At 62.9% G+C, this 45,173-nt stretch carries 44 protein-coding genes, 4 tRNA genes and 1 pseudogene; 15 read left to right on the top strand and 34 right to left on the bottom strand.

Annotation, left to right across the window (positions count from 1 at the left end):
• Positions 1–271 (top strand): HNH endonuclease signature motif containing protein (locus tag HMPREF3171_RS00465; RefSeq protein WP_141743298.1); only part of this gene is annotated, 271 nt, incomplete at its 5' end.
• On the opposite strand, the gene HMPREF3171_RS00460 is transcribed toward HMPREF3171_RS00465, so the two are convergent.
• The 15 genes from HMPREF3171_RS00460 to HMPREF3171_RS00390 form a co-directional block, all read right to left on the bottom strand.
• The gene (locus tag HMPREF3171_RS00460) at positions 268–2,571 is read right to left on the bottom strand and encodes a choice-of-anchor M domain-containing protein (protein WP_070482142.1); all 2,304 of its coding nucleotides are present in this window, start codon (positions 2,569–2,571) and stop codon (positions 268–270) included. The genes HMPREF3171_RS00465 and HMPREF3171_RS00460 overlap by 4 nt on opposite strands.
• The gene (locus HMPREF3171_RS00455) at positions 2,568–3,428 is read right to left on the bottom strand and encodes an anchored repeat-type ABC transporter permease subunit (RefSeq protein WP_070452416.1); all 861 of its coding nucleotides are present in this window, start codon (positions 3,426–3,428) and stop codon (positions 2,568–2,570) included. The genes HMPREF3171_RS00460 and HMPREF3171_RS00455 overlap by 4 nt, the downstream gene beginning before the upstream one ends.
• Positions 3,421–4,170 (bottom strand): anchored repeat-type ABC transporter ATP-binding subunit, encoded by a 750-nt coding sequence (locus HMPREF3171_RS00450; RefSeq protein WP_070482140.1) that lies wholly within the window; start codon positions 4,168–4,170, stop codon positions 3,421–3,423. Before HMPREF3171_RS00450 ends, HMPREF3171_RS00455 begins: the two co-directional genes overlap by 8 nt.
• Complete coding sequence (locus HMPREF3171_RS00445) at positions 4,167–5,006, bottom strand: choice-of-anchor M domain-containing protein (RefSeq protein WP_070421769.1); 840 nt, start codon at positions 5,004–5,006, stop codon at positions 4,167–4,169. The genes HMPREF3171_RS00450 and HMPREF3171_RS00445 overlap by 4 nt, the downstream gene beginning before the upstream one ends.
• Positions 5,003–6,526, bottom strand: coding sequence for an anchored repeat ABC transporter, substrate-binding protein (locus tag HMPREF3171_RS00440; protein ID WP_070482136.1), 1,524 nt, complete (start codon positions 6,524–6,526; stop codon positions 5,003–5,005). The genes HMPREF3171_RS00445 and HMPREF3171_RS00440 overlap by 4 nt, the downstream gene beginning before the upstream one ends.
• The gene (locus tag HMPREF3171_RS00435; RefSeq protein ID WP_070482135.1) at positions 6,523–8,115 is read right to left on the bottom strand and encodes a TIGR03773 family transporter-associated surface protein; all 1,593 of its coding nucleotides are present in this window, start codon (positions 8,113–8,115) and stop codon (positions 6,523–6,525) included. Before HMPREF3171_RS00435 ends, HMPREF3171_RS00440 begins: the two co-directional genes overlap by 4 nt.
• Positions 8,116–8,217: 102 nt before the next feature.
• Positions 8,218–8,928, bottom strand: coding sequence for a 50S ribosomal protein L1 (rplA, locus tag HMPREF3171_RS00430; RefSeq protein WP_070452428.1), 711 nt, complete (start codon positions 8,926–8,928; stop codon positions 8,218–8,220).
• A gap of 74 nt (positions 8,929–9,002) precedes the next feature.
• Positions 9,003–9,431, bottom strand: coding sequence for a 50S ribosomal protein L11 (gene rplK, locus HMPREF3171_RS00425; RefSeq protein ID WP_070421765.1), 429 nt, complete (start codon positions 9,429–9,431; stop codon positions 9,003–9,005).
• 170 nt (positions 9,432–9,601) lie between these two features.
• A complete protein-coding gene (nusG, locus tag HMPREF3171_RS00420; protein WP_070482133.1) occupies positions 9,602–10,513 on the bottom strand; it encodes a transcription termination/antitermination protein NusG in 912 nt (303 codons plus the stop codon).
• A 111-nt stretch (positions 10,514–10,624) separates the two neighbouring features.
• Positions 10,625–10,942, bottom strand: coding sequence for a preprotein translocase subunit SecE (gene secE / locus HMPREF3171_RS00415; RefSeq protein WP_070421763.1), 318 nt, complete (start codon positions 10,940–10,942; stop codon positions 10,625–10,627).
• Between the two features lie 21 nt (positions 10,943–10,963).
• Positions 10,964–11,039: transfer RNA gene (locus tag HMPREF3171_RS00410), tRNA-Trp, on the bottom strand.
• A gap of 63 nt (positions 11,040–11,102) precedes the next feature.
• Positions 11,103–11,174: transfer RNA gene (locus HMPREF3171_RS00405), tRNA-Met, on the bottom strand.
• Positions 11,175–11,224: 50 nt separating this feature from the next.
• Positions 11,225–11,297, bottom strand: a tRNA-Thr gene (locus HMPREF3171_RS00400).
• A 246-nt stretch (positions 11,298–11,543) separates the two neighbouring features.
• A tRNA-Tyr gene (locus tag HMPREF3171_RS00395) sits at positions 11,544–11,626 on the bottom strand.
• 64 nt (positions 11,627–11,690) lie between these two features.
• Positions 11,691–12,707, bottom strand: a complete 1,017-nt coding sequence (locus tag HMPREF3171_RS00390; protein ID WP_070482131.1) for a polyprenyl synthetase family protein — start codon at positions 12,705–12,707, stop codon at positions 11,691–11,693.
• Positions 12,708–12,811: 104 nt separating this feature from the next.
• On the opposite strand from HMPREF3171_RS00390, the gene HMPREF3171_RS00385 reads away from it, so the two are divergent.
• Positions 12,812–14,014 carry a geranylgeranyl reductase family protein gene (locus HMPREF3171_RS00385; protein ID WP_070482129.1) on the top strand — a complete coding sequence of 401 codons (1,203 nt, stop codon included), beginning with the start codon at positions 12,812–12,814 and terminating at the stop codon, positions 14,012–14,014.
• 6 nt (positions 14,015–14,020) lie between these two features.
• On the opposite strand, the gene HMPREF3171_RS00380 is transcribed toward HMPREF3171_RS00385, so the two are convergent.
• Positions 14,021–14,713: a demethylmenaquinone methyltransferase gene (locus tag HMPREF3171_RS00380; protein WP_070452438.1), complete on the bottom strand. Its 693-nt coding sequence runs from the start codon at positions 14,711–14,713 to the stop codon at positions 14,021–14,023.
• A 159-nt stretch (positions 14,714–14,872) separates the two neighbouring features.
• Between HMPREF3171_RS00380 and HMPREF3171_RS00375 the strand changes: the two genes are divergently transcribed.
• Genes HMPREF3171_RS00375 through HMPREF3171_RS00365 form a run of 3 tightly spaced genes read left to right on the top strand, consistent with a single transcriptional unit; the run spans position 14,873 to position 17,435 of the window.
• Positions 14,873–15,793: a metal ABC transporter substrate-binding protein gene (locus HMPREF3171_RS00375; RefSeq protein ID WP_371327131.1), complete on the top strand. Its 921-nt coding sequence runs from the start codon at positions 14,873–14,875 to the stop codon at positions 15,791–15,793.
• A complete protein-coding gene (locus tag HMPREF3171_RS00370; RefSeq protein ID WP_034997179.1) occupies positions 15,790–16,515 on the top strand; it encodes a metal ABC transporter ATP-binding protein in 726 nt (241 codons plus the stop codon). The genes HMPREF3171_RS00375 and HMPREF3171_RS00370 overlap by 4 nt, the downstream gene beginning before the upstream one ends.
• Complete coding sequence (locus HMPREF3171_RS00365; RefSeq protein ID WP_070452444.1) at positions 16,512–17,435, top strand: metal ABC transporter permease; 924 nt, start codon at positions 16,512–16,514, stop codon at positions 17,433–17,435. Before HMPREF3171_RS00370 ends, HMPREF3171_RS00365 begins: the two co-directional genes overlap by 4 nt.
• Here HMPREF3171_RS00365 and HMPREF3171_RS00360 read toward each other — a convergent pair.
• From HMPREF3171_RS00360 to HMPREF3171_RS00325, 8 genes are all read right to left on the bottom strand, one after another.
• Entirely contained in the window at positions 17,336–18,013 is a 678-nt protein-coding gene (locus HMPREF3171_RS00360) for a metal-dependent transcriptional regulator (protein WP_070482126.1), read from the bottom strand. The two genes, HMPREF3171_RS00365 and HMPREF3171_RS00360, sit on opposite strands and share 100 nt — an antisense overlap.
• Positions 18,014–18,018: 5 nt before the next feature.
• Positions 18,019–19,212 carry a glycosyltransferase family 4 protein gene (locus HMPREF3171_RS00355; protein WP_070452450.1) on the bottom strand — a complete coding sequence of 398 codons (1,194 nt, stop codon included), beginning with the start codon at positions 19,210–19,212 and terminating at the stop codon, positions 18,019–18,021.
• A 5-nt stretch (positions 19,213–19,217) separates the two neighbouring features.
• Positions 19,218–19,667: a DUF3592 domain-containing protein gene (locus HMPREF3171_RS00350; RefSeq protein WP_070452453.1), complete on the bottom strand. Its 450-nt coding sequence runs from the start codon at positions 19,665–19,667 to the stop codon at positions 19,218–19,220.
• Positions 19,667–21,307, bottom strand: coding sequence for a 2-succinyl-5-enolpyruvyl-6-hydroxy-3-cyclohexene-1-carboxylic-acid synthase (gene menD / locus HMPREF3171_RS00345; RefSeq protein WP_070482124.1), 1,641 nt, complete (start codon positions 21,305–21,307; stop codon positions 19,667–19,669). Before menD ends, HMPREF3171_RS00350 begins: the two co-directional genes overlap by 1 nt.
• Positions 21,308–21,311: 4 nt before the next feature.
• Positions 21,312–21,839: a hypothetical protein gene (locus HMPREF3171_RS00340; RefSeq protein WP_070421753.1), complete on the bottom strand. Its 528-nt coding sequence runs from the start codon at positions 21,837–21,839 to the stop codon at positions 21,312–21,314.
• Between the two features lie 64 nt (positions 21,840–21,903).
• Positions 21,904–23,484: an SLC13 family permease gene (locus tag HMPREF3171_RS00335; protein ID WP_070482122.1), complete on the bottom strand. Its 1,581-nt coding sequence runs from the start codon at positions 23,482–23,484 to the stop codon at positions 21,904–21,906.
• 62 nt (positions 23,485–23,546) lie between these two features.
• On the bottom strand, positions 23,547–24,509 hold the full coding sequence (locus HMPREF3171_RS00330; protein WP_070482119.1) for an o-succinylbenzoate synthase: 963 nt from the start codon (positions 24,507–24,509) through the stop codon (positions 23,547–23,549).
• A 53-nt stretch (positions 24,510–24,562) separates the two neighbouring features.
• A complete protein-coding gene (locus tag HMPREF3171_RS00325; RefSeq protein ID WP_070421750.1) occupies positions 24,563–25,738 on the bottom strand; it encodes an AAA family ATPase in 1,176 nt (391 codons plus the stop codon).
• A 76-nt stretch (positions 25,739–25,814) separates the two neighbouring features.
• Between HMPREF3171_RS00325 and HMPREF3171_RS00320 the strand changes: the two genes are divergently transcribed.
• Positions 25,815–26,747 (top strand): 1,4-dihydroxy-2-naphthoyl-CoA synthase, encoded by a 933-nt coding sequence (locus HMPREF3171_RS00320; RefSeq protein WP_070482117.1) that lies wholly within the window; start codon positions 25,815–25,817, stop codon positions 26,745–26,747.
• Between the two features lie 311 nt (positions 26,748–27,058).
• Here the strand turns inward: HMPREF3171_RS00320 and HMPREF3171_RS00315 are convergent, their stop codons facing one another.
• On the bottom strand, positions 27,059–28,513 hold the full coding sequence (locus HMPREF3171_RS00315; protein ID WP_070421748.1) for a PepSY-associated TM helix domain-containing protein: 1,455 nt from the start codon (positions 28,511–28,513) through the stop codon (positions 27,059–27,061).
• A gap of 234 nt (positions 28,514–28,747) precedes the next feature.
• On the opposite strand from HMPREF3171_RS00315, the gene HMPREF3171_RS00310 reads away from it, so the two are divergent.
• Positions 28,748–29,734: a hypothetical protein gene (locus HMPREF3171_RS00310; protein ID WP_070482115.1), complete on the top strand. Its 987-nt coding sequence runs from the start codon at positions 28,748–28,750 to the stop codon at positions 29,732–29,734.
• Here HMPREF3171_RS00310 and HMPREF3171_RS00305 read toward each other — a convergent pair.
• The 5 genes from HMPREF3171_RS00305 to HMPREF3171_RS00285 form a co-directional block, all read right to left on the bottom strand.
• Complete coding sequence (locus HMPREF3171_RS00305; protein WP_070482113.1) at positions 29,731–31,146, bottom strand: ABC-2 family transporter permease; 1,416 nt, start codon at positions 31,144–31,146, stop codon at positions 29,731–29,733. The two genes, HMPREF3171_RS00310 and HMPREF3171_RS00305, sit on opposite strands and share 4 nt — an antisense overlap.
• Positions 31,143–31,844 (bottom strand): ATP-binding cassette domain-containing protein, encoded by a 702-nt coding sequence (locus HMPREF3171_RS00300; RefSeq protein WP_070482111.1) that lies wholly within the window; start codon positions 31,842–31,844, stop codon positions 31,143–31,145. Before HMPREF3171_RS00300 ends, HMPREF3171_RS00305 begins: the two co-directional genes overlap by 4 nt.
• Positions 31,845–31,909: 65 nt before the next feature.
• Positions 31,910–32,548 (bottom strand): response regulator, encoded by a 639-nt coding sequence (locus tag HMPREF3171_RS00295; RefSeq protein ID WP_070482109.1) that lies wholly within the window; start codon positions 32,546–32,548, stop codon positions 31,910–31,912.
• Entirely contained in the window at positions 32,545–33,657 is a 1,113-nt protein-coding gene (locus HMPREF3171_RS00290) for a sensor histidine kinase (protein ID WP_070482107.1), read from the bottom strand. The genes HMPREF3171_RS00295 and HMPREF3171_RS00290 overlap by 4 nt, the downstream gene beginning before the upstream one ends.
• A 54-nt stretch (positions 33,658–33,711) precedes the next feature.
• Positions 33,712–34,695, bottom strand: coding sequence for a hypothetical protein (locus tag HMPREF3171_RS00285; protein WP_070482106.1), 984 nt, complete (start codon positions 34,693–34,695; stop codon positions 33,712–33,714).
• An 87-nt stretch (positions 34,696–34,782) separates the two neighbouring features.
• Between HMPREF3171_RS00285 and menE the strand changes: the two genes are divergently transcribed.
• Entirely contained in the window at positions 34,783–35,934 is a 1,152-nt protein-coding gene (menE, locus tag HMPREF3171_RS00280; protein WP_083291880.1) for an o-succinylbenzoate--CoA ligase, read from the top strand.
• On the opposite strand, the gene HMPREF3171_RS00275 is transcribed toward menE, so the two are convergent.
• Positions 35,931–36,143, bottom strand: coding sequence for a hypothetical protein (locus tag HMPREF3171_RS00275; RefSeq protein WP_070452492.1), 213 nt, complete (start codon positions 36,141–36,143; stop codon positions 35,931–35,933). The genes menE and HMPREF3171_RS00275 overlap by 4 nt on opposite strands.
• Before the next feature lie 31 nt (positions 36,144–36,174).
• Positions 36,175–36,549 carry a hypothetical protein gene (locus tag HMPREF3171_RS00270; protein ID WP_070452501.1) on the bottom strand — a complete coding sequence of 125 codons (375 nt, stop codon included), beginning with the start codon at positions 36,547–36,549 and terminating at the stop codon, positions 36,175–36,177.
• Positions 36,550–36,952: 403 nt separating this feature from the next.
• Between HMPREF3171_RS00270 and HMPREF3171_RS00265 the strand changes: the two genes are divergently transcribed.
• The 5 genes from HMPREF3171_RS00265 (at position 36,953) to HMPREF3171_RS00250 (ending at position 43,846) form a co-directional block, all read left to right on the top strand.
• Complete coding sequence (locus tag HMPREF3171_RS00265) at positions 36,953–37,972, top strand: 3'-5' exonuclease (protein ID WP_070482103.1); 1,020 nt, start codon at positions 36,953–36,955, stop codon at positions 37,970–37,972.
• Between the two features lie 63 nt (positions 37,973–38,035).
• Positions 38,036–38,302, top strand: a complete 267-nt coding sequence (locus tag HMPREF3171_RS00260) for an antitoxin (protein WP_070421738.1) — start codon at positions 38,036–38,038, stop codon at positions 38,300–38,302.
• Positions 38,299–38,700, top strand: a complete 402-nt coding sequence (locus HMPREF3171_RS00255; protein ID WP_210384511.1) for a type II toxin-antitoxin system VapC family toxin — start codon at positions 38,299–38,301, stop codon at positions 38,698–38,700. Before HMPREF3171_RS00260 ends, HMPREF3171_RS00255 begins: the two co-directional genes overlap by 4 nt.
• Before the next feature lie 210 nt (positions 38,701–38,910).
• Complete coding sequence (locus tag HMPREF3171_RS12440) at positions 38,911–39,693, top strand: restriction endonuclease (RefSeq protein ID WP_371327129.1); 783 nt, start codon at positions 38,911–38,913, stop codon at positions 39,691–39,693.
• Positions 39,611–43,846, top strand: a complete 4,236-nt coding sequence (locus HMPREF3171_RS00250; RefSeq protein WP_371327130.1) for a type ISP restriction/modification enzyme — start codon at positions 39,611–39,613, stop codon at positions 43,844–43,846. Before HMPREF3171_RS12440 ends, HMPREF3171_RS00250 begins: the two co-directional genes overlap by 83 nt.
• 11 nt (positions 43,847–43,857) lie before the next feature.
• On the opposite strand, the gene HMPREF3171_RS12380 is transcribed toward HMPREF3171_RS00250, so the two are convergent.
• A complete protein-coding gene (locus HMPREF3171_RS12380) occupies positions 43,858–43,989 on the bottom strand; it encodes a hypothetical protein (RefSeq protein WP_256366010.1) in 132 nt (43 codons plus the stop codon).
• Positions 43,990–44,152: 163 nt separating this feature from the next.
• On the opposite strand from HMPREF3171_RS12380, the gene HMPREF3171_RS00245 reads away from it, so the two are divergent.
• Together HMPREF3171_RS00245 and HMPREF3171_RS00240 are read left to right on the top strand one after the other, a co-directional pair.
• A complete protein-coding gene (locus HMPREF3171_RS00245) occupies positions 44,153–44,461 on the top strand; it encodes a type II toxin-antitoxin system RelE/ParE family toxin (protein ID WP_070482101.1) in 309 nt (102 codons plus the stop codon).
• The gene (locus tag HMPREF3171_RS00240; RefSeq protein ID WP_070362126.1) at positions 44,458–44,751 is read left to right on the top strand and encodes an addiction module antidote protein; all 294 of its coding nucleotides are present in this window, start codon (positions 44,458–44,460) and stop codon (positions 44,749–44,751) included. The genes HMPREF3171_RS00245 and HMPREF3171_RS00240 overlap by 4 nt, the downstream gene beginning before the upstream one ends.
• 104 nt (positions 44,752–44,855) lie before the next feature.
• Here the strand turns inward: HMPREF3171_RS00240 and HMPREF3171_RS12435 are convergent.
• Positions 44,856–45,089, bottom strand: a pseudogene (locus tag HMPREF3171_RS12435) (IS3 family transposase); the annotation flags it as partial.
• Positions 45,090–45,173 lie beyond the last annotated feature (84 nt).

The following is a 45,173-nucleotide window of genomic DNA, read 5'->3' as shown; positions in this document are numbered from 1 at the left end:
GGTCTCCCCGGTGTGTGCGTTTCCTGGCTGCCGTCACGGAGCTGACGTGTGCGAGTTACACCACGTGGAGGCCTGGCGGCATGGCGGGGAGACCAACATTGGCAACCTGGCGCCGTTGTGTCGCTATCACAATCGGGTCAATGATGATGACCCGTGGCGTAAGAAACGCGGCCGGATCGTCATGGTGCGGGGTGCCCCAGTATGGATCTCACCCCGCGGGTATCCGGTGAAAAACACCAACCGCGGGGCAATGGACCAACTCTTCGGCTAGTGCTCGTCGTGCCGCTCAGCGCGACGGAGCAATTTCAGCGCGGCAACAAACAGTACTGCGCCGCCGATGAGCGCCATGATGCCAACACCAATCGCGAGGCCAGCCCAGAAGCCGCCCGCCGTCGCGGAGTTGCTCGTGCCTTCGACGGGCTGCGCGGCATGAATCCCGCTGCCCGAAGCATCGGACGCAGACTCAGGTGAGGGCTCCGGCGAAGGGGCGGAGGTTGTGGCGGGGGCGCTAGTGCTCGTCGATAGTTGCGATGACGCTGCACGGCTTGCCTGCGCACGCCTCGTCGGAGACTGCTTCGCCGTGGATTGAGCCGCCGCCTGACTGCGAGGTGCAGCCTGTGCAGCACGCGCAGTACTCACCGATCGAGCCGACTGGGCCGACTGGGCCGACTGGGCCGACTGGGCAGTGGTTGCCGGGGCCGCAGGTGCAGCGGTGCGCGAGGGGCGAGAAGTTGCCTGGTTGCTCGGCCGTGTCGTCGGCCGTGTCGCCCGCTGTGTGGTTGCCTGCGCAGACGGCTTCGTGGACGGTTTTGCGGCTGGCGCGATGGCGTCGCCAAACTTCTTGATCTCCTTCTCCACCTGCCGCAGACCCGCCGCCAACGCCTGTGGGACGTTCAGGCTTTTGCCCGCGTTGCCCGTGCTGCCTGCGTTATCGGTGTCGTCGGGATTGGTTGGGGCGTTGGTGATGGCGTCGTCGCCAACTGCAAACGTTGCGACGAGTTCCTTCTCAAACGCCTCACCGTCACGCGTGGTGCCGGAATACACGAACGTCGCCGTGTAGATGCCCGGCTCGGTGAACCCAAAGCCCTGGTGGTCGTGGGCGTTAACCGGGTATTGGAGCGTTTTGGACGGGTCGCCCGAGTCTAGTTCGATGCGCAGGCCTCGCAGGTCCTCGTGCCATGTCATCAGGCGGCCCGGTCCGGTGACGTCGCGCATGCTTACCGTGATCCGGCTGCCTTCCTCAATCGCGCTCGCGGGCACTCCCGTGGTGGAAAAGCCCAGCCATGGCAGGTTCTTGTCCTGTGCTTGCGGCAGTATCCACATCTGCGCTGGGCTGCCAGGGAAGCTGTCGCGCACGCTATCGGGCAGGTCGGTGCGCGCACTGTCGGGCACGGCGAAGATGAAGCTGCCGGAGGGTCGGTGCGCCGGGTGGAGGGGGTCGGAATCATCGATGAGCACTGTGCTTAACGACGACCCCTCCCCCACCAAGGCCATATCCATATGACCCGCCTTGATTAGCGCGCGCTCCTTCGCTGCGGCGTTGGGCGTGGAGGTGCCTGGTGCCGGCTTGGGCTGCGTGCTGGTTGGCTGCGCCGACGTGCTAGACGACGTGGAGGCCTTTGGCGAGGTCGGTGTCGGCGCAAGAGTTGGCGCGGTGGTTGGCTGCGCCGACGTGGAGGCCTTTGGTGAGGTCGGTGCCGTGGTGGTCGCCGTGGTGGTCGCCGACGTGGTCGGTTGCGCGTCAGTGGGTGTGGATGCCGACTTTGGGGTGCGCAGCCCCGTGGTGGTGCCTTCGGGCAGGCCGACGGTGGCGTCGTCGCCGACAAGCCAGTATTGGGTGATGGGTTCGGAGCGTTCGGTGGTGCCGTCGGTACGCTCGGCTCGGCCTTGCCACGTCAGCGCGTAGATGCCTGGTTTGGAAAACGTCCAGGTGAAGTGGCCGTGGCCGCCGACTTCGTAGGTGATGGTGCGCATGTCTGGGTTGGAGGAGTCGAACAGTCGCTCCGGTTCGTAGACGCGGCTGGTGAACATGACGTTGATGTCGCCGGGCGCATCCATGTCGACGAGGTCGAAGTGCATGACGTCGTCTTTGAAGTTGGTGGGGATCGACGTGGGGTCGAGTTCGTGGGCGGGGTCGAACGCGCCGAGGCCCGACCAGATGGGGCGCCAGTTGTCGGTCCAGTCCACGCTTTGCGGCGCTGCCCAGACTTCGCTGCCGCGGGGGCCGAGGAAGTCGAGGGTGCCGTCGTCGGGGATGGTGAGTTTGGACAGGTCGTTGCCGTCGGCGTCCGCGTCTGGGGCGAGGCGGAAGCACACGGAGTCCTGGGAGGTGACCTGTTGGCCGTCGACCGCCATCACCGCTAGCTTGCCGCCGGAGCGCGTGCCGTAGAGGGCGTCGTTGTGGGAGTGGTAGAGCAGTTTGCGGCCGGCGCACGGGTGGTCGACGTCCGCGTCGAGGGTCACGCTGTGGCCGGGGTCGCCGGGTTTGTGCTCGCTGCTCGCCTGCGCCAGTGGTGCCACAGCAAACGCAAGCGTAGCGACGACCAGCGTCACAAGTCGGTTCAACTTCATGCCCGCACCACCTTCGCGAACACTCCGCGACGCGGCGCGAACAGCCAGCTCAGTGCGAACAGGGCGGTGACGGAAAGGACGATCGTCGCCCCGGTTGGGGAATCGTAGGCCCACGCCAGCCACACGCCCAGGACGCTGCCAACCACGCCGAATGCGGCGGCGATGAGCATCATCGTGTCCAGCCGGTCGGTGAACAGGCGCGCGGCGGCAGCCGGGGTGATCAGCAGTGCGACGACCAGGATGTTGCCCACGGTCTGTACGGCGAGCACAACGGCGAACGTCACGCTGAGATACAGCGCGAGGTCCAACGCGGCGACGGGCAGGTTCATGGCGCGGGCGGTTTCGCGGTCCAAGGCGACGGCGGTGAGCCACGGGCGCAGCACGACCACAATGGCGACGATGATGGCGCCAGCGACCGCGTTGACCACCAGTTCGCGCACGCCAACGCCGGTGAGCGAGCCGAACAGGAACGAGCTCACGGAGGCGGTGTAGCCCTCGACCCGCGAGATGATCACCAGGCCGATGGCAAACGCGGCGGTAAACACGATGCCGATCACGGAGTCTTCTTTAATGGTGCGGCGTTGCGACATCACCGCGATCAGCACCGCCACCAACGCCCCCGCCACCGCGCCGCCGAGCAGCACCGAGGTCTGCAAGGCGAAGGCGACGGCGATGCCGGGAAACACCGCGTGCGCAACGGCGTCGCCGATGAACGCCATGCCGCGCAGCACCACGAAGCACCCGACCACCGCGCAGAGCACCGCGGCGATCACGGCGGCGCCCAGCGCACGTGGCAGAAAGGCCAGTTGTGGGTTCGCCATGTCGGCGAGGAATTGCAGGAAGGAAATCTCAGGCATGGGCGGCCTCCAGGTGTGCGCGCACGCCTCGTAGCCACGGTGAGTCGGGGCCGACGGAGAAGGTGTGCATCCAGGGGGTGTCGTCGTTAAGCAGGCGCGTCGGGCTATCCGCCACGATGCCGCCTTTGAACAGGATGAGACGGTCGCAGGATTCGACGGCCTCGACGATGTTGTGGGTGGACATCACAACGCCCAGGCCCTTATCGACGAGCTCTCGAAACAGCCCGAGCAAATGTTCCGTGGTGGGGATGTCGAGGCCGGTGAAGGGTTCGTCGAGAAGCAGCATGCGCGGACGGCGCACCAAAGCACGCGCGATGAGCACGCGTTGGCGCTGGCCGCCGGACAGGTCGCTGATGGGGCGGTCGGCGAGGTCTGCAAGGTTCACCATCTCAAGCGCACGCTGCGCCCACATGCGGTCGCGTTCGCCAGCGCGGCGGTACCAGGGGCGCTTCCCAAGCGTGGCGTTGAGGGTGGCGGTGTAGACGTCGATTGGGAAATCCCACGCGACGTTGTGGCGTTGAGGCACGTAGCCGACGACGTCGCGGATCGGGCGCGAGTCGGTCGTCTCGACGGTGCCTGCGTCGGCGGGTACGAGCCCGAGCATCGCACGCATCAGCGTCGTTTTGCCTGCGCCGTTCGGCCCGAGCAGGCCGGTGAATTCGCCGCCGTTGAGCGTGACGTCCACGCCCTGAAACACTTCGCGTCCCGGGTAGGACACGGCAAGGTCGCGGATTGTGATCACTTACGACGCCCCCACACCACCGCGAACGCCACCAACGCCAGGACGAGCACACCCAAGCCTGCGAACAGGAGCACATTGCTTGACGACGACGCCCCCTCCCCGGCGCCCGCAAACTCCGCGTCGAACGCCTCCTGCGGGTCAACGCCGACCGCAAGGCGCAGCACCTGCTCGTCGGTGTGCACCTGGCCGTCAGTGTCCTCCACCTTCGCGCGCACCTTGATCAGGTGCACGCCCGGCTCGGTGAACACCCAGTTGGCGTGGGTGTGGGTGTTGGGTTCGACCCACATGGACTGGTCGCCTTCGGTGCGGGAGTTCCACAGTTGCTGCGGTTCGTGGAAGCCGCCGGGTTGGACGAAGAGGGAGAAGTCGCCAGGGCCGTCGTGGCCGGCGAATTCGAGGCTCATGCCGGACGTGGAGCGCTCGAGCAGCGAGGGGGCTTGGGAGTTCCAGCCCAGCCATGGCACGCCTGCGACTTCGGTTTGGGGCACGACCCATACGTCGGAGCCTGGTTTGGCGCCGGTGAAGTCGAAGTCGTTGGTGTCGGGCAGGGTTTGCTTGGCGGCGTCGCCGACGGCGAAGACGACGTCGTTGAGGTGGCGCCACATGGCGGGTTCGTGGGTGTCGTCGCGGGCGAGGAATTGCAGGTTGCCGTCCACGAACATGGGGCCGAGGTCAACGTGGCCTGCGTCGATGACGGTGCGTTCGCCTTCCGGCGCGATCGTTTCGTTGGCGTCAACGACTTGTTGCAGGGCGGGGTTGTTGTCCTGTACCTGGGCGGTTGCTGCGGGTGCGGCCGCGATCATGGCGGCGGTGATGAGGGCTGGAATCTTTTTCATTGTTGTCCTTTCAAGCAGTTACTAATCGACGACCCATTGGCCAGCACAAAGTCCACATACGTTTGCGCCGGCCCCTGACCGGGCGGGTCGAGAGAGTCGCCCCAGATCGGGCACACGTTCACCCCGTGCTGGGCGGCCGTTTGGGTGAGCACAGGCGTTTCTTGTTCGCTGCCGTACTCGACGAACACGGCCGGCACGTCGAGGTTGTCCAAGGTGCGCGAGAGTGCCAGCAGGTCGCGGGGGCTCGGCTCCACGCTCGGGTTCGGGGTGACAAAGCCTGCGATGCGCAGCCCGTAGGCGCGGCCGAGGTAGGCGTAGCCGTGGTGGGTGGTGACCAGGTTGCGGTTGGTTTCGGGGATGGAGTCGTACATGGCGCGGACGGTGCGGTCGGTGTCGTCGAGAAGCGACTGGTATCGCTTGGCGTTGTCCGCGAACTGGCTGGCGCGTGACGGGTCGATGGCGGACAGTTCGTCGCGCACCACGTCAACCACCGCTTTCATCGCGGCCGGGTCGTGCCAGATGTGCGGGTCTAGCTCGCCGTGCACGTGACGGCCGAGTACCGCCTGCGGCAGCAGGTAGGTCTCGTCGTCCGGGTTGCCGAGGAAGCGGAACTCGCGCTGTGGCGGGATCGGCTGCAGGGTGGTTGTGGGTACGACAACGACGGCATCGGCGGGGTTGATGTCGGTGTGGCCGGGGTGGCTGTGGTCGTCGGTGCGAAGCGTCAGGTGGGTGGTGGTGTCGTCGACAAGCGTGGCGATGTCCACGTGACCATGCTCGATCGCCACCTTCCCAGGCGCGACCTGCGCCGGGTCCTGGCCGACAACCACCGTCACGGTTTGCTCGGCGGAGCTACGCTCCGGCGCATCGACCGCGTCGCGCACCGACGCGCGCAGCCGCAACTCGTACACGCCCGGCGACGAAAAGGCCCAACTCACGTGCGTGTGCGCACCCGCCGGCAGCATGGTCGAGCCGCCGTCGGAGTCGAAGAGCAACTCAGGTGTGCCAAACGTGCCGAGGATGAAGGCGAAAGCTTTGCCGGGGCCGGTGGCGTCGACAAGCGAAAGCTCGGTGACGGCGGTGGCGGGGAGGTCACCCTCGAAGCGCAGGCCCAACCACACGGTGTCCAAGCTCGCGTCCTCGACCAGCGGGATCGGGGCGTAGCCGTAGCGCTGCGTCTGCTCGGCGAGCGCCACCACACGCGCGTCGGGTCGCGCCGTCGACTCGATCGTGCGGCTCAATGCTTGCGGCTCCAGCAACAGCCCGTTGGTGAACACGGCGTCCGCATAGGCAATGTCGCGCGTGGCGTGCAGGGTCGGCTCATACGAGTGCGGGTCGGCGCCGCGACGCATCAACGGGGTGACGTCAGCGGCATCGCCGGCGACATTCTGCACGACATCCGCGAGAATGCTTGTCGACGCCACCACACGCAACCGGCCATCATCCACCGCACCGTCCGCCTGCGCGCAGCCCACCAGACCCGCAACCAACCCGAGGGCCGCTATAGCTTTGGCGCGCTTCACTTCGAGGCTCCTGCGAGGGCAATCAGGCGGCGTCGCAAGGCAGTGTCCAGCGTGCACATCGCCGCGCCGAACACCGCGACGCCGAGGCCCAGGATGGCGAACGGCACGGTCATCACTGTGGTGCCGGTCTCTGCGAGGTCACCTGAGCGTGCGGCGTCGCTGCCTTGTGCCGTTGCCGCTCCGGCGCTGCAGCTGCCTTCTGGGTCAAACATGGAGCCAAAATCGAAGTGGCCGCTATCGGCGTTGCCGGCTTCTCCAACGTTGAACGTCAGCGTGGCCTCGCCGGAGACCTTCTCCCCGCCTTTTGTGGTGGCGGTCTGACGGATGGTCACCTTGTACGTGCCGGGTGCACCGAACACCCAATTGGGGTGCACGTGCGAGTTCGCCGGGATCGTGTGGCTGCCGGAGCCGCGACCGTTCTCCGCGGTGAACCACTCCTCGCCCACCACTTGCCCCAGGCCGCCCTGGGTGAACACGGTCATTGGGCCGGGGCCGTTGAAGTTTGTTACTTCCCAGGTGACCTCGCCGGTGGTGTGTTCAATGAGCGACTCGTGCTGCGTGTTCGCACCCAGCCACGGCACATTGTCCTGCTGTGTCGCACCAATCATCCACGCCTTGCCGGCAGGCACTGGGCCGACCGCCTGGGGCAGGTCCGCCTCCGCCGCGTTGCCAAGCCCGAACACAAGGTCTTCCGGACGCTTCCAGGTGGCGGGCACGTTGCGGTCGTCCTTGATCATCGGGCGCAACGCGGGTGTGCACTTCTTCGCCGCTGCTGAGGTGGTGGCGGGCGCCGGCTTGGCCGCAGGTGCTGCTGGGGCTGCGGGCGCAGATTTCTGGGCTGCCGGCTTGGAAGCAACAGACTTCGAAACCGAGTCTGCGCTGTTGGTTGCGTCGTTGTGGGACGTGCCGGTGCTCGTGTCGGCCTTGGTTTCGGCGCTGGCGCGGTCTGTACCGGTCTCGGCGCTCGCGTCGCCGACGTGCCACGTGTACACCGCCTCGTTGGACTCGGCGCCGTCCGCGGTTGCCACAACCTTCATGGTGTACACGCCTGGCTGGGTGAACAGCCAGTTCGCGTGGACGTGGGACGGGTCGTCCTGAACAATGCGGGATCCTGAGGAGAGCTGCGGCTGGTCGCTATCAAGCACGGGTTGGAAGGAGCCGAAGCTTCCCGTCTGGAACAGGTAGACGGATCCTGGCCCGGAGACCTCGCGGAACTCGATGTCGACGCGACCGAAGCCACCTTCGCGCACGCCCTGGGTGTCCCACCCGGGCCACAGCAGGTCGGCACGTTGGGTCTGTGGCAGCAGGTAGCCGGGCTCGCCGATCTCTGGGACGTTGGCGGTTTCGTCGGTGTAGGCCGCCTCGCCGACAACCAAATCGACATCCTCGGGTGCGCGGCGCACGTGGGAGCCGGTGACGTCCTCCTGCAGGTCCAAAGTCAGGCTGCCACCGTCGGCGGTGACGTTGAAGACATCGATGTGGCCCCGATCAAAACGGGCGGGATCCGCCAGTGCCACGCCACACGTCAACAGGGTGAGCAAGGCGGCGAGGCAGACAACCACAAGACTATTGGTAACCGTTTTCAACACTTAACGAATACTACTTCCATTAAGCGTTGCGACAAAGCACTACCCCCAGACACGAAAAAGCGCCCCGGTGAACCACCGAGGCGCGAAATCGTTGCGGGAAGACTATGCCTTCTTGGCGTAGTCCTTCTCCACAGAGGTATCAACCGGAACGCCCGGGCCCTGGGTTGCGGACACGGTGATCTTCTTCAGGTAGACACCCTTGGCGGAAGACGGCTTGAGGCGAACGACCTCGTCGAGAAGCGCGCCGTAGTTCTCAGCGAGCTGCTCCGGGGTGAAGGAAGCCTTACCGATGATTGCGTGCAGGTTCGATGCCTTGTCCACGCGGAAGGCAATCTTGCCGCCCTTGGAGTCCTGGATCGCCTTAGCGACGTCCGGGGTGACCGTACCGGTCTTCGGGTTCGGCATCAGACCACGCGGGCCGAGCACGCGGGCGACGCGGCCGACCTTAGCCATCTGGTCCGGCGTAGCGATAGCTACGTCGAAGTCGAGCTGGCCAGCGTTGATCTGCTCGATGAGCTCGTCAGTGCCGACGATGTCAGCGCCTGCTTCCTTCGCCTTGGTGGCGTTCTCGCCCTCAGCGAAGACTGCGACGCGGACGGTCTTACCGGTGCCGTGCGGCAGGTTGACGGTGCCGCGGACCAGCTGGTCGGCCTTGCGCGGGTCGACGGACAGACGCATCGCAACGTCGATGGTTGCGTCGTACTTGTCGGAAGCGGTCTCCTTTGCCAGGGTCACCGCATCCAGCGGGTGGTAGAACGCGTCGCGGTCCACCTTGGCAAGCTGTTCAATGTAACGCTTGGACTTCTTAGCCATGTTTGATTCCTTTCAGGAGTTGTGGTTGGCGGGCCTGGCTGAAGGCCCTTCCACGTAAAGCGACGAGGTGCGCTTTACTTCTCGACGTCAATACCCATCGAACGTGCGGTACCAGCGATAATCGCGGCGCCAGCCTCGATGTCGCGGGCGTTGAGGTCGTTCTTCTTGGTCTCGGCGATTTCCTTGCACTGCTCCCAGGTGACCTTGCCAACCTTGTCAGTGTGCGGAACGCCGGAGCCCTTCTGCAGGCCTGCAGCCTTCAGCAGCAGGGATGCAGCCGGCGGGGACTTCAGGATGAAGTCGAAGGAGCGGTCTTCGTAGACCGTGATCTCCACCGGGACAATGTTGCCGCGCATGGATTCGGTCGCAGCGTTGTATGCCTTGGTGAACTCAACGATGTTGACACCGTGTGCACCAAGTGCCGGACCGACCGGCGGGGCCGGGTTTGCCATACCAGCTTCGATCTGAAGCTTGATCAGGCCAGTGACCTTCTTCTTAGCCATCGCAATTACCTCCTAGTTACAGCCTCGCCACCGCGATGAACAGCGGTAAGGCTTCCGGATGCCGGGTTTTTCCCAGCCACCGGGGATGAGAAAACGAAAACGTCGCGTGTGCGCAAAACACACGCGACGAGATAGGTTACGCCAGGGCGTCGTCGATAAGCAAAATGCGCTTACATGATGCGTTCGATCTGATCGGCGGTGAGCTCGACTGGGGTCTCGCGGCCGAAGATGGACACGAGCGCCTCGATCTTGCCGGTCTCCGGGTCGATGGCGTTGATGGTGGCGGACACGGACGCCAGTGCACCGGAGAGGATGGTGACGGCCTCGCCGACCTTGTAGTCGTGGGTGACCTTGTTCGGCGCCTCCTCCGCCGACGGCACAACGGTGTCGCCTTCGGCGTCGACCTGCGGCTTCGCGCCGGCCGCGGCGGACTTCGGCAGCAGGAACTTGGCGACGTCGCGGTGCTTCACCGGGGTGGCGTTGCCCTCATTACCGACAAACGAGGTCACGCCCGGGGTTTCACGCACCACGGACCATGCGGCATCGTTCATGTCCATGCGCACGAGGACGTAGCCCGGCAGGAGCTTACGCTTGACCAGCTTGTTCTTGCCGTCCTTGTTCTTCTCCAGCGCTTGCTCGACAGGCACGACGACCTCGTAGATGGAGTCTTCGACCTCGAGGGTCTGGCTACGCATCTCCAGGTTGGCCTTCACCTTGTTTTCGTAGCCGGAGTAGGACTGGATGATGTACCACTCGCCCGGCTGCTTCTTCAGTTCGCGGGTGTACTCGCGCAGGCGCTTGCGGTATTCAGCGTCGAAGTCGGACGTAGCCTCCACGTCCGGGGCCTCAGTGTCCTCCGCGGCCTCAACGCCCTCTGCCTCCGGTGCTTCCGCGCCCTCTGCCTCCGGCGCTTCCGCGCCCTCGGTCGCCTCAGCGTTGTCGTCCTGCTCGTTGGTGCCGGCCGGGTCGGAGTCGCCGTGGATGACCGGGTCGGTGGGGGGGTCGACGGGCGCGCCTTCGTCGATCATTTCCTGCTCGTTGTTTTCGATCGCGCCGTTGACGTCCTCGTTTACCTCAGTCATGGTTGTTCTCCTCGTATGTTCGCGGGTGTGCCCCAAGGTTACCGGGGCAAAAAGTATCCCGCCTTCCCTCGGTGTTCGAGGTGGCGGGAAACGTTACGCGTGAAATTGTACTTATCGGATGAGGATCCAACGAATCCCCATGGAAGCCAGGGTGTCGGTACCCCAGACAAGGATGGTGAGCACAATGAGGAACGCGAATGTGATCAGCGTGTAGTTCAGCATCTGCTTGCCGGTCGGCCAGATGACCTTGCTCATCTCGGAGACGACTTCGCCCGGGAAGGTTGCGATGCTGGTGGTCTTTTCCTCGGCCTCGTCGGCATTGACGGGGGTGCGCTTTGCTTCGTACCCGTCGGAGGACACGGGCGAGACCCCTCGCAGTTGGCGCTTGCCGGTTGGCTGTGCGGCATTCTGACCGTTGGGGTTAGTCACGAAAACTCCTCCAGGTTGTTTTGGCAGGGGCGACAGGACTCGAACCTGCAACCTACGGTTTTGGAGACCGTTGCGCTACCAATTGCGCCACGCCCCTAGGGCACCTTATTCGGTGCGCCTAACCCTACCACGGGCGCTTGTGGCGTCCGTTTGAGGTGAGTAGCGATGGAGAGAATTGAACTCTCGACACAGCGATTATGAGTCGCTTGCTCTACCACTGAGCTACACCGCCATGTGTTCACTGACGCTCGCACGAAGTGCAAGGACCCCAGCAAACAACAGAGCCCCCTGACAGAATCGAACTGTCGACCTTTTCCTTACCATGGAAACGCTCTGCCGACTGAGCTAAGGGGGCACAGCCTCTTTGTTGTGGATCTTGCGACCCGCTCCGTTGAAGCCTTGAGAAGATTAACCCGATATCGTTTATAAACACAAATCGCCAGTACATCCCATGTTTTTGCACATGCTTATCGACGACATAAACCGCTCCATAACCTACGCCATAGGCCATCACTCCCTACCGCCCTGCAGCCGCAGAACCACAGCACCGCACAGCGAAAAACCCCGCCGATCCGTGATGGGGATCGGCGGGGTGTGCCTGTGCCAGGTAGAAGATTCGAACTTCTGAAGGCGAATGCCGGCGGATTTACAGTCCGCTCCCTTTGGCCGCTCGGGCAACCTGGCGTGCACGTTTGAAGTGCGGGGATTACCTTACATCACGCCACCGCAATGTAGGCAAATCGCCTGGTTATCCTACGCGTTCGACGGTGAGACGTGTCATGGTGCGCAGCGCTTCGCGGGCGGGAATGTCGGGCAACTCGTCGAGTTCGCGCTCGACGGTGTCCAGGTATCTGCGAGCGGTCTCGAGGGCGCGTTCACGGCCGCGTGTCTGGCCCAGGAGGTCGAGGGCGCGGGTGACGTCGGCGTCGTCGGTAAGCGGGCCCGTGAGGAGCCCTCGAAGGGCTTCGCCGGCCTCGGAGTCCTCTTCGAGCGCGTAGAGCACTGGCAGGGTGAATACGCCTTCGCGCAGGTCGGTGCCTGGGGTCTTTCCGGATTGTTCGGGGTCGGAGAAAATGTCAATGATGTCGTCGACGATCTGGAACACCATGCCCACGGCGTCGCCGATGCGCGCGCAACGCTGGACCACCTCGTCGGACGCGCCGGAGTGCCGCGCGCCCAGGTAGGCGGCGGACGCGATGAGCACGCCGGTTTTCTCGTCGATGACCTTCAGGTAGTGCTCAACCGGGTTGGTGCCTTGTGCGCCGACGGTTTCGCGCATCTGGCCGGTGACCAGTTCCTCGAAGGTGTCGGCGAAGTGCTCGACGGTGGCCAGGTCCATTCGGCCCATCAGGCGTGAGGCGTGGGCAAACAGGATGTCGCCTGCAAGGATGGCGACGGTGTTGCTCCAGCGCGCGTTGGCGGACTCAACGCCGCGGCGGCGTTCAGCTTCGTCCATGACGTCGTCGTGATACAGCGTGGCCAGGTGCACCATTTCGGTGACGGTGGCGCCGTTGATTACGTTTTGGGCGCGCGGGTTGGGGCCAAACTCGGCGCACAGCAGCGCCATCATGGGGCGGAAGCGTTTGCCGCCGGCTGCGGCGAGGTGGGTGACTTTGTCGGTGAGGAACTTTTCGCCGCGTGAAAGTTCGGCCATGAGGAGGTCCTCCACCGCTTCTAGCCCGGTGTTGAGCCGGGTGTTGAGTGCGTCGTCGCCAAGGTCAATCTTGAATCCGTGGCGGGGTGACGGGGTGGTGCCGTACGTCATCGATAACGTCCTTGCAGGTTGGAGGGGCACATGGATAACGCACCTACCGTAGCCCACTTGCCCTTGGTTCTGTAGCAGTGGGTGGCGCTGGCACAATCAGTTGCGTGACTGAGTATTTCGACCTTGTGGTTGTGGGTGCTGGACCGGCTGGTTCGGCGGCGGCGATTGCGGCGCAGCGTTCGGGTTTGCAGACTTTGCTTCTCGACGTCCAGGGTCCCGGCCGCGACAAAACTTGCGGCGATGGGTTGACCCCGCGTGCGGTGGAGACGCTCGAGGCACTCAATCTGGAGGTACCCGCGTATCGCAACAAGGGGTTGAAGTTGCACGGCTACGGCGGCGACGTCGAGGCGCCTTGGCCGCGCGGTGAAGGCTCTGCGGCTCCTCGGACGGTGTTTGACGCAATGCTTGTCGACGAAGCCCGCACCGCCGGCGCCACCATCCGCCAGAACTGCGCCGCGACGGGTGTGGAGTTTTCCGGCGGCGCGATCAGTGCTGTGAAGACGGATCAGGGCTCGGTACGCGCGAAGTGGGTCGTGGTTGCCGACGGCGTGCGCTCCCCCTTTGGCAAGAAACTGGGACGCGAGTGGCACAAAGGGGAGGTATTCGGGATTGCGGCACGCTCGTATTGCGAATCGCCGTTTTCGGACGAGCCGTGGATGCATTCGCACGTGGAGCTGCGCGACGCGGATGGCGTGATTCAGCCTGGTTACGGCTGGATCTTCCCGCTTGGCGACGGCACCGTGAACCTCGGCTGCGGAGCCTTATCCACCGATGCGCGCCCGGCGAAGGTGAACACGAAGAAGTTGCTCGCCGACTATGCCGCACAGCAGCGCGAGGCGTGGAACCTCGGCCCGGAGCAGGCGGTGACCTCTGCGCTGCTGCCGATGGGCGGAGCGGTGTCCAACGTTGCGGGCCCGAACTGGGTGCTTATCGGCGACGCCGCCGCGTGCGTGAACCCGCTCAACGGCGAGGGCATCGACTACGGGCTGGAAACCGCAGTGCTGGCGGTCGAGTTGATCAACGCGGGTGGCGACCTCACGCTTGCGTGGCCGGCGTTGCTGCGCAGCCACTACGGCGACGCGTTCACGCTGGCGCGCACCCTCGCCCGTCTCCTGACCTACCCGCAGTTCCTACCGCTGGCTGGCCCGGTGGCGCTGCGCGGTTTGGGCGGGCGCTACCTCATGCCTGCAGCGGCGCGCCTGATGGGCAACCTAGTGCAGGAAGACGACCGCGACCTGGTCGCACGACTGTGGCGCGCGGCAGGTCGCGTGGTGCCGAAGAACGCCCCGCTCTGGGACGTCGCTTAGCGCGGCTTAGTCGAGCGGCTTGACGGCGCTGTGGAGCGCCACGATGCCGGCGGTGAGATCTTGCCAGCCGGCGTCTTCCCAACCGTTGGCGTTGATCGCCGCGGCAAGCTCCTCCTGGTTGGGCCATGCGCGGATGGATTCCGCAAGGTACTCGTAGGCCTCCGCGTTGGAGGAAAATACCTTGGCCAGCGCCGGCACAGCACGTGGCAGGTATTCCTTGTACACGGTGCGGAATCCTGGGATGACGGGGGTGGAGAACTCGTTGACCACAAGGCGCCCGCCGGGCTTGGTCACACGCGCCATTTCGCGCAAGCCGGCCTCGAAATCATGGACGTTGCGCAGCCCGTAGGAGATGGTCACCGCGTCGAAGGTGTTGTCGGCAAACGGAAGGTACATCGCGTCGCCGACCACCTTGGGCACCTTACGGTCCTTGCCGGCGGCCAGCATGCCCTGGGAGAAGTCGCACGCCACGACCCACGCGCCGGATTTACCGAGCTCGACGGTGGACACGGCGGTGCCTGCGGCGAGGTCGAGCACCTTCTCCCCTGGTTTGAGTTCGAGGCGTTCGCGGGTGCGTCGTCGCCAGTATTTGTCCAGCCCGAACGACAACACGGTGTTCGTCTTGTCGTAGTTCTTGCCCACGTCGTCGAACATTCCGGCAACGTCGAAGGGCTTTTTCTCCAGATCCGCCTTGGCCATGGTTGGTCAGTCTACTTCGGTCTACTTCGCCACCCACAAAAGTAGGCTGTACGCCCTTACGCCACTTGCCAGTTCGGCATACCGAACTTTATTATTCGCCAGCGTGGGCACACAGATTGCCTGCTCCCCTCCACGCTCCCAACGCAAAGGAACGACATGATGAAAACCAAAGTGCTTGCGCTCGTCGCTACGGCTGCTCTCTCCCTCGGCCTGGCGAGCTGCTCTGAAGAAAGCACTGATGCAGCAGGCGGCAAAGACACCCCTGTCGTGCTCACAACGTTCACCGTGATCCAGGACATCGCCGCGAACGTTGCGGGCGATCACCTCAAGGTGGAATCCATCACCAAGCCTGGTGCGGAGATCCACGGCTACGAGCCCACCCCCGGCGACATTTCTCGTGCCTCCGACGCGGACCTGATTTTGGATAACGGCATGAACCTGGAGAATTGGTTCGCCCAGTTTGTCGCCGATCTGGATGTGCCGCACGCCGTGGTCAGCGAGGGTGTCGAGCCGATCGACATCGCCGAGGACGCCTACGCCGGCAAGCCCAATCCGCACGCGTGGATGAGCCCGGTGAACGTGCAGAAGTACGTGGACAACATCGTTGACGCGTTCAGCGAACTCGACCCGGAACACGCCGCAGACTTCAAGGCCAACGGCGAGAAATACAAAAACGAACTGCAGGCTGTGCAAGACGAGCTGGAGACCAAGCTCGCCGCCGTCCCCGACAAGCAGCGTGCCTTGGTGACCTGTGAGGGCGCGTTCTCCTACCTGGCCCGCGACGCGAAGCTAACTGAGCGCTACATCTGGCCAGTCAATGCTGAGCAGGAAGCCACCCCGCAGCAGATCGCCGGCGCGATCGAGTTTGTGAAGGAAAACAACGTCCCAGCGGTGTTCTGCGAATCCACAGTCTCTAACGCCCCGATGATGCAGGTCGTGAAGGCCACCGGCGCGGAGTACGGCGGCACCCTCTACGTCGATTCGCTTTCTGAGGAAAACGGTCCGGTGCCGACCTACCTGGATCTGATTCGCCACGACACGAAGGTGATCATCGACGGTTTGAACGGGGGCAAGCAGTGATCCCCGCAATCGCGGTTGACGATGTTGCGGTGCGCTACGGCGACGTCGTCGCGCTCGACGGCGCAACTTTGAGCGTCCAACCAGGCCGTATCTGTGGGCTGATCGGGATGAACGGCGCGGGCAAATCCACGCTACTCAAGGCGATCATGGGGTTGGTCAAGCCGGATCGCGGCACGGTTCGTATCAACGGCATCGACCCCATGCGCGCCCGCAAGACGCAGGTGCTGGGCTACGTCCCGCAGAGCGAGGACGTGGACTGGCAGTTCCCGGTCACAGTGCGTGATGTGGTCATGATGGGCCGCTACGGCCACATGGGCTTTACCCGCCACGCGCGTGCGGAGGACATTGCGGCTGTGGATCGCGCGCTTGAGCGCACCCACCTTGAGTCGTTCGCAGACCGCCAGATCGGTCAGCTTTCGGGTGGCCAGAAGAAGCGTGCCTTCATCGCCCGCGGTATCGCTCAGGGTGCGAGCATCATGCTTCTCGACGAACCCTTCGCCGGCGTGGACAAACATTCCGAGGCCACCATCACTGAGCTGTTGCGCGACCTCGCCGCTGAAGGCACCACCATTTTTGTGGTGACGCACGACCTGGTTGCCTTGCCCCAGCTCGCGCCGGAGACAGTGCTGTTGAACCGCCGGGTGTTGATGCACGCCCCGACTGAAGTGGTGTTAGAGCCGGACAATTTGGTACAGGGCTTCGGTATGGGGGTGTCAGCATGATTGCGCTGCTTACGGAGCCGTTTGGTTACGAGTTCATGATGCGTGCGCTTGCGACCTCGCTGGTGGCGTCGATTGTCTGCGCGCTGTTGTCGTGCTGGCTGGTGTTGGTTGGCTGGTCGCTGATGGGCGATGCGGTAAGCCACGCTGTCCTGCCCGGCGTGGTGCTGGCCTACATTCTGGGCGTGCCGTTTGCCGTCGGCGCGGTGGTGTTCGGGTTCCTTGCGGTGGCACTGATCGGGCTGGTGCGCGATACGTCCCGGGTGAAGGAGGATGCGGCCATTGGCATTGTGTTCACCACCATGTTCGCGCTGGGGCTCGTGCTCATTTCGGTAACCCCTTCGCACACGGATCTGAACCACATCATCTTCGGCAATCTGCTTGGTGTGTCCCGTGGGGACCTGCTGCAGGTGGCCATCCTGGGAGCGATCGTGTTGAGCGTGCTGGTGCTCAAGCGGCGCGACTTCACCCTCTACGCGTTCGATCCCACCCATGCACACGCGATTGGGTTGAATCCGCGTCTGCTCGGTGCGGCACTGCTGGCGCTCCTGGCACTGACGTCCGTTGTGGCGCTACAGGCTGTGGGTGTGATCCTGGTGGTGGCGATGCTGATCATCCCGGGCGCGACCGCCTACCTGCTCACCAACAAGTTCGGCACAATGCTCATCATCGCCCCGACCATGTCGGCGGCGTGTGCAATCGTGGGGTTGTACTGCTCCTACTACCTAGACACAGCCTCTGGCGGCATGATTGTGCTCGCCCAGGGTGTGGTGTTTGCCGTGGTATATCTGTTCGGCCCGCATGGGGTGCTGCGCGGTCGTCGTTACGCATCTACGCGCACGAAGACGGAATCTGTGGCTTCCTCGCCGAGCGGCACCGCCTCCGCCGCGCCGGCAAGCCGCACCGCCACCGCGCCGGAGTAAGGGGCACCCTCTCCCACCTCGAGGGTTGCGCCGACGACAAGCCCGTGACTGTCCAGGAATTGCAGCAGTTTCGGGTCGTCGTCGGCAATGCGTTCAATCGTGGCTTTCTGGCCCGGCTGCACGCCGGTCAGTGGGACGGCCTCGGGGGCATCAACACGCCCGCTGGCTGAGGGGATGGGGTCACCGTGGGGGTCGCGGGTGGGGTAGTTAAGAAACGCGTCGATGCGCTCGACCATGAAGTCGCTCACGGAGTGCTCGAGATTTTCCGCCTCGTCGTGCACTTGGTCCCAGGTGTAGCCGAGGGCTTCCACCAGAAACGTTTCAATGAGACGGTGGCGGCGGATCATCGCCACCGCATACGTGTGGCCGAGTTCGGTCAGTTCGATCGTGCCGTAAGGCTTGTGTGTGACAAGTCCCTGCTCGCCAAGTTTGCGCACCCCGTCCGACACCGTGGATTTCCGCAGCCCAAGGTGCTTTGCCACTGACGACGACGTCACCGGCGCATCCGACCACTCCGAAAGGGCCCAAATGCCTTTGAGGTAGTTCTGAGTGCTGGTAGACAGGTCGCCGACAGACATGCCCGTCAGTCTACTTTGCGCTTCACCGGCACCCAGCGAGGCAGTGCGACATCGCGGCCGAACAGGTGGATCACCTTGCGCTCGTAGGAGTCGAGCACCTCGGTGTAGTAGCCAAGGAGTTGCTGCCCAAGCGCCTCCCAAGTCTTGTCGGCCACGGACGCCCTGGCGGTGGTGGTGAGTTCGGGGTGGCGGGTGTCGTCGAGAAGCCAACGCGCTGCGTCGGGGAGCTCCTCGGTGAAGGTGGCCACGTCGAGCAGCAAACCGTTGACGCCGTGCTCGATGAGGTCAACGGGGCCGCCAGCGCGGGGGCCGATCGTGGGCACGCCCGAGGCTTGGGCTTCCTGGATGGCCTGGCAGAAGGTTTCAAACTCGCCGGTATGCACGAACAGGTCGAGCGAGGCATACGCGCGGGCGAGCTCCTCGCCAGAAAGCGGGCCGGTGAACACGGCGTTGGGCAAAACCTCTTCAAGCGCCTCGCGCTCCGGGCCGCCGCCGACGATGACCAACTGGATGGACGGGTCCGTAACCAGCGGGGCGAGGCGGTCAACGGACTTCTCCGCGGCGAGGCGGCCGACGAACCCGACGATCTTCTTCGTACCGGTCGGATCCCACGAACGGCGCAGGATGTCGGAGCGCTTCGACGGGTGGAACAGTTCCGCATCCACGCCACGGCCCCAATGGCGGATATTTTTGATGTTGTGCTCCTCCAGCGCCTTGATCGTTTCCGACGACGGCGCGAGCGTCATTTCGCACATGTTGTGCACGGTGCGGGTCCAGTCCCACGCCATGGTGGCCAGGGTGGACAGTTGGTACTTCGTGGCAAAGCCAGCCACGTCCGTCTGGTAGAGCGCGACCGCGGGCACACCGAGTTGGCGGGCCGCGAACGCCCCCGCTCCGCCAAGCACGAACGGGCTGGCCAGGTGGATGATGTCCGGCTTGAACTGCGACAGTGCTGCTGTGACGGTGGTGGTGGGAACGCCGATGGGCAGCGAATCGATCAACGGCACCATAACGGTGGGCACCCGAACGATCTCAAAGCCAAGGTAGTCAGGAACTTCGTCCTGGAACTCGCGGGCGCCAGGCGCGATCACGATCGCGTCGTGGCCCTCCCGTTTGAGGTGCTCAAGGACGCGAAGGACGGAGTTGGTCACTCCGTTGACGTTGGGCAGAAAGGACTCGGCGACGATTCCCACTCGCATGCTGTTTACTCTCCCAGTTGACGTGAAACTTCGGTCGAATTCCGGCTGAACCGGACGTGAATTTTTCCTACGGCGAGCCAGGCCAGGGCGGCGATAATCGTCGCCACGGCCAGCACCGACAGGGCGGGGATGAGCGAGAGCGCCCACCCGCGGCCTTCCACCTTGACCAGCTCGGTGTTGTTCTTGGCGTAGGTCACCCACACCTGCTGGCCGGGGCCGAGCCCGGTGGGATAGAGCACCCCGTCCCTCGGCGAGACGAGCCGGCCGTCTTCGGTTTCGTACTCCACGTAGGTGCGGAGTCGGGTTTGGTCGGTGACGGTGGCTACGCCGCGGCCGGGGTTGGCGTGGATCTGGGCGTCGTGAAGCGCGGGCCCTGCGACCATGGCAACACAGCCGAGCACGGCGCATCCGTAGAGCGCCATGACGGCTTGGTGTGCGCGTCTGCGCCAGCGCATTACTTGGCCAGTCGCTGCGCGAGCGCGCGGCGGGTTTCGCGGGTGGTCACGGCCTCCACAATTGTGATGCCGTCGGGCTGGGCCTCGAGTTCAAGCAGCACTTGGTGCAGTTCCGCAAGCGATTCGGCGCGGCGGTAGTTCGCCCCGTACGCGAGCGCTTGCTTCTCGACGACCACCCCATGCGGCGTCCCAAACGCCCGCTCAAACACGTCGCGCACCGGCTCAGCGGCGGGCTCGAGGGTCTCAAAAATGCCGCCGCCGTCGTCGTTGGCCACGACGATGGTCAGGTTGCCGGGGCGCGGCTCGTCGGGACCGATGAGCAGGCCGTTGATGTCGTGCAGGAACGTCAAGTCCCCCACGAGCGCGACGGTACGGGGTGCGCGGATCTCGTCCGCACGAAGCGCCTGGGTGGCAAGGGCGACGCCGACGGCTTGGGAGACGGTGCCATCGATACCCGCGGCACCGCGAGCGGCGTAGGTGTCCACGCCGTCGAACGGCATGCCAACAAAGGATGCGTCGCGCACCGGGTTCGACGCGCCGAGCACCATCGTGTCGCCCACCGCCAGGGTGTCGCACACGGCGGCGGCGACGTGCAGGCCGGTGAAGCCGAACTGCTCTTCCGCAAGGGCTTGGCGCACGGTGTCGGCGCCGACCTCGCCGGCGGCCTCACAGATCTTGATCCAGGTATCCGTCGGCTGGCCCGTGGCGTTGACGCGCGAGCCGCGCAGGTCCGGCTGGCCGGTAAACGTCTCGGTGCGCGACAGGCCGATGACCGTGATGTCCGGATCCGCCAACAGTGCCATGACGTCGCGGTGCAGCGTCGGGTGCCCCACCACAACGACCTGTTCCGGCTTGGTGGACGCGGCGAAGTCACCCCCGTCGTGGGAGATGGCCACCTCCGACTGCGCGAAGAACCGCGCAGCCAACGGGTGGACCTGGTGGAACGGGGTCGGCGCCGTCGGCTCAGCGATGGTGGGCACGTGTTCCAGGCCGGGTACTTCCCAGGCCTCGTCACCGGCGATGACCAGCGTGTCGCGGGTCAGGTCGATGTCTACCGCACCGTTGTCCACCGCCCCGGCACGCTCGCCTCCTCCGGCGTCCGAGCGTGCGAGGACGCCCGGGCCGACCCGGCGCGGCTCGCCCACCGGCTCCGGCAGCGCGTCCGGCACGAGCGGGGTGTCCAGCGCAACGTTGATGTGTACTTGGCCGGCGTCGAACGAGATCGCTTCCGCCGCCGCCTCGTCCGCCACCTGTTGGGTCTCGGCGTAGCGGCCGAAGATGCCCTGCTGCCAAATGGTCTGGCTGGCACCGGTGCCCACGAGGCGCTCCGGGCGGTCGGCGCTGATCACGGCAAGCGGCGTGTGCGACATATGCGCCTCGATCATCGCCGGGTACGCGTTCGCCACCGCCGTGCCCGAGGTCATCACCACGCCAACGTGTCGGCGCTGCACGCGTGCGAGGCCGAGTGCGGTGAAGGCGGCGGAGCGTTCGTCGATACGCATATGCACCGTGATGTCGCGACGCGCGAGCAGCGCGTACGCCAGCGGCGAGTTGCGCGAACCCGGGCTCATCACCACATCAGTGCAATGCTTTGCGACGACCCCCGCCACCGCCGTAGCCAATTCCATAGCCGTTGCCATCTACCTATTGCTCCTGGAGAAACTGGTCCGCGCCGTCGCGGATCTGGTCGAGAATATCGCGGGCACTGTCCCGAACATCGCGCGGGATCTCAACATCATCCGGCAGCGGCTCCGGCGGCAACATCGAGGTTGCTTCCTCGCGGTCGCGGAAGATCGACGGGAACTTCGTCGTCGTCGTAGTCGTGGTCTCCGTCGCGGTGGTCGTCTGGGTGACCGTCTCCGTCAACGGCTGCTTTTTGGCATCCGCTGCCGCCCCTTGCCACAGGAAAAACAGCACCACAGCTGCAATGAACGCCAACGCTGCGAACACACCCAGCGCAATCGACGCGGCACTCGAGCCCTTCTGCGGCTCCGGCTGGTACGGCTCCTGATACTGGGGCTCGTACGGGGGCTCGTACTGCTGGTATTGCGGCTGGTAGTACTGATCGTCGTACTGGGCCTGTTGTTCGGACTGGTCCGGGAAGTACTGCCTCGGGCGCGGGCGCTGCGGCTCGTCGCCTGGACGGCCGTACTGTCTCGTCTCGTTATCCATGGCAAATAGACTAGCGCCCCGGCAGGAGAACTGCCGGGGCGCGTCGTCGATAAGCAGAATGCTCCTAGAGCACCAGCCCAAACACAGGTACTGCGATGAAGTACGTAGCCAGGGAGATGAGCACCAACGCAATCGCGTTGAGCCACACGCCACCCTTGATCATCTCGCCCATGGTGACGTAACCGGACGAGTAAGCAATCGCATTCGGCGGAGTTGCCACCGGCAGCATGAATGCACAGGTTGCAGACAACGCAACCGGGATAGCCAGCAGCAGCACGTTCATCTCGGTCGCCTCGGTCAGACCAATGCCGACGGCCACACCACCCATGATCGGCAGGAAGGTCGCAGCCGTTGCGGTGTTGGAGGTCAGCTCGGTCAGCAGCAGCACCAGCGCGGCGATGGCGAAGATGAGCAGGAACATCGGCAGGCTCGCCAGGCCCTTCGCCTTCTCACCGATCCACAGTGACAGGCCGGTTGCAGTGAACATCGCCGACAGGGACAGGCCGCCACCGAAGAGCATCAGCACGTCCCACGGCATCTCATTCGCCGTCTTCCAGTCCAACAGACGCTTGCCGTCAGAGGTACCCGGGATGATGAACATGAGCAAGCCAGCGATGATGCCGACGATCGCGTCGTCGTACGGGAAATCCCAACCGAAGTGATTGCGTCCCAGCGGGATGAAAATCCAGGCAAGCGCGGCGACGAGGAAGATCACACCCACAACAACCTGCGGGAAGGTCCAGGCACCGAGCTTCTTAATCTCATCGTCGATCAGCTCCTTGCCGCCCGGAATCGTGTCTACCTCCGGCTTGAAGACCGTGATCAGCAACCACCAAGCAATGAAGGTGAACACAACCGCGACCGGCAGGCCGACCAGCATCCACTGACCGAAACCGATAACGATGCCGTGGGCCTCCTCCATGTAGCCCTTCAGCAGCGCGTTCGGCGGAGTACCGATCAGCGTTGCCAGGGAGCCAATGGAAGCCGAGTACGCGATAGCAAGCATGAGCGCGGTAGCGAACTTCTTCTGGTTCTTCATGCCACCAACCGTGTCCGCGGTCAGCATGAGCACCGACGTACCAATCGGCAGCATGACCACAGCGGTAGCAGTGTTAGACACCCACATGGACATAAAGCCAGTGGCCAGCATAAAGCCCAAAATGATGCGCTTCGGCGAAGTACCGACAATCTTGACCACCACCAGAGCCAGACGGCGGTGCAGGTTCCAACGCTGCAGACCCAGCGCCATGAGGAAGCCACCCATAAACAGGAAGATCGTCGCCGAAGCGTACGGCGAGGACACTTCCTTAAACGGAGCCACACCTGCGATCGGGAACACCGCAATCGGCACCAAGGCGGTGGCGGCCAGCGGGATGGCCTCCGTCATCCACCACGCACCCATCAACACAGTGGTGGCAGCGACGATGCGCATCGTGTCCGCGGAGTACTCCACCCCCTCCTTCGCACCGGAGGACTGCAACACCGTCTCAGCAGCGTTGGCAGGGAACAAGAAATACACCAAAACAGCCAGCACCACACCGGTGATCAGGCCGATAAGTTGGCGGCGCCACTCGCCAGGTTCGGGCGCTTTTGCCAGGTCGCCTTCTGAAAGCGAGGCAGATTCGTGCATCACGGGAGTCGACATGGGCGAAAGATTAGCCGACTGCCCCCGGATCCCACACGCGAATGCGATAAGAAATCGGACAATTACACCCGGAAAGAGGGATCCTGCTCCAGCACAGCCATGCACGCACGGACCCTGGCGAACCACCAATCCCTGCGCTCACCTGGGGCGCGAAGCCCGTGGAGGCGTTCCGGATCGGGGGTAGTGCGAGTGATGGCAAGTTCGCCATCAACCATGGCGCGGGGTTCCGCGACGTCCTCCACAAACAGCCGCTGGGTTGCCAGCCCCGCCGCGCGCGACCCGGTCAGCTTCGCCGCAATCAACCCCGCATCCATGCCGACGGCAGTATCCAAAGCGCTCGCCACCGTGACATCGAGGTGCAGGTCGCGCGCGATTGCGACCAGGTTGGCCACTCCCCCAAGCGGAGCCACCTTGCACACCGCCACGTCCGCCGCATTCAGTTCAGCCACGCGGTACGGGTCGGCGGCACGCCTAATCGACTCGTCCGCAGCAATCGGCGTGCTGACGCGACGGCGCACCTCCGCAAGTTCCTCCACCGTGGCGCACGGCTGCTCGATGTACTCCAACTCGCCGAGCTTCTCCGCCGCTTCGACGGCTTGGTCGACGGTCCAGCCACGGTTGGCGTCGACACGCAAACGCGCGTCGGGGCGGAGGCGACGGACGGCGGTGACGCGCCGGATGTCGTCGTCAAGCGACTGCGAAGGCTCAGCGACCTTGATCTTGAACGTGTTAACCCCCGGGTAGCGCGCGAGCACAGGCTCGACGTCCTCGACCGCGGGAATCGTGCCGTTGACCTCCACAGTGCCGTGGGCTTCGGGCAGGCCGGTGAACGCCGCCTCGAGCCCGGCGCGCAGCCAGGCGGCGGACTCCTCGGGTGCATATTCGATGAATGGGGAGAATTCGCCCCAGCCGGCGGGGCCGTCGATAAGCAAGGCCTCACGCGTGGTGATACCGCGGAACTTCACAGCCATGGGCAGCGCGACAACGTGGGCGCGCTCGAGGATCTCGTCAACGGATGGGGTCATGGGTGCTTTATACCTCTTTATAGGTTGGGGTAGTTATAAAGAGGTATAAAACGTCAACCACGAGCCTCACGCTCCTGCCCGCCCCGCTCGTTTCTCACGAATTCGGCGAACCCCGGAACAGTGAACCTCAAGTAGCCGAAACCACTTTCCTCGATTAATCCCTTGTCAAGCAAAGATCTACGGACCATGCTGATTCCGGTTGTAGGTCGGCCCATTCTCTCGGCGATATCGCCTCGCTTCACCTGTGGCTCTAGATCCTCAGCCATTGCGCTAATGAATTCCCTCTCCACGTCGGTAGCTTTGTGCCACCGGGAGCGGAACATGGTCAACTGAGTTTCTTGGAATCGATCCGCTACATGTTTGAGGTTTGCTAGGTCAATAAAAGTGCCAGGGTCCGGAAAATCGGCCGCTTGCCACACCAGATCGCCTACAACCTGAATGAAATACGGGTAGCCGCCTGCTAAACGGACAGCTTCCTGGAGCGTGGCCGGAGACCAATTCACGCCCTTCTTCTTCGCCGGTTGCACTAATGCTTCCTCAGCGTGTTCTCGGTCCAGAGATTCAAGATGCACATAACTAAAGCGCTCTGCAAAACTCACAGCATCGGTAATCACATCCTGACTATGACTGAGCCCAGCTGCAAAGATGGCGAGAGGGAGCTCAGCATTTTCTGCCTGCATCTGCTGCCACGCGTACGCAAGCGAGCGCAGGCCATCTGCATCAGCCGACTGAATCTCGTCAATACAAACAACCATTCCACTAGCCCTGCCCCGGATCGTTTCCGCTGCATCAACAAGCGCGCGCTGCATTTGGTCTCCATATCCCGACGCATCTGGCCTCGGGCCTTCAACTGGTTGAGATCCTCCAACCGAAACACCAAACGCTTCAACCCGCAGCGACGACAACAGCCCGAGCAGCTTTTCTCCAGCCTCATCCTTCCAGCTGCGAGCAATCTCGCCGATTTTGTCCAAAAGGGCATTGAAAAGTGGCCGGTCCCCCGCTGTAATCCAGGCGGTTTCAAAGCCTTCAGCCTTAGCTTCTGCTTCAACTGCTCGAAGCAAGCTGGTCTTTCCTATGCCGCGGGGTCCCACGTAGACCTTCACCTGCCCCATCAGCCCAGGATCATGAGCCATAAAGAAAAGCTCGCGCTTCGCCTCCCTAAGAACTTGGTCTCTGCCATAAATGGTGGAGGCCACCACGCCAGGTGTGTACGGACTGCGCTGAACCATAGCCTCTTTATACCTCTTTATAGGTTGGGCTAGTTATAAAGAGGTATAAAGCGGACGCGTGAGTACGATTACCCCCATGCAGTACTCCACCGCCCAGCCCTTCGACCCCAGCCAGTGGCGCGAGGTCGAGGGCTTCGATTTCACGGACATCACCTACCACCGCCACGTGGGCGACACGCGTGCCGACGGCACCGTGCGCATCGCATTCGACCGCCCCGAGGTGCGCAACGCGTTTCGCCCCCACACCGTGGACGAGCTCTACACCGCGTTGGATCACGCCCGGCGCGATCCGTCGGTAGGCGTGGTGCTGCTGACCGGCAACGGGCCTTCGCAGAAGGACGGCGGCTGGGCGTTCTGCTCCGGCGGCGACCAACGCATCCGCGGCCGCTCCGGCTACCAGTACGCCGGCGGCGAAACCGCCGAAACCGTCGATGAGGCGCGCGTGAAGGCCGAGGGCGGACGTCTTCATATTTTGGAGGTCCAGCGCCTGATCCGCACCATGCCCAAGGTGGTCATCGCGGTGGTCAACGGCTGGGCCGCCGGCGGCGGACACTCACTCCACGTCGTGTGCGACATGACCATCGCGTCGCGCGAGGAAGCCCGGTTCAAGCAGACCGACGCGGACGTGGGCTCCTTCGACGCCGGCTACGGCTCCGCCTACCTAGCCAAGATGGTCGGCCAGAAGTTCGCCCGCGAAATCTTCTTCCTCGGCCGCACCTACTCGGCCGAGGAGATGCAGCGCATGGGCGCGGTCAACATCGTTGCCTCGCATGCTTCATTGGAAGAAGAGGCGATCCAGGTCGCCCGCGAAATCAACGGCAAGTCCCCCACCGCGCAGCGCATGCTCAAATTCGCCTTCAACCTTGTCGACGACGGCCTCATGGGCCAACAAGTCTTCGCCGGCGAAGCCACCCGCCTGGCCTACATGACCGACGAAGCCGTCGAAGGCCGCGACTCGTTTTTGGAGAAACGCCCGCCACGCTGGGACGACTTCCCCTTCTACTACTAGGGGTTTGGCGGTACGGCGGTACTTTGCCGGGCTGGCGGCCCGGCGGCCCTGCGGCCCCCACCCAAAATAGTTCCCCGCTCGGGAACTATTTCGGGTTTTTGGCTCCACCGCGGCGGCGTTCTCCCAGGTCGGCTGTCTTGGGAGGCAAGAAAGTTCCACATCCCGGCCCAACCACGGGAACTATTTTCGCCGGCCCCCTCTTCCACTGACAGATTCTGCAGAATCTGTCAGGGGCGATTTCTGACCAGGCGCGATGCCGGCGACTGACAGATTCCGCCGTGATCTGTCAGGAACGCGCCGCCACGCTTGCCTCAGCCAACCTCAACTAAGCCAAGCTCAGCCTCGTCTCCGGAGACTCCGACCCGCTCGTCAGCAGCCAGGGGAACAGGTTCTTTTTCGGGCGTCGTAAATGCCGTGCGGCGGCGGGCCAGCAACCGATCGGCAACAAGCATCGCGGCGAAGGTAAGGCCGAGTAGCGGCAGAAACAGGCCGACCGGGATCGCTACGACGGCGAGGATGGCCCAGTCGCGGCCGGTGAGATCAGCCTGACCTGGGACGCCGGCGATGGCGTTCTTTGTTGGGCGGCGTCGCCACCAGAGGATGTAGCCCATCACGACCATGGCGCAGATCGCGAGCGCGCAGATAGCGAGCAGGATCTGCAGAGGCAGGCCGAACATGATGCCCATGTGCAGGTAGATGCCCCAGCTGGTCAGTTTTGAGAACAGTGGCAGTTCAGAGAATGGGAGCTTGTCTACAAGGTCACCGTTTTGGCCGTTCACGCTCACGGCGTCGGAGGTGGTGCGCCACGGCACCCAGCGCTCGCTGGCCTGCCACGCCTCGTCGGTGTTCTTGGGGACGAAGAGGCGCACTGATCCGGTGAGGCCTTCGGCGCGGGCGGTTTCGAGGACGGTGGCGGCTTGGTCGGCCACCTCGTCCTTGGTCAGGCCTTCGGCTCCGTGTGCGCTGGCGGGGTGGTGGTCGGCGTGCTCGTCGGCTGGGGCGGCTTCCGCGTCGGCGACCAGGGAGGTTTCGATCGGTTCTGCTTTGCCGCCCAACCAGGTGATTGTGCGGTCGACGTTTTCGCCGGCGAATACGGACCAGGTGATGCCTGTGGCGGACAGTCCCAGCATGGCCACGAGCAGCCAGGTTCCGGCTACGCCGTGCAAGTTCAGCACTTTACGACGACGCCCCGTCGCATTCTCCAACCCAACCAGGGCTCGCTTCCGGGCCATCCGCCACCACAGGTACAGGCCGCCCAGGGCGACGACCCACAGCCAGCTGGCTGCCACCTCTGCGTAAAGCTCGCCGACCTCGCCGAGGTGGAGGCTCTTGTGTAGCGACGAGATCCAGTAGCGCAGCGGGAGTTCGCCGAGGCCGGAGTAGGTTGGCTCGTCGCCAATGACGTCACCGGTGTGGGGGTTGACGAAGATGCTGCGGAGTTGGTTTGTTTCGGTGAGGGATTCGTCGATAAGCAAAACGCGCGTTGCTTCATCGGGTGTCGACGACGGCCACACCTGCGCCACATCCATGTCCGGGTGTGTGTCCTGCGCGGCCCTGATTTGGCTGGCCAGCGGGGCGTTGGTGTCGGAGGCGGGAACGGTCAGCACGTCTTTGTAGACGACGTTTTCGAGCGACGGAGCGACCGCGTAGAGAGCGCCACTTAGCGCGGCGACAAAGATGAACGGGGCAATGAACAGGCCCGCGTAAAAATGGATTCTTCTGGTCAGCGCGGGCAGGCCGCTGCGCCGTTGGACAGTACTGGACACACATACACCTTTCGGTTGATACAGGGACGCATTTTTAGTCGGATGCGTTGGCCCGCCAGTTCCCAACAGATGTCGATTTTCCAAAGCGTCTGGCAGATCCTGTCCTGATCTGTCGGATAGCCCAAAAGACGATATCGGGTTTTAGCACCTTGCCGACGCCGTTTCCCCAGGTCGTGCTCCGGCGAGAATGCCAAATCCCGATATCGTCTTTTGGGCTTTCGGTAGCGTGGTGCCATGAAACGTCACGTACCGATCCTCGCCACCACTCTCCTGCTGGCTGCCTGCGGCACGGAGACCGAACCAACCCAAACGCCTGCACCGGAAACAACGACGGTCGTTTCTCACGAGACGGTCAGCGCACCGACTAGCGCACCGGCCAACGAAACGTCAACCGACGCGACCACGGCGTCAGCGACACCGACCGCTTCGATCCGTGACCTGTACGCCGCGGCGATCGCGGACCCGGCGCGCTTCTTCGCGGACCTCGCGGATCTCGACGGCACGTTCACCTACGACGTTTTGGACATCAACGGCGATCTCGAACCCGAACTGCTGCTCCGCGCAGGCGTCAGCGCAGCCCCAGACGCAGCCCCAGACGTAGGCGCGGCCAACGGCAACCCATCGCCGGTGCGCGTGCTGCGGGCCCAGAACGGCGAGTTCACCTGGACGAAGGACTACCTCGTCGACTCGGACGAGCCCTACCCGACAGTGTTCACCAACGGCACCCAGCCGGGGTTGGACCAGTACGAAACGGACGGCCCCAAGATGCACGTGACACACTTCGAACTGCGGGGTCAGCGTCTGGAAAAGGTGTGGGGCCCGGAGGAGACGGTCGTCGGCAATCCGCTCAGCGATGTCACACGGATCACCTGGCACCCGACGACGGACGCGGCGGCGCTGGACAAGATCGGCAACGCAACACTGCGTGGTCCGTTGGAGGGCACGATGGGGCAGGTGCCCAAGGTGGAGCACCTGCAGGGTGAGCAGTTCCGCGTCCGGTTCGAGCCGACCGCCGACGGCATCGCGGTGACGTACCCGGACCTTGGCTGCGCGGGCCACCTCGCGAAAACCGAGGATGGCTTCCGCGAGACGATCACCGAGGGCACCTGCGATAACGGCGGCACGTGGCACTTGCTTATCGACGACAACCACGCCCACGCCTTCTACAACTCCCCCGATGGTCGCTACACGGCAGATGGACGCCTGACCCCGGCGGGTTAGCGTCGCACTGGGCGCATGCCGCGCAGCACCCGCATCAGCGCCGCGACAACGACTGCCAGCAGCGCTAACCCCACCGCAGCCGCAATCCACACGCGTGCACCGGTGGCGGTGATTGGCCATGCGGGGACGGCGAGGATCCATAGTGCGGACTGTGCGAGGACGTCGCCGCCGATCGTGGCGGAGACGATCGTGACCAGGATCGTCGTGGCCAGCGTCCACGCCACGCCGAAGCGGACGGTGATGGCAAGTGCGGTGAGGGCCAATACGCTGCCTGCGAGGAACGCGAGGAGTCCGAAGCGTGCGTCGCCAACCACGGCCGCTCCGAACGCGCACACGAGGGCGACGACTCCAACGCACCAAGTGGCCAATGCGGCGCGGACGTGTGGGTGTTCGACCTGCATGAGCGCCCAGGCGGGACGCAGTTTCGGCCACACGAGGGTGGGCAGCACGCCGGCCCCAACCGGCAGGATGGCGTAGGCGAACAGCGCCTCGCGCACGTCCACCGGGTATGCCAGCGAGAACAGCAGCACCAGGGCGGTGAGCAGGAGCAAGACGCTTATCGACGACACCCTCGCCGCCATCGCAACCCCCTTCACCGCAGCCACGTATCCGGTGGTTTCGGGGCGCGGCGTCGCCGGAGAAGTGGCCAGCGGTGCGGTGACGTGGTGGACTCGGCGGCGGCGCAGTATGGGTCGGGTGCGCGGTGGTACGAGGGCGGCCACTACAAAGCCAATTGCTGCGAGTAGCAGTGTGAGGGTGAGGGCGGGAATGGGAGATTCCCCCGCCATCGGGTCGGTGGCGTCGAGGGGTAGCAGGTTGAAGTGCAGGCCCATGGTCGGCAGCGCCAACCGGGTTGGCCAGGCGCCGGGGTTTATCCACCACCAGTCGCGCTCGGCGAAGTAGCCGAGGCCGATGGTGAATGCGAAGCCGAGGATGATGGTTGGCAGGATCCCGATGCGTCGCGTGGCAGCGGCGGCGAGGCCCGCGGGGCCGAGCATGCCCAACCACACAAATAGGCCGACGAGTGCGATCGAGGCCGTGTTGTCCAGGTTGAATACGAGGCCGGCGGCAAACGGCACGACAAAGTCGAGCGCGACGAACACGGCCAGCGCCAGCCACACCACGACGATGCGGGCGGCGCGGGTGCGCATGGGTGAAACCGGCCGCCACAATGTGCCGCCGCCGCGGGCGTCACGTTCGCGGGTCTCGGCCAAACCGGCGAACAGTGCGGCGGCGGGAGCAGCCATGCCGGTGACTAACAGGCCTTGCGGGTAGAGCAGGTTCGTCGCGGTTTCGACGTTTCCGGCCAGGGCGAACAACGTCAGCAGCACGCCGACCAGCAGGCCTGCTCCGGCGAGCCACCACAGCATGGAGCCGCGCGCACGGATCCATTCGGCGTGTAGGAGGTTCATCGGTCACCACCGGAGGTGAGCCGGAAGAACGACTCTTCTAGGTTGGGGCCAAGTTCGGCGAGCTCGCCTGCGAAGCGGACGCCGCCGCCTGCGATCAAGGTGGCGTCGTCGGCCATGTGGAGTACTTCGCCGAGTTGGTGGGAACTGACCAGGACGGTGCGCCCAGCTCGCGCGTATTCGCGGAGGTAGTCGCGCAGGTGGGCGATGCCTTCGGGGTCGAGGCCGTTTTGTGGTTCGTCGAGAATAAGCACCTCTGGCTCGCCGAGCAGCGCTTGGGCGAGCGCAAGGCGGCCTTTCATGCCGGTGGAGAAACTGCCGGCTTTCTTCTTGCCCGCGTTGTGGAGACCGACCAGTTCGAGGACTCGGTCGGCTTCGCTGTCCGGAAGTCCCAAGAGCGTGGTGTGGACGCGGAGGTTGTTACGGGCGCTGAGGTGGCTGTAAAAGGCGGGGTCGTTGATGGAGGCACCAACGTGGCGCAGCGCCGAACGGTCAAACGGCTGCCCCATCAGTGTCACCTCGCCGGCATCGGGTTCGATCAGGCCGAGTAGCACCGACATCAGGGTCGATTTACCTGCGCCGTTGGGGCCGAGCAGAGCGTGGACTCGGCCCGGAGTGGTGGTCAATGACACGTCGCGAAGTACATGGTGGTCCCCGAAGGACACGACCACGCCGCGGCAAGCAAGTTGGGTATCAGTCATGGCATTCATGGTCGTCGCCGAACAAGGCGACCACATCGGCCGGCGGGACCACACTGCCTCCTCCTCTAGGAGGAGATCCCGGCGCGCTGGGCGATCAAGGCGAGCGCCACCCTGTCGCGCGCGCCAAGTTTGGCAAGCAGGTTAGAGACGTGCGTTTTCACCGTGGTCTCTGCAATAAACAGCGTGGCGGCGATTTCCGCGTTCGTCGCGCCGCGGCCAATCTCCGCGAGCACGTCGCGTTCGCGTTGCGTCAGCCCCTCCAGCGCAGCTGCTGATTCTGAGGTGGCTCCCCCGTCGCGGACCCACTCCATCACGCGACCGGTGACTCCGGGGGCCAGGACCGATTCGCCGCGGGCGACGGCGCGTACGGCGTTGGCCAAGACGTCGGGTTCGGCGTCTTTGAGGAGAAAGCCGTGCACGCCGGCGTCGATAGCTGCATGGATCAAGGTGTCGTCGTCGAAGGTGGTCAGCATGATCACGCGTGGGCCCATCTCCATGATCGTGCGGGCGGCGGTGATGCCGTCGAGCACCGGCATGCGGATGTCCAGCACCGCCACGTCGATGCGGTGGGCGCGGGTTTTCTCCACGGCTTCGGCGCCGTCGGCGGCGGTGGCGACGACGGTGATGTCGTCCTGGGCGTCCAAGATGGTGCGGAGGGCGCTGAGGAGGAGCGGTTGGTCGTCGGCAAGAAGCAGGCGGATCATGCTGCCAACTCCGCCCGCACGGTAAACGTCTCCCCTGACTGCCATGTCTTCAGCGTGCCACCGGCACTCGCCGCGCGTTCACGCAGCCCCTCCAGCCCGACGCCGGTGCCTGGTTGGGGTCGAATCTGGCCGGTAGAAACGACTTCTACCACCACGGTCTCGCCCGGTGCGACCCGAACCGTCACAGTGGGATCGACTTGGTGGCGCGCCGCGTTTGCCAGTGCCTCAGCCACGATGCGATAGGTAGCAAGCGAGGTCACCGGGGAGACATCCACTGCTGGTGCTTCCAGCGATACTTCCACGCCGGCGTCGCGGTAGCGCTGCACCAACGACGGCAGGTCAGGGATCCCCGCCGCCGGGGAAAACGCATGGTCGCTCTCACGCAGACCCCGCACAAGCAGGCGAATCTCCGACAACGACTGCCCTGCGGCCTCGTTGATCTGCTGCAGCGCCTCCCGCTCCTGCCCCACCGCCAAACCAGCATTGGCCTGCGCTTTGATCAGGGTCAGGGAGTGGCCGAGCAGATCGTGAATATCGCGGGCAATGGCGCGGCGTTCCTCCTCGCGCGCCGCTGCGAGACGCTGCTCTTTCGCGTGTGCTTCTCGACGACGCACCTCATCCTCAGCCGCCACATTCGCCCCCAGGAGATACCCCACCGCACTCGCACCCCAGTGCAGCGCAAGCGTGATCCCGAGATCGACCCCGTGCCGGTAGAACAACACAAAGTTGTCGTCCCACGTCCACATGAACGGTGACAGCAGCGCCCACCCGCACGCGGCGGCGAGGACAACTAGCGCGAAGCGTTTTCCTGTAAACCGCCCGGCGATAAAGGTGGCCACCGGGACCGCCAACACCCACGGCGAAAAGCCAAGGTTTACCGGCGCGGCCAGCCACATCGTCGACCAGGCAACATTCAGCGCGATAAGCGCAACCGAGGAGAACTTCGGCTTGCTCGTGAGCACCACGCACACCGCGACAAAGCCCCACGACAGCACGGCCTGGCCCCAACCTGCCGCGTCTATGGGTTGGGTAAACGCACTCGCGGTGTACACCGCCGCCAAAATGGCGACAGCGACCGCGAGCACAAGGTCACCCGGTTTGTAGCGCATGGGCGTAAGCCTATCGACGACCCCCGCCCCGCACCTCCTCCCCGAGGAGGAGATCTACTTGTTCAGGCCGGGGATCTGGGGCAAGTCCGGCACGTTGAAGCCGGCGGTCTTCAGCAGGGCGAACAGGGCGCCCAGTGCGGTGAGCACGGCGGCGATGATGCCGATGATCTCTGCAAGCTTCGCGTCGAAGGTCTTCGGCTGCTCCGGCGTAGGGGTGTCAGGCGCAGGGGTGCCCGGAGTCGGCGCCGGCTTATCCGGGTCGGCTGGCTTGCCAGGCAGCGTGTTCTTCAGCTCCGGTGCAGCGGACAGTTCCGCGTTCTGCATGCTGAAGAGCAGCGGCGGATTGTCGTCGCACTTCTTTGCCCTGCTCAGCGGGTGGTAGTAGCGGGACTCGAGCGAGTCGAAGGCTTGACCGAAGTAGGTCTTGGACATGTTGGCGGCGAACGCGTTGCGCTGCCACTCGGGCATGTGCTTGAGGAAGCGGGCGGTGTTCGCGCCGGTGCGGCCGAACTCGTAGTCCGGGCCAAGGTCGTTCACTTCTGGCACGGAGCCGTCGATGCCGATGTACCAGCCCGCCGAGCCCTTCAGCGCCTTGCCTGCTGGTGAGAGCGGGATCTGGGACCCCTGCTTCATGTCCAGGTAAAAGTCGGCGTCAGTGGAGGTCAGGCCCAGTTCCGCCAGTTTGGCCTTGGTGGCGGCGCGGGCGGCGTCGTAGTCGGGGCGGGCGCCGGGTTCCTCGCCTGCCAGGCGGATTTCCTGGACGGCGATGATGGCCGGTTGGGTGAGGTGGTCGTCGCCAAGCGGCTTGAGCCCCTCGAAAGTTGCCTCGAATGCTTCGGTGACGGCGGTGGCGTACATGCCGTGGGTGAGGGTTTTCGCGATGCGCTCGGCTTGCCAGGCGGGGCCGCGCTCGGCGTCGTTGAGGGTGACGCGGCACTGGCCTTGCTCGGTGGGCGTGAGCGTGGCGGCGTGGGTCGTAGGGACAGTGACGGTGAAGGCGGTCGCCGCGGCGACGGCCGATGCGATGAACTTCTTCATGCTTGTTCTATCGGTGGGCTCGCAAACAGGTGTTACACGTCACGGCCTTCGCGGCGCGCGAAATCCCACCGGCTACGCTCGTACGCTGTGACCAACCTGCTCGAACTTCTGCCCGTCGATCCCGCGAATCCGCTGGCTATCATGCCCGCGCTCGAGGAGGCGTTGACCGGCCAACGCACGCTTTTGCCGGTGCCGACGAATGACCCGGCGCGCACGAACCTGCTGCGCAACACGTTGGAGCCCGGCGCACCTATCGACGACGACATCGCCCTCGTCGTCTCCACCTCCGGGTCCACGGGCAAGCCGAAGGGCGCGATGCTGACCCCGGCGAACCTGATCTCGAGCGCGGACGCGACCCACCAGGCGTTGGGCGGCGAAGGCCAGTGGCTGCTGGCCATGCCGGCGGCGTACATCGCGGGCCTGCAGGTGCTGGTGCGCAGCATGGTCGCGGGTGTGGAACCGGCGTTTGTGGACCTCACGAACGGTTTCGATGTCGCTGAGTTCGCCCACCACGCCCACGACCTGGCCAGCACCGGCGAGCGCACCTACACGGCGTTGACCCCGATGCAGCTGGCCAAGGCGACCTCGACGCTCAAGGGCATCGACGCGTTGCGGACCTTCTCCGCGGTGCTGGTCGGCGGGGCGGCGACCAACCCGCGTCTGCTCAAGTCGGCAAGCAAACTGCGTATCAACGTGGTGACCACATACGGCTCGTCGGAAACCGCCGGCGGCTGCGTCTACGACGGTGTGCCCATCGCCGGTGCGCGCGTGAAAATCGTCGACGGTCGCATCCACCTGGGCGGGCCGATGGTCGCGCGCGGTTACCGCGGCGTCGGATCGCAGACGCCCTCCGATGATCTCAAGGACGGCTGGTTCCGCACCTCCGACGCGGGCTCGCTTATCGACGACCACCTCACCGTCCACGGACGCATCGACAACATCATCGACTCCGGCGGCCTCAAACTCCACCCCGAAGTGCTGGAAACATTCCTGCTCAAGGTGGATGGGGTGACGGGTGCGTGTGTCGTCGGCAAGCAAGATGCTCGCTTCGGCGAACGCATCTGCGCTGCATACACCGGGTCTGCGAGCGTGGCGGACATCATGGACGCGTTTGCCGACGCCGAAGACACCGGTGAGATCGCACGCTGGCAAGTGCCGAAGGAACTCAAGGTTGTGCCGGCGCTGCCCCAGTTGGGTCCGGGCAAGGTCGACCGGGCTGCGGTGCGGGAGTTGTTCTAGGCGGAGCGCGACTCGATCACCGGCCCCGGAGGCTCATCCGGGGTCCCGTAATTTGCAACCCACAGCAGGAAGGGCGACAACTTGCCGTCGCTTCTGCCCCGCTCGATCTGTTTGACAAGGAAGCGCGCGGCGGCGATCTCCCCCATGTGCGGCGGACGCGAAATACGAACGCCCTCAAGAGATTCGAGCTCTTCATACCTAGGCCTCATCGTGCTCTCTCCTTCCCGCGATAGGATCCTCTTACCCTGCAAGCTCTGCTGCTCGCTGATAGGACACTCCCAGGACCTGCCCCATCTCGCGAAGCGTGAAACCTTCCGCTTTCATCTTTTGCGCAAGCTCGCTTCTAGCAGCAGCTGCCTTTCCATTTGCCTCTTTTGCCTTCACCCCAAGCTCTTCGGCACGCTGACGAAGTGTTTCAACTTCAGAAGGCAAAATCGGAATCACTTCAACCTCAAATTCGGTTGGAGCAAGTCCAGACTGAAAAGCTAGTGCTTCAAGCACTTCCTTTTCTGCGCGATCGAGCCGCCGCGTTTGGGACACAACGCCAAGCTCTGCGCACTCCAAAACCCAGGCACCACTCGCACCACGCTCAGCAGTGACAGTAAACGACCTCATCTCCACCACCCTTTTCCTAGCTCCGCCTGAAATTGATCAAAGAATTTTCGTGCTGCGAGATCGTCGATTTCGCGGTGCCGTCCGAGAGTTTTGGTCGTCTCCCCCACTCGAAATGCATCATGTCTTTTGAGTGGTATCTGCTCAAATTCAAGACCACGCCGACGAGCCTCGTCTCGCAACTTCTTTATTACTGCATACCGCTTCACACTTCAACCCCCCATTGCAATCTCTTGTCAACTATCCATTGACAATGAAAACCCTTTCATTGAGTTAGACGTGGCGAGGCCGCCTACGGTTCCATCGAACACCCGACCGACTCCCCACCTCTCTGTGTCGGTGCGTGCCTTAGGTTGATGGTGGCGTCGAAAATCGCGCTTACACAGTTCACATATAAGGAGCAGGAATGGACCGGCAGCACGGGTTTGCGGTGGTCGATCTGGAGACGACGGGGTTAAGCAACCTCGATCGCATTGTGGAGATCGGCGTGGTGTTGCTGCGCCCCGACCTCACGGTGGAGGGCACGTGGGAGACGGTGATCCAGCCGGAGCGTGACATTCCGAACAGTTACATCCATAAGATCACGGCGACGGACGTCGTGGATGCGCCGGTGTTCCGCGACGTCGCCGCGCATCTTGGTGCGCTGCTGAACGGCCGCACGTTGGTGGCGCATAACGCGTCGTTTGAGCGCCGCTTCCTTGCCAACGAGTTCGCACGCGCGGGCGCGGAGGATGGCATGTGCGAGTGGTTGGACACGATGCGCCTGACCAAGCAGCACCTTGGCGTGGGCAAACTCAGCGAAGCGCTTGCTATCGCACAGATCCACAACCGTTTGGCGCACTCTGCGCTTGCGGACGCCCAGGCCACCGCCGATCTCCTCGCGTACCTGCACACGAACCACCACGCGGATATCGTTCACTATCCGGCTGCGCTGTTCACCACACCCGCGCCCGAGGTGCGCACGCTTCCCCGCGGTGGCGCACCCTCCTGGGCAGGCCAGCTTTCGCGCACATTGCCGACGACCGGCACCAAGAATGAAGCCACCTACCGCGCCGAACTGACCCGCGCGCTTGTAGACCGCGAAATTTCCCGCACCGAAATGCGCCAACTCGAATCCACCGCCATCGCCGCAGGCCTAAGCTCCGACGACGTCGAGGCGATCAACGAGGAGTTCACCCGCCAACTTGCCGTCGAAGCCTGGTCAGACGGCATAATCACCGACGAGGAACGCGCAACCCTGCTCAGCATTGCAAAAGCGCTCGGCGTTGATCCCGCTCTCGTGCATTCGCTTCTCGACGACCCCCTTACCGGCCCACCCCCTTCCACCTTCACCCTGCACCCCGGCGATCGCGTCGCCTTCACCGGCGCCCTGACCATCCCGCGCGATACCTGGGCAGCGCGGGCTGCGGTGCGGGAGCTTTTCTAGCCGGAGTGCTCGTCCTGACGTCCCAAACCGTATATATTACGTCATATATACGAGGAGGTGTTCATGACTGAGGCTGCAGCAGACTCCGTCGAAACCACGGTCTTCATGTCGGGCAACAGTCAAGCAATCCGAATTCCCAAGGACTTTCGTTTCGATTCTGAAACGGTTTGGCTGAAAAAGATTGGGGGCAAGCTTTACGTCTCTCCTGAGCCGCTCTCAGCTCTCGATGTGCTCGATGTGATCACTGCCGATTTACCGGATGGGTGGGCGGACGAGTTCGAAGAACCCTCTGATCTCCCCCTAGATCCGATCCCAAAGTGGGATGAATGATGCGCTTCCTCCTAGACACAAATGTGTGGATCGATGCCCTTCGTCGCAGTAACGCCAATATCCTCGAACGCATGCGCGTAACTCGAGCCGACAACATCGTGCTGTCTTCCATTGTCCTTGGAGAGCTGCGGGTTGGTGCGGGTAAGTCAACGTCGATTCGTCGGACCGATGCTGTCAAGCAACTCGAGCAGGCGTACCAGGTAGTCGGAACCGGAGCGCCCGAGGCAGCTCTTTACGCTGACATCCGTTTGGAGCTAGAGGCGATCGGGCAGCCAATCGGTCCCAACGATTTGTGGATAGCAGCTCAGGCACGGGCAAACGACTGCGTTCTCGTTACCGCCAACACCCGGGAGTTCTCCCGTGTCCCATTGCTACAAGTAGAGGACTGGCGGGTGTAGCGGCTCCATAGCGCCATCACTTATCGACGAACCCCGCTGCGCCCTGCCCCCAAGGAGCGACGATGCACCTGCAGACCGCACACCCGAGCACCGGCGTCCCCGCCTCGATACCGTGGCGATCTCGAGTGTAACGGCCTTGATCGATGTGATCTGGGAAAATAAACACCCCCTAAAGCGAAAGAATTGCACCTTAGGGGCAAAATGATGCACATGTCGTCATTCAGCGAAGTCCTCGATCAGCTCCGTGAGAATCAGCCTCAGGGCAAGTACGGGATCGCGTTTGAGAAGTTGATGGTTAACTTCTTCAAAACCGATCCTGTTCTCTCTGCGCAGTTCGACGAGGTTCAGCGTTGGGATAAGTGGCGCTACAACGGTGGCAAGGCTGATACGGGCATTGACTTGGTTGCGCGCCGCAAGGATGACGGTAAATGGGTGGCAATCCAGGCCAAGTTCTACAAGCCGACCACGAGCATCCAAAAGCAGCACATCGATTCGTTCTTCGAAGCCTCCGGTCGCTCGTTTGAGACTGAGTCGAGCGTCGAACACTTCGTTCACCGCTACATCATTTCAACGACCGATAAGTGGTCGAAAAATGCGGAAGATGCTCTAGAAAACCAGCAGATCCCCACCAGTCGTATCGGCTTTAATCAGATCGCAGAATCACCCGTGAACTGGGATGTTGTGTTCCCCGGCTCCGAGATGCAGGTTCGCCTCACCCGGCGCGAAACCTTCGAGCCGCGTCCGCACCAGCAGCAGGCGATCGAGAACGTCATGGCTGGGTTCAATACGCATGACCGCGGCAAGCTCATCATGGCCTGCGGCACAGGCAAGACGTTCACTGCGCTCCGCCTAGCTGAACAAGTTGCAAAGGACAAGGGGGGGCGCCCGCGTCCTCTTCCTCGTTCCTTCCATCGCACTGCTCGCACAGACACTTCGCGAGTGGACTGCGCAGGCTCGCCTAGATCTGAAGAGCTTCGCGGTTTGCTCCGATAACAAGGCCAGCCGCCAGGCCGAAGACATTGCCTCGTACGATCTCGAGGTTCCTGTCTCCACTGATGGCGACGACATCGCTACTCTTTTCTCGCAGGGTAAGCGCGCCAATGGTCTGCACGTCGTCTTTTCCACCTACCAGTCCTTGCCCGCTGTTCATGATGCTCAGGAGAAAGGACTGGACGATTTCGACCTCGTTATCTGCGACGAGGCCCACCGCACCACCGGTGTCACACTCGCCGGCGCGGATGAATCCAACTTCGTTCGTATCCACGATGCCGACTACATCAAGGCTGCTCGTCGTCTGTACATGACCGCGACACCACGGCTTTTCGACGACTCCGTCAAAACCAAAGCCGAAGAACACTCAGCCGAACTGGCTTCCATGGATGACGAGGCCATCTACGGTCCAGAGTTTCATCGACTCGGATTTGGTGAAGCGGTGGATAAGGGCCTACTCACGGACTATCGCGTCTTGGTGATGACCGTGGACGAGGATGTCGCTGCCGAAGCACTCGCTCGACACACGCAGGAAGGCATGAACCTGACCACCGCTTCAGCGATGATCGGTGCGTGGAACGCACTCGCAAAGCGCTCCGGCAAGTTGCAAGGGCAAAAAGGCGGATTCGAGGAAGACGCTGCGCCGATGCAGCGCACTGTTGCCTTCGCAAAGGACATCAAAACCTCGAAGCTCATTGCGGAAACCTACCCGGGACTCATCGCAAGCCACCAACAAACGCTTCGTGAGCATGCTGCGACCAACGATGTTTCTCTTCACAACGTGGACTTGTCCGTCGCGGTACAGCATGTCGACGGCAGCATGAACGCGATGGAACGTGGCAACAAGATCGCGTGGCTCGAGGCATCCATGGAGCCGGACGAAACCCGCATCCTCACCAACGCGCGATGCCTCTCTGAGGGCGTTGACGTGCCTGGTTTGGACTCGGTGATCTTCTTCAACCCGCGCAATTCCATGGTCGACGTAGTTCAGTCTGTCGGCCGTGTGATGCGTAAGTCCGAAGGCAAAGACTACGGCTACATCATCCTCCCCGTCGCGGTTCCTCCTGGGAAGTCGCCATCCGAAGCGCTGAACGACAACGTTCGTTTCAAGGTGGTCTGGCAGATTCTCAACGCGCTGCGTGCTCATGATGACCGCTTCAACGCCAAGGTGAACTCGATTGGTTTGAACGGCGACAAGCCTGATGAGCTTCCGATCGATGTCACTCATGTCGAAGTCGAAAAAGCAAAGGCAGAGCTGGATAAGAACGACTCGACCCCTGGGTACGAAACTTCAGAGCTCACCTCCGAGCAGGTTGCGCTGTTCTCCCTAGAGAAGTGGCAGGAGGCGATCTACACCAAACTCGTGGACAAGGTTGGTACCCGAACCTACTGGGAAGACTGGGCCGACGATGTGGCGGTGATCGCGGAAAACCAGATCACCCGTATTCACAAACTGCTGGAACACGCGAGCCCGAAACTCCAGCGCGAATTCGAGACCTTCGTGGAAGGCTTGCGCGGCAATCTCAACGACTCGATCTCCGAGAACGAGGCGATCAGCATGCTCTCCCAGCACCTGATCACCGCCCCGGTATTTGACGCGCTGTTCAGCGATCACGATTTCGCAGCCCATAATCCGGTCTCCCAGGTCATGCAGCGCATGGTTGATGCCCTCGACGATAGTGACCTGGATGCCGAGACTGATTCGCTGGAGAAGTTCTACGCCTCGGTGCGTGTGCGCGCTTCTGAGGTCACCAGCGCGTCCGGGAAGCAGCAGGTGATCAAGGAGCTCTACGAGCGATTCTTCCAAAAGGCGTTCAAACGCGACGCTGACAAGCTGGGCATTGTCTACACCCCAGTCGAGATCGTGGACTTTATTCTGCGCGCTGCCAATGACGTGTCGAAGAAGCACTTCGGCCGGGGTTTGAGCGACGAGAGCGTACACATCCTGGATCCGTTTACGGGCACTGGCACGTTTATGGTTCGCCTGTTGCAGTCCGGATTGATCGATCCGAAGGATCTGGCCCGCAAGTACGCCAATGAGTTGCACGCGACCGAGATCATGCTGCTGGCGTATTACGTGGCTGCGGTGAATATCGAAACGACGTTTAACGCGTTGCAAGCCGAGACGGCGCAGCGCGAAGACCTACCGGAGCCGGAGTATGTGCCGTTTGAGGGCATTGCGCTTGCCGATACCTTCCAGATCCACGAGGACGGCGACATCCTGGATCTGGCGGTATTTAAGAACAACAACGAGCGCATTGTTCGTCAGAAGAAGGCCCCGATCAATGTCATCGTGGGCAACCCGCCGTACTCAGTAGGTCAGACGAGCGCGAACGATAACAACGCGAACCTGAAGTATCCAACACTGGACGCACGCATCGCGGAGACGTACGCGGCGAAGTCGACGGCGACGAATAAGAACTCCCTGTACGACTCATATCTGCGCGCGTTCCGGTGGGCCACCGACCGGATTGGGGATCAAGGTGTTGTGGCGTTTGTGTCGAACGGTGGTTGGGTGGATGCCAACACTGGTGATGGTGTCCGCCTATCGCTCGCTGAAGATTATTCAGACATCTACTTGCTGAATCTACGGGGAAATGCCCGTACCTCAGGAGAAGAACGTAAGAAAGAAGCCGGAAACGTCTTCGGTGGCGGCTCACGCACGCCCATTTCAGTAGCGATTTGTGTCAAAGATCCAAACAAGTCGGGATTCGCTCTGCATTACCGCGACATTGGGGACTATCTGTCAGCGGAAGAAAAGCTTGCGATCGTGAATACGTCGACGATTGAGAATGTTGATTGGCAGTCAATTGTGCCGAATCAGCATGGAGATTGGTTGAACCAGCGCAGCGACGAGTTTGCGACCTGGCCGGTTATTGGCGAGAAGAAGGACACCGTCACGACGTTCTTTGGCGCCTATTCCGCAGGGTTAAAAACTGGCCGTGATGCTTGGTCGTATTCTTCTGCAACCGCCCAACTCGTAGAAAACATCGGGACGCACGTTGCGAACTACCGCCAAGCGCAAGACCTGTTGCGAAACGAAGGGTTTGAGGAAAGCAAACGGGGCGTAGACGCATTGTTTACACAACACCCGGAATTGGTGGATAGCACGCGAGGTTCATGGAATGTCAACCTGAGGCAGGAGTTAGCCCGCGGAACCGAGATCGCGGTTGATACGGACCGTGTGTTCACATCGTTGTACCGCCCGTTTTTCAAACAGCGGAATTATTTCGCGAAAGAATTGATCGACAGACAGTATCAATTGCCTTCGATGTTCCCGACGCTGCACCATCACAACATCGGGTACGTCACCACCAGCCCAGGCGATAGCGTGCCGTTGGGAACGCTGGCGACAAACATCATGCCTGATCTTCACACCCTCGCGACTTCTCAGTACTTCTCACGTTTCACCTGGGAGCCAGTAGAGGCGTCGGATGGTGGGTTGTTCGGCGAGGGGGCGTCGATAAGCGAAGGCGAGTCCTCGATTTATGGGCAGTTTGGCGAGGTCGTTGCGGGTTATGTGCGCAAGGACAACATCACCGACGAGATCAAGGCGCTCTACCGCGACGCGCTGGATGCCGATGTCACTGGTGACGACATCTTCCACTTCGTTTACGGCAAGCTGCACGATCCGAACTATCGGGAGGCGTATGCGGCGGATTTGAAGAAGATGCTGCCGCACATTGAAGCGCCGGGTTCGCGTGAAGAGTTCGACAAGTTGGCGCGTTCCGGCAAGGAACTGATGGACCTGCACGTCGGGTACGAGGATGTGCAGCCGTACCCGCTGGATATCGCGGTCAAGGGCGACGAGTCCGACCCGGAGACCTGGCGTGTGTTGAAGATGAAGTGGGCACGTAAGAAGGACCCAGAGACCGACAAGAACGTCAACGACGTGACCAAGTTGATTTACAACAAGCGGGTCACCATCGCGGGTATCCCGGCTGAGGCTGATGAGTACATGCTGGGGTCGCGTTCCGCGTTGGCGTGGCTGATTGATCGCTACCAGGTGAAGAAGGACAAGGCGTCTGGGATTGTCAACGACCCGAACGATTGGGCCGATGAGGTTGGCAACCCGCGCTACATCGTGGATCTGATTGGCAAGGTGACCCGGGTTGCGGTGGAGACGGTACGGATCGTGGAGGGGCTGCGAGAATAACGCCGTTCGGTTCATTGCCAGTTGAGGCTCGAGAGCGTGGCTTCATCGCGGATGATCGAAAAGCGGTGCGGTGGCCCCTCAGCCGCCAGGTTGACCTTGAACACCTCACCGAAGATCCGGGCCATAGCGGACGTGTCATCCACCTCGACCTCAACTCATCAACCGCACCCTCAAGTCTGCATGCGTCTTTAGCGTCTTTAGACGCTTTCCTGGCGTCATCACCAATCTTCAAACCGAAAGAGGAGTCAGCCATGAGAGGCGTATTCCCCACTTGAGCCATGTAGCTTTTAGGCTACACTTGGGCGTGTGGAGATCATTTCCAGCAGCTTGTTTGACGCCTGGTTAGGTGAGCTAAAAGACAAACATGCTCAGCGACGCATTTTGTATGCAATAGCCCGATGCGAAGCACACGGAAGAATGATTGGAGACATCAAACCCGTTGGCGAGAAGGTTAGCGAGATGAGATTTCATTTCGGGCCCGGCTATCGGGTGTACTACACCCGACTAGGCGCAATAACGGTTTTCCTGCTGGCCGGAGGAGATAAATCCAGCCAGGATAAAGATATTCGAACCGCTCAAAAGCTCGCACAACAGGTAAGGGAGGAACAGTCGTGAAGGAAGTAACATTTTCAGCGTTCGATGCAAGCAAATATCTCGATAGCCAAGAAGCAGTGAACGATTACCTGGCTATCGCACTCGAAGACGGCGATACGAAAACCGTTCAGGTGGTTTTGCGTGACATTGCAAGGGCACACGGCATGAGCCAGCTCGCTAAAGAGACTCAACTCAACCGTGAATCCCTCTACAAGTCACTATCAAAAGACGGTAACCCGTCCTTTGCGGCTATCACGAAAATCATGAAAGCCCTGGGACTCAAAATAACTCTCGCTACACAAAATGCCTAGATACCTACTGGAATCACATCACCAATAAACCAAACGTGCCTCTGCTCAGCCCGTCCGGCCTCTATCCGCCGATCAGTGGTGGATCGCGGAGCCTGCGACCAGGCCCGTTGAATACGATCCGGGAAACGCTCGGCGGAGGGATCAGCAACGGTGGTGCGTGTGGTCTTGCGCCGGAGTACACCCGCGATTCCAAGGATATTCATGAGGCGTTGCACCTGGTCACGGCCGATGTTCCAGCCTGCCCGGTGGGCGGCTTTCCATAGTTTTCGTCGCCCGTAGACCCGCCGATTGGCCTCCCACAGCTCAAAGAGCCGGTGCGCGGTGTAAGCCTCATCCAGCTCGGCAGGGGTGGGCCCGAAACCACGGGCCTGGAAGCGGTAGAACGTTGCTGGTGTCGATTTGGGGTAGTTGGTACCGCGAGT

Origin of the sequence: Corynebacterium sp. HMSC08F01, assembly GCF_001807545.1 — a bacterium.
GTDB classification, from domain to species: domain Bacteria; phylum Actinomycetota; class Actinomycetes; order Mycobacteriales; family Mycobacteriaceae; genus Corynebacterium; species Corynebacterium coyleae.
Note: the sequence above shows the minus strand (reverse complement) of the source record. Positions and strands in the feature narration are given on the sequence as shown.

What these genes read in the sequence shown, in the direction of transcription:
- HMPREF3171_RS00365 (WP_070452444.1), top strand. Translation starts at nt 16,512, where the DNA reads ATGATTGCGCTGCTTACGGAGCCGTTTGGTTACGAGTTCATGATGCGT.
- HMPREF3171_RS00270 (WP_070452501.1), bottom strand. Translation starts at nt 36,549, where the DNA reads ATGAGGTCGTTTACTGTCACTGCTGAGCGTGGTGCGAGTGGTGCCTGG.
- HMPREF3171_RS00330 (WP_070482119.1), bottom strand. Translation starts at nt 24,509, where the DNA reads ATGACCCCATCCGTTGACGAGATCCTCGAGCGCGCCCACGTTGTCGCG.
- HMPREF3171_RS00295 (WP_070482109.1), bottom strand. Translation starts at nt 32,548, where the DNA reads ATGATCCGCCTGCTTCTTGCCGACGACCAACCGCTCCTCCTCAGCGCC.
- HMPREF3171_RS00265 (WP_070482103.1), top strand. Translation starts at nt 36,953, where the DNA reads ATGGACCGGCAGCACGGGTTTGCGGTGGTCGATCTGGAGACGACGGGG.
- rplA (WP_070452428.1), bottom strand. Translation starts at nt 8,928, where the DNA reads ATGGCTAAGAAGTCCAAGCGTTACATTGAACAGCTTGCCAAGGTGGAC.
- HMPREF3171_RS00260 (WP_070421738.1), top strand. Translation starts at nt 38,036, where the DNA reads ATGACTGAGGCTGCAGCAGACTCCGTCGAAACCACGGTCTTCATGTCG.
- HMPREF3171_RS00310 (WP_070482115.1), top strand. Translation starts at nt 28,748, where the DNA reads ATGAAACGTCACGTACCGATCCTCGCCACCACTCTCCTGCTGGCTGCC.
- HMPREF3171_RS00335 (WP_070482122.1), bottom strand. Translation starts at nt 23,484, where the DNA reads ATGTCGACTCCCGTGATGCACGAATCTGCCTCGCTTTCAGAAGGCGAC.
- HMPREF3171_RS00380 (WP_070452438.1), bottom strand. Translation starts at nt 14,713, where the DNA reads ATGGCCAAGGCGGATCTGGAGAAAAAGCCCTTCGACGTTGCCGGAATG.
- HMPREF3171_RS00350 (WP_070452453.1), bottom strand. Translation starts at nt 19,667, where the DNA reads ATGCGCTGGCGCAGACGCGCACACCAAGCCGTCATGGCGCTCTACGGA.
- HMPREF3171_RS00275 (WP_070452492.1), bottom strand. Translation starts at nt 36,143, where the DNA reads ATGAGGCCTAGGTATGAAGAGCTCGAATCTCTTGAGGGCGTTCGTATT.
- HMPREF3171_RS00355 (WP_070452450.1), bottom strand. Translation starts at nt 19,212, where the DNA reads ATGCGAGTGGGAATCGTCGCCGAGTCCTTTCTGCCCAACGTCAACGGA.
- menD (WP_070482124.1), bottom strand. Translation starts at nt 21,307, where the DNA reads ATGGCAACGGCTATGGAATTGGCTACGGCGGTGGCGGGGGTCGTCGCA.
- HMPREF3171_RS00375 (WP_371327131.1), top strand. Translation starts at nt 14,873, where the DNA reads ATGAAAACCAAAGTGCTTGCGCTCGTCGCTACGGCTGCTCTCTCCCTC.
- HMPREF3171_RS00320 (WP_070482117.1), top strand. Translation starts at nt 25,815, where the DNA reads ATGCAGTACTCCACCGCCCAGCCCTTCGACCCCAGCCAGTGGCGCGAG.
- HMPREF3171_RS00460 (WP_070482142.1), bottom strand. Translation starts at nt 2,571, where the DNA reads ATGAAGTTGAACCGACTTGTGACGCTGGTCGTCGCTACGCTTGCGTTT.
- HMPREF3171_RS00445 (WP_070421769.1), bottom strand. Translation starts at nt 5,006, where the DNA reads ATGAAAAAGATTCCAGCCCTCATCACCGCCGCCATGATCGCGGCCGCA.
- HMPREF3171_RS00340 (WP_070421753.1), bottom strand. Translation starts at nt 21,839, where the DNA reads ATGGATAACGAGACGAGACAGTACGGCCGTCCAGGCGACGAGCCGCAG.
- HMPREF3171_RS00360 (WP_070482126.1), bottom strand. Translation starts at nt 18,013, where the DNA reads ATGTCTGTCGGCGACCTGTCTACCAGCACTCAGAACTACCTCAAAGGC.
- HMPREF3171_RS00300 (WP_070482111.1), bottom strand. Translation starts at nt 31,844, where the DNA reads ATGACTGATACCCAACTTGCTTGCCGCGGCGTGGTCGTGTCCTTCGGG.
- rplK (WP_070421765.1), bottom strand. Translation starts at nt 9,431, where the DNA reads ATGGCTAAGAAGAAGGTCACTGGCCTGATCAAGCTTCAGATCGAAGCT.
- HMPREF3171_RS00285 (WP_070482106.1), bottom strand. Translation starts at nt 34,695, where the DNA reads ATGAAGAAGTTCATCGCATCGGCCGTCGCCGCGGCGACCGCCTTCACC.
- HMPREF3171_RS00325 (WP_070421750.1), bottom strand. Translation starts at nt 25,738, where the DNA reads ATGGTTCAGCGCAGTCCGTACACACCTGGCGTGGTGGCCTCCACCATT.
- HMPREF3171_RS00255 (WP_210384511.1), top strand. Translation starts at nt 38,299, where the DNA reads ATGATGCGCTTCCTCCTAGACACAAATGTGTGGATCGATGCCCTTCGT.
- HMPREF3171_RS00290 (WP_070482107.1), bottom strand. Translation starts at nt 33,657, where the DNA reads ATGCGCTACAAACCGGGTGACCTTGTGCTCGCGGTCGCTGTCGCCATT.
- nusG (WP_070482133.1), bottom strand. Translation starts at nt 10,513, where the DNA reads ATGACTGAGGTAAACGAGGACGTCAACGGCGCGATCGAAAACAACGAG.
- HMPREF3171_RS00455 (WP_070452416.1), bottom strand. Translation starts at nt 3,428, where the DNA reads ATGCCTGAGATTTCCTTCCTGCAATTCCTCGCCGACATGGCGAACCCA.
- HMPREF3171_RS00305 (WP_070482113.1), bottom strand. Translation starts at nt 31,146, where the DNA reads ATGAACCTCCTACACGCCGAATGGATCCGTGCGCGCGGCTCCATGCTG.
- HMPREF3171_RS12440 (WP_371327129.1), top strand. Translation starts at nt 38,911, where the DNA reads ATGTCGTCATTCAGCGAAGTCCTCGATCAGCTCCGTGAGAATCAGCCT.
- HMPREF3171_RS00390 (WP_070482131.1), bottom strand. Translation starts at nt 12,707, where the DNA reads ATGACGTACGGCACCACCCCGTCACCCCGCCACGGATTCAAGATTGAC.